This is a genomic window from Bradyrhizobium sp. 1200_D9_N1_1, assembly GCF_052075915.1.
GTDB classification, from domain to species: Bacteria; Pseudomonadota; Alphaproteobacteria; order Rhizobiales; family Xanthobacteraceae; genus Bradyrhizobium; species Bradyrhizobium diazoefficiens.
This window is the reverse complement of the sequence record NZ_CP197226.1, coordinates 7,866,359-7,924,029: the sequence shown is the minus strand read 5'-3', so window position 1 is coordinate 7,924,029 and position 57,671 is coordinate 7,866,359. Positions and strand designations below refer to the sequence as shown.

Genomic DNA, 57,671 nt, shown 5'->3' with positions numbered 1-57,671 from the left:
AACGGACAGCGCCTGGCAGCAGTCTTCCTGCGGCAGCCGCAACAGGCGGCCGTCGCGCGTCCAGATGCGATCGAACCGCTCAACTGCGAGCACGCGGCGCCCGGCGAAATCGATGATGCTTGATTTGGCGACAGGCAAGCCGAGTGCCGCAACCAGCTCAAGGCACAGATGCTCGTTTTCAACGCTGCCGGTCAGGTCGATTCCGTTCGGCAACTTCCCGATCTGCGGCTTGATAATGTGCGTAGTTGCGGTCGTGCCATGAGGCACGTGCCACTTGTCTTTCCAGTAAAGCAGCGCTGTCTTTTCCTGCGCGCCCGCGAGAGAAATGCGGAAGTCCTGGTCGGGGCCGATGCCGAGCGGATTGCTGGCAAGGTTGCCGAGAATGGCGGCGATCTCCTGATCGCTAGCGGCGCGGCCATCAATGGCGCCGGCGCCCCCGGGTGCGGCACTGTCGGGAAGGAATTGCAGCGCCCCGATGCAATCGCGGCCGATGGCGGAGAGCAGGCTGTAAGCATCGGCGCCATCAGCATGCGCGCGTTCGGCGACGCGTCGGCGGATGTCGTCATTATCGGGCAGAAGATTGTCAAAAACAGCGACGACGGGATCGCCGATATAACGATCCTCCCGCAATGGCAGCGACACGGAAACGGGGATGGCATTTTCCCACGCGAGCCACTGCTTGTCATACTGGAAATCGATTGCGCCACTGCTCTCGCGCCGCAGCCGCCCGACCAGCCGTGCGTTGAGGTAGACGTTGAGCGGCGCGCGGGCAGGGCGACGCGCCATCAGAACAGATCCTCAATCGCTTCAGCCGTCAATTTGGTGCGCGGCCGGATGACCAGCTCGAGGTCGAGCGCGGCCAGCGCATCCATCAAGATGCGCAGCTGCGTTGCAGGTTCACCGGCCTCCAGCTTCGAGACCGTCGCTTGACGCGCATGCATCTTCTCACCGAGGTCCCCCTGGGTGAGCTTCTTCTGCCGCCGGTAGCGCCTGATCCCGGCGCCGATTTGCTGGGGGGTGCGGGCAATCGTATCCATAAAGGCATGATACGCAAACGCGTATAATTTGTCAATATACGCGACCGCGAATATCTACAGATCATACGCTTTCGCGTATACTAGGCATATTGAAATTACTAAAAAGCTAAAGCTGATGATCGATGTAGAGCTGGGCTCGAATCTGCCGGTGGGCGAGAGAGCCTCCTCGACATGTCGAACGTTCGTATCACTATCGTGCCAAGCAACTCCTTGTATCCATTTTGCCGCAATAGTAACAACAACAAATTCAATGACTTGAGGCCGGATTGTTCCCGATCTGAGACCGGACACTAGCTCCGATCGGACCTTTGGAGTCTCGACAGCGATTGAGCTGGAAAGCTATATTAGAACATACTAAGAACTGATCTTCCGGTTGTGTTTTCAAGACCCACTCTCACTAACATTTTGCCCGGCAGGCCGTGCATTTAGTGCCGCCAACTCAGGATGAGGTCGGGCCCAGGAGCCGCGTCATTGACCTTGTTCCGCCATTTGCATGACGACGCCTTTTTAGCTTTTTCGCGCGATCACAAGCACCTGTACGCAGCGTGTCTGCTGGATCTGCACGAACGCTTCTTTTCAGGCGCGCCGTCGTTCCCGACGCCGCAGCAGGTGGTCCACGCCATCTACGACGTCATGCGCGCCAACCCCGTCCTCTGGAACGAGGGCGATGATTTCGGCAGCCTGCCGGAAATGATCTCCGCGAGACGCCGCCGGATCCGGAAGGCCGACGTCGCGCTCGCTTCCGAGAAGGGCGACAAGGCGCTCGGTCTTGCCCGACAACTATACGCCCGGCTGCTCGTCTGGGGATGGCTTGAAGAGGAGGAATACGGGCTTCGCGTCACTGTGGACATGGCTATGGGACCGCTGCTCGTGCTGCAACGGCTCGCGAGCCTCAACAAGGATCTCTCGCAGCGATTCGGCGGCTTGATCGTGCAAATCCGCCTCAACCTGGAGGCCGTCGAAAAACTGAGGCCTGAGATCACCGACCGCAAGCAGCGCGAAGCCGCGCTCGCCGTCCGCGAGGCGCGCAATCAGGCCGACCAGTTCACTAAGAGTCTGCGGGCCATTCTGGCCGACCTGAAGCGCGTCCGACGGACCGTCATGGAGTCGAAAACAGTCGCTACCCGGCTCGAAGCCTTTTTCGAGGAGTTCATCGAACAGCTCCTGCTGAAGGATTTCGAGTCCATCCTCACCGTCAACCATCCATACCGCTTCCGCGACGCCATCGTCGATCTCGCGCGGAGGATCTCCTACAGCCCGGAAACCATGCAGGTCCTCGCCGAGGAGTACATAGCTTCCAGCATGGCAGCCGACATCGAGGACGGTCGAATGGCCGCGGCCGACGACCTGCTGGCTATCGAAAGCATCTTCGATCAGATCGGGGAGATGTTCGACAGGATCGAGGCCTTCCGCAGGCAGCTCGAAGCCCGGGTCCGCAACACCATTAAGTACGCCGAGCGGGGCGGGCAGGGACTCGTCGGCCGGGCCGGCGGCCTGGTGCGGCGCCTGGATGCCTTACTGCGCGACGGCAGGCACCACAAGGCGACAATCGAATGGAGCATCGAGCCGCTGCGGTCGCCCTGGTCGGAGCACCATCAGGCGCCGGCCAGGCAGCCGCGCCGTCCCGTCGAAGCAAGGGAGCTCGCCGAGCCGCCGTCGGATCCGTTGTATGAACTGCGCAAGAAGCTCCGCCTCGAGTACATCGCTCGCATCGCGCCCCGCCCCGAGGATGTCAGACGATTCCTCGAGGGCCAGGTGCCGCCATTCGCGACCAGGGAAGCCCGCTTCATGGAAATCGATACCGTGGACGACTTTCTCGCCTTCGATTGCGCCCGCCGATATGCGCTGACAGGCGAGGTTCCGGCGCAGGTCGCGGCCGGGTTCGAACTCGAACCGTGCCCCGACACGCCCCCACACGACAGCGAATGGCTCCGTTGCGCCAACTTCCTGGTCAAGCGATCGGGCGCACTCCGGAAGGCGAGGGCGGCTCATGCTCAGTGAGTTCGAAAACGTCGAGCGCTCCTTCGGCGCGGAAAAGGCAGCCGACCTCCGCAAAGCGCAGCACTTCCTGCTACGGCGGCAGTTCGTGTTCGCGGGAGACCCCCGGACCGGGACAGTCTACAACACGATCATGGACGGCCGCTTCCGCGACGTGGTCGACGGCTTCTTCGATAGTTGCGGATACCGCGTCCACCGCGATCCGGAGGCGCAGTGGGCCGGCATCGTCGCCATGGACGAGGACGTGCCGCTGCCCCGGATGAAGCTCGACGAAACCATCGTCATGCTGGTGCTGGCGGCATACTGGCAGCAGGAGGTGAACGTCGGAGCAGTCGAGGACCGGGCCGTCGTAGTGGCCACTTTGAACGACCTGTTCGATCGCTACCGCGAGATGGCGCAACACGGCGGCGGTGGCGCGATCTCGGCCGCCCGGTTCCGGGACATCCTGCGCGAGGTCGCCCAACGCAGTTTGGTCGAGATCGGTGATTTTGACGACGAGCAGCAGGACTGCGAGATCAGGATCCGTCCGATGATTAAGCTGATCAGTGGCGGCGATGCCCTCCAACGGCTCGAGCGCTACGTCCGTAGCGAGGAGGCGCGGTTTCCGCAGCCCGCAGGAGACGAGGCATGATGGAGCTACGCCACCTGACGATGGTGAACTGGCACCTATTCGACGTCGCCGACATCGACGTGAGGGGACACGTCGGGGTCCTGGGCGAGAACCGGTCCGGCAAATCCACAATCCTCGACATGGCACAGGTCGTTCTCACCGGCGGGAGCCGGCGGTTCTTGCGCCTGAACGCGGTCGCCGGCGATAGCGGAAAATCGCGCAGCGGCTCGAAGCGCAGCGTCGTCGATTACTGCCTTGGGACGCTCGGCGAAGATCAGCGCCGGCGCGACGAGGCGCGCACCTACATCGCGCTCGGTTTCGAAGACACGGAAGGCGCCCGGTCACCGGTCACGATCGGCATGGCGCTCGAGGCGCGCAAGTCCGACAGCAGGGAGACCGTGCTGGCACTCTTCGTAGCCGTCGGGACCGTTCTGAGCTCCAAGGACTTCATCGAGCAGCGAGGAAAGTCGCAATTCCCGGCGCAGTGGGAGGACGTGCGCGCCCGGATCGTCGCAGCGGTCGGCGAAGGCAACTTCGTCAATCATCGCGACCGGGCGAGCGACTATGTCCGCGAGTACATGCGCCATCTTCTGCCGCATTCGTCCTTTGGCGAACAGAACGCCAGCGCCCTGCAGAAATCAATCGTCAACGCGATGACGCTCGATCACAACCAGACGGCGACGCAGTTCGTGCGGAACTACATCCTCGAGGACAGTCCGATCGGCATCAAGGAGCTGCGCGAGTCGATCCAGACATACCGCAACATCAGCGAGACCATCCGGAAAATGCGCCTCAGGCTCGAAGCCCTAAGGGCGCTTCGGGGCGTCCTCGCCGCGCTTGAAGAGGCGCTCGAGACCAAGTTCAGGGAGGAATGGGTCGCAAAACGCGCGACTTGGCTCGCGGCGCGCGCGACAAACCTGGACTTCAAGACCAAGCGGCGTACCGAGATGGCGCGCCGGGACGCCGCAGCAAAAGAACTCGAATTCATCGACGACGACGTCAAGGCCATCGATAAGGAGATCGAACGCCTCACGGCCGCGATCGCCGAGCACGATGCCAAGACCGGCAGAAAGTCCCTGCAGCAGACCGCCGATGTGGCCGGGCAGGCGGCGCACCGCGCCTCGGCGGACTTCAAGGCTCGCATGGAGAACATCCGTCGCCTGGAGCCGCTACGCGCGATGTGCGCGGACGGTTTCGAGGACTTCGTTCCTGCGCTTGAGCGTCTTCTGACCGCCACCGCCGGGGCCGACATCGGGGGCGTCTCCGACGAGGTCACCGCGGCCGAGAAGTCCTTCGCGGCAAGCGGCGCCAAATGGCTGCCGAAGATCGACGAAGCGCGTCAAAGGATCATCGCGGAGCTTTCCGGCCTCCGCGGCAGGCGCGACGAGGTGCTCGAACGGATCCGACAGCACGCCGCCGGAGGGGCGCGCGCCTATCTCGGCGACGACACTGAACTCCTCTGCCGCAGGCTGCGGCAGGGTGGAATGGTCCCGCGCGTACTCTGCGACATCATCGAAGTCGCCGAACCCGAGTGGGTAGGAGCCGCCGAGGCGCTCCTCGGTCGCGACCGGGAAGCCGTGTTCGTGGACAGAGCGGATATCAGCGCCGCCACGTCAATCTTCAAGGAAGGTCGCCGCGAGTTTCGCCATGCATCGCTCGTGAGCCTAAACAAGCTCGAGCAGTTCAGGGCCAAGCCGGAGCGCGGCACTTTCCCCTCGATCTTCCGGAGCCAGGATCCGGACGCGATGGCCTTCATCATGCGCCGCTACGGCAACGTCCGTCTCGCCGACACGCTCGACCAGTTCAACAGGCCCGGCCGGGCGATAATGAAGGACGGCCTCTACGACGACGGACTCGTCCGGAGCCATCGCTGGATCGAATCCTCGCAGTATAAGATCGGAAAGGCAGCCCAGGCGAACGCCCTGCGATCCCTGCAGGATCAGGCCGAGGAGCTGGGTCGGATCCTGATCGACAAGGGGAAGGAGGCCCATGCCGCGGAGCAGGCTTTTGCCGCTCTGAAGAACATCTGCGAGGGACGTAATGATCTGGGGGCTTGCGCGGCCGCCTTCGCGGCCGCGCAGACTGAGGTCGCTGAAGCTCAGGCCAGGCTCGATGCCCTCGACGGCGCGGGGGACGGCGGGCTTCGCGACAAAAAGAGGGCGCAGCAAAAGCTGAAGGAGAAGAGGCTGGAGGAGAGAAAGACACAGCAGAAGGCGTTCGGCGAGCATGACGGCGAGGTCAGGTCGGCGGAGAGGAGGCTCGGAGAGGGCGAGAACGTGCCCGGCTCCGAACTCAACCTCAGGGTCGCCCGGTCGATATACCGCAAGTTCTTCCCACTCTACTCCACCGCGAAAGGCAGGGCCGTCTACCGCGACCGCCTCGATGCCGCAGCCCAAAAGGGCTTCGCTGAGAAACACCGGGCCATCGCCGAGAAGGCCTTGAAGGATGCGAATGTGTCCGACAACGAGCGCGCCCGGATCGAGCGACGGGTCCGCGAGCTTCTTTACGATTACTTCGACCAGTTCGGGATGAGTTCGCAGGTCGGTGCGGAAAGCGAGCCGCTGCGGGAGGTGAAGCCATGGATGGAGCAGCTGATCTCGGATATCGAATCCAATGAGCTGCGCCAGTACGAAAGGCAGGCGCGGGATGCGGCGGAAAAGGCCTCTACCCTGCTGCGCGGCGAGTTCATCAACGCGCTCACGGCCCGGATCGGAAAGATGGAGCGGGAGCTGCAATCGTTGAACCGTAGCCTCTACGCACATCCGTTCCATAACGAGCGATATTCATTCCATCGCACCCAGATGGTGGAATTCCAGCCCATCCTGAAGATCATCGAGATCGCCAAAACCTCTCCGGAGGCGCTCGATATGCTGTTCCGGGGCGACGTGCCCGATGACTTCCCGCACAAGGATACGATCGTCGCACTCGAGGCGCTGCTCGAGGACCCCGACAAGGATTTCACCCAGTTCGAGGACTACCGCAACTTCTACACCTTCGAGATCCACATGGAGGATGTTGCCACCGGCCGCTCGACCCGCTGGGAGCAGCGGCGCGGCACCGGGTCTGGCGCCGAACAACAGGTGCCTATCTACGTTGCCATCGGCGCTTCGCTGGCCGCCGTCTACGGCAGCGCGGAGCGTCGTGCCGGCAAGCCCGCCGGTTTCGCGCTCGCCATGTTCGATGAGGCCTTCTCCAAGATGGACGGCAAGAACCAGCGGCAGATGATGAGCTTTTACAAAAACCTCGGCCTGCAGTTCGTGATCGCGGCGCCGTTCGAGAAGCGCGTCGCCGTGCTCGAGCACATGGACACCATCGTGGAGGTGGACCGCATCGGCGAGCAGTCCAGGGCCACTGTGGTGGAACTGAAAGAGAAGGCCAAGCGCGAGCTGATGGCCATCGATCCGGACCTGATGTCCGAAGATGAGCTCGCCACCCGTCTGGCCGCCGAGTAGCCATGGCTCGGCGTTTCACGGATGCGATCGGCCTGCTGAACGACCTGCTCAACCGCTTCGAGGCGGGGGCCGCAAGCCCGATCGCCCACCCGGACTACCCCGCTTTCCCATCAGTAGTCGCGGCGGACGCCTTCCTGAAACAGATCAGGGAAGCCGAAAGCGCCGGCGCGGTCTCCCTTGGTTGGGGGCGGGGCCCCATGCGCGACCAAGTGGCACATGTGCGGCTGGCCTCGGCGGAGATCCTATACCGATATCTCCGCCGTACCCCCGCGTCGCGCATCGCGGAGGATGCCGCTGTGCGGCTTGTCGCCGGGGCGGCGATGCACGACTCTCTGAAGAACAGCGCTTCCCAAGTCGCCGAGGTATGGGGGCGGGGGAAAACGTGGCACGGGGTTGCTTCGTCCGATGTCGAGACACTGCGCGACGCGTTCGTTCTCGCCCAGGCCATCCTGGCTAACAAACGTCTTGGCGTCGACTACAAGACCTTCTCGAGACGAACGGTGGGGCACAGCAAAACGCTCGAACGGATCGAAGGCGCGGTCGTGCGGCTCCTGAGCGGCATCCTGGAGTTTCCCCCCGGCGCGCGGCCACGCGAGGCGCTCCGGGCAATCGGCCTTGAGCGCTTCGCGCCACCGCTGCTGATCGCGGGCAAGATCGACCTCGATGGAGCCGACCTCTCCGGAATCTCTCCGCTGTATCTCGGAATCACTCCCAAGGAAGCAGATCGCGTCCGCTTCCGGGAGCCGCCGGCCTACGTGCTAACGATCGAAAATTTCGCAAGCTTCAACCGGCACATCGCCGAGGCGGACCCCGGCCGATTAGGAACGACCATGTATGTCGGAGGGTACCCCTCGCTTGCCACCCAGCAGGCGCTGCGGACGATCGCAGGATTGGTATCCGAACAGACGCCGATCTTTCATTGGTCGGACATCGATCCGGACGGCACCTGGATCTTCCACACCATCGAGCGCGCCGTCGACCGGCCGATCCGTGCCCACCTCATGAGTGTCGAAGTTGCCGAGCGTTTGGGACAAGTGCCGTTCAAAAAATCCGCACCCGCTCGATGTCCACCGGACTCCGGTATCGCAGCTCTGGCAGCGTACCTGGCGAAAGATGGAGCCAAGACGCTCGAGCAGGAAGAACTCGATCCAGTCCTGCCAGAGTTTCATTAGAAAATGCGCGCGGACGCTCGTGGTTGCTGCTTTGGCTGTCTCGCTCAGGACGTCATTTGTTTCAAGCGCGACAACAGCACCGCCCGCAACTACGTGCTGCGGGCAAACCGACATCGTTTCTTCATAAAAACGCTCAACCAGCATTGGCATGCCAGTTGCTTGAAGATGGGACGAAACCACCTGTGACTATGATGCTCGTTCAGCATCCGGTTGAAGTATTGAGATGAAATATGCCCGCTTGATCGATGGCAGAGGTCCCCCGATGCGCTTTCCAAACCGGGCGCCTGCCTCGCGAACTCTGCCATCTTGGGATCGCGCTCCGGTTTGCCGGGCAGAAGCCGATTGTCTTGGGGGCTCGCAACGAATGGTGGTTCTCAGCAAGAACGCCAGCGTAAAGGCGTCCTCAGGACGATCGTTTGGCATCGGATTAGCCCATGGTTCGGGGTGGGGCATCTGCGACATGCAGAGCCTGCGCTCTTGAAGCTAGGTGTCGGCCTTGCATCGGGGCTTGCAGATGGTCAATGAGCTAATGCAGAACGATTGGGATCTTGAGAACATACTCAGGCAACAGGACGAGCTCAAGGTCAAGCTGCTTCGCGCCCAATCGGTTGTCGCCGAATGTAAGGCAGGATTGGCGGATCTGGAGCGGAGGCTTGAGTGTCGAGCGGTCTCGATCGATGAACGCCAGCGCAACTCTGCGGCAAACAATTCAATACGCAACGCACGGCCGCCTAAATCGCGAAGCCTCGATAATCCTGTTAACCCGGATGCTGCCGTGGCGTTTTCGCCTCGATGGGACCGCTGAAAGCTGCCGCCGCGCACGTTAACGGCGACAGGTTTTGGGACGGACCTGGCGAAGATCTCGAGACGCATGGTGTTGCGAACCCGGCGGGCGAACTGGACAATTAGGTGCGGCCTTGCCGATAGGCTCGGCTTTTTGGCTGATCGCGGTGCGTCCGCCAGGGATGCGCGCAGAGCAGCACCAGATAGGGGACGTATCGCCGCGTCTTTGGCTAGAGCCTCCTGTTTCGGGGCTGCTCACGTAGATGTCCTGAATCGAGTGTCAAGAGCTCTCCACTTCCAGCCAGTTCGGTCGTCTTGTCCGTCTTTAAGTCGTTGAAATTTCCGATTAGGCGTCCATGGAGGGGGCGCGAGCGGGCGCGTTCAATGACCACGATGGTCCGCTATGGCCGTTGGGCAGGCGACGTGCCGAGCGGTGCTGACCGCGGAAGCCGACCATGCCTCCGGCATCGCATGGATGATGACGGAACTCACTGACTATGTCCCGCAAGCGATCACTCCGGAACAGGGCGGGTAACGGCAGTCATCTAAAAATTCGTGAGACACCAGGAAGAGGGGATCCGGTGCGAATGCGATCCGGTGCCGGCCGTAGCCTCGTCAGCTTCTCGAAAGCTTTCCCGAATACTCACTGCCCACCGATCCTGGACGAGAGGCTGCGTGGACTCACGCGCAATTGGAGTTGCACAAATGAAATCGGGGACCGGTTGGGAGCTCAATCAGTGTGAGCAGGCTGACGTTACGAAGTTGTTGGATTTTCGTACTATCGCAAAACGCTTCATCTTTTTCGCGCATAGGCAAGGTGCTGCTGCGCGATCTCAAGTCCAGGCGTCTACTGCGTCGGATAAATGTCATCTTGTGCGCGCCAGTGACGCACGCGGCGACTCGATCAAGCCAGCGCTCAATACCAGAAAAGGCACGCGACAATGATGCGCGTGACAAAAGCACGAGCAGGTCAATGACAAAGCGTTTTCGCAACTGGGCCCTATTGTCCATACTCGCCTCCATGGTTGTCGGCCCCGCCGCAAAAGCGCAAGACCGCCGGACTATCGCCGAACCTGTTGCACCTGATACGGTCTGTGATCGCCCTGTGCCTTCCGGCAAGAACGATACAGTTAGCCTACAGGAGGCCATTGAACATTGCCCCGATGGCGCTGCAGTTTATCTCGGGCGCGGCGAGTTTCACTCAGGTCCACTCGAGATGAAATCGGGCGTGACCTTATGGGTCGGACGCGGTGCGACACTGATCGCCATCCCCGAACCTGCCGCTTACGACAAGGGCCTCGGACAATGTGGTCGCATTGCGGAAAAGGGCGACGGTTGCCGGCCATTCATCAGCTTTTCTAAAACGCGCGGCGGCGGTATCTACGGAGAGGGCATCATCGATGGTCAGGGCGGCGCGCTGATCGGCGGCGGCGCGGAAACCTGGTGGCAGCTAGCCCGCCGCGCCCAAGCCCAGGGCGGCAATCAGAACGCCCCACGCTTGATCCAGGTCGATCATGCGCAGGATATCACGTTCTCTGGTGTCACCTTGCGCAACGCTGCCAATTTTCATGTCGCGATGAACCGGGTTGAAGGTGCCACGTTTTGGGCCCTCACGATCGATTCGCCGGCGGATGCCCGCAATACCGATGGCATCGATCTTGGCGCCAGTCAGGATGTGACCATCACCCACAGCTGGATCCGTACGGGTGACGACAACGTCGCAATCAAGGCCGGCGACAATGGTTCAAGCAGCCATATCTCGATCATTGATAATTATTTCGGCTGGGGGCATGGCATGTCGATCGGCAGCGAGGTGAATTCCGGGGCCAGAGACATATTGGTGCGTAATCTGACACTGGATGGTACGACGTCGGGCCTGCGCATCAAGAGCGATGTTGGTCGAGGCGGTCTGGTCGAGAACGTGACTTATGAGTACGTGTGCCTGAGGGGCAACCGGTGGCCGCTGGCTTTCGATGCAAAATATGATCCGCGCGCTCAAGGCACGAGGATTCCGGTCTATCGGCAAATCGTTCTCCGTCATGTGCATGGCGACACTGGTGTGCTGCTGATGCGCGGCATAGACGAGCGGCATGCCCTGGACGTGACACTCGAAGATGTTCGATTTGCCAATTCCGCGACTTGGCAACTTGAACATGCGAACGTCAGCGCAAATCACTCTGACGTATGGCCCCCGCTGCCCGGACGAGCTACACAACCGCCGCTGCGCGGATCGGAGGTATGTTCCAAGGCATTCCGCGACGGCAATCGGTAAGCACTACACGCGGCGCCGAACTCAGGTGGTGAGTTCCGCATCTGGGGCCAAGATTACTGGTGTGACGAAGGTCGGGCTCATGTCCCGAGTTGGTTGCTATTGGCCGACAGTTTTGCAGGGCCGGAAATGTCAAGGTGACGCAGGTTCTGATTTGGCGATGAAAATCTTGTGTCGATGCGCGACGGCTATCCCGCTGAGAAACGAAGTGTAAGATCACATGCGAATTTTCGTTTCCTCCGCTGCACTTCTGGCGGGATGTTTCTGCATCGCCGCGGCGTACGCTCATCCACTGTTGGTGTCGCATGCCGGAAATGCAGACTATCACTCCGTGCAGCAAGCCATCGACGCATTGCCGGCGGAAGGCGGAAACGTCCGGATCGCGCCAGGCATCTATCGCGAGAAGGTTAAAATCACGAAATCCGGTGTTCATCTCGCAGGGACTGGCAACAAGCCGGAGGATACGGTCATTGTGTATGGCGACGGCGCGGTCAATGTAGGAGGAACGGCCCGTTCGGCGACGCTGGATGCCCCTAGCGATGACTTCCGGCTCGAGAATCTGACCATTCAGAACGACTATGCCCTCAATCCGGCCAATCCACCTTCGCAGGCGGTAGCGCTGTCCGTTACCGGAGATAGGGACGTCATTACGCGCGTCCGCCTGCTCGGCGCCCAGGACACGCTGTTTGCCGGCAAGGGACCAAACGGTAGAATGTCACGACAATACTTCTCGAACTGCTACATCGAAGGGCATGTCGATTTCATATTTGGCAACGCCAAGGTCTGGTTCCGGCAATGTGAATTGCACGGCATCGCCAATCAAGCGGTCATCTATACCGCTCAGAGCAAGGCAACGCCGGATGAGGACAGTGGCTATGTTTTTGATCATTGCAGGCTAAGTGCCGACCCTGCTGCGCGCTATATCGCGCTTGGCCGCCCCTGGCGCTCCTACGCCACAGTGGTCTTCCTGTCGACAAAGATAGATGCACGAGTGATTGCGGAAGGCTGGCGCGAATGGGCTCCCGGCGAGACCAACAAGTTGAGCACGAGCTATTATGCCGAATATAGATCCTTCGGCATCGGTGCTAACCCATCAGGCCGCGAGCCTCATTCCCATCAACTGAAAGATGGCGAAGCTGCGAGATGGTCGCTGAGAGTGTTCTTCGCGGGTGTCACAGATTGGCTGCCCACGAACCATCAGGTTCGAACAAAGAGCAATGTTCACGGTGAAGGGGTTCCACGGCGATCCTCGGATGAATGAGGGGAGCGAGCCTGATTGTGATGGAGAGTCTTGTACAGCAACCCAACCGCCGCCGGAGCCAAACCGACGGAAAGGGGGGCCGGCGCGACGATCTCATCTGTTCGCCGTCCACCCACATGCGCCCGCTTCAGCTCGCAGATCATCTTGTCCGTTTTGGCGGATCAGTGTCGGCAAGCTCTACGGACCGTCACGTCAGCACGTCGTCATCGCTCGGGAACGGCTGATTTGCCTGTTCAGCGCCTTGCGCAGATCTCCGGAGAGCGAAGTGGGCTGATGCTTCGCGGCTATATTCGTTCGGTCGGTGAGCGACGAAAATTCCCGTGCGCGAGGCGAGGGCGCCTATCTGCGCCCCGTCGAAAGTTGCTTCGGAACGAGAGCTCAGTCGGTCGAAAAGTTGTTGAGGAGACCAAGGCGCGCCGCGGCGAAATCATCGGTTACGGAGGCGCTGCCTCAGCCAACCAACTCGGTTGACGAGGCCGCAGACTGTTCGGCAGGTTTATTTGACTTCGGGGGCGTTCCGCGAGCTCCATCTTGGCAAGCAAGTTGTGGAGTTCAAGCATGCACCGCGTTGGCAGCTTACGATGGCCAAGCCGTCGTGCAGGTGAGGTCGTGCGCGCTCGAGCGGGGCGGTCCCGAGACTGCAAGAGAAGCCTTGCGGTCCCTCAGTCAAAGACTGAGCCCGATTGAAGTGAGCGAATCGAAGTCTGCCGGATCTTCATTGCCAACTTGGCTTGCCAGGCACCGTTACTGCTGCGAACTCAGGACGCCCTGCACATCTTCTCGAAAAAGAATGTTTGGGGTCGTTTTGATGCCTGAACGCGCTCGTCGCCACTGGGCGAGAATCTCGTCTCCGAGCGGAACGTCCCTTTCGAAGGCTTACGGCGCAATTCGCCGTTTCTCGTACGACGTGGATCTCACATACGGCATTCGAGCAACAGCTCCGGACCCGGTGGACAATTTGGTCCCTCAGAACCGCAGTCAAAGCAAAAGTGCTAACGCGCGAGAACGCCTCCGGTCTGCGTCAAGGAAAAGACGTTGTGCGTCATCAATGAACGCCTGCAATAGGACAAGCTCAAGGACGACAAGATGCACGTCACGTATGATCCATTGGAGACGGTAGCGGCTATGTAAGTCCCGCCGTGATGCTTGAATTCGGCGCACGATCGACCGGCGATCCATTGTTAGATCGGTCGACCAATTTCGTCAGCTCGAACACGAAACCGGCGAAGAGGTGCGATAAAATTGGAGCAACTCCGTCCGTCGTCAGGCGGGTGCCGATGCGACGCCGGTCTCGCGCGCAGCAATATCCTGATCTCGTCAGCTTCTTGAAAGGTTGCGGCTACAACAATCGAGAATCTGAAGAGCTGCAATCTCGCCGTAATCCAGGCCGTACGGATTGCTGCAGGGTCTCTACAAACATGAGGAGAGCAGGATGGATCCGGTTGACCCATTCTTCGATTCAGGAGCCTGGATGCGGGAGTACGCCGCGCTGCCGGGGCGGGCGGGTCAGCGACGGGGCGACTCAAGCGAGCAAGGCGACTTTGAGAAGCGTATGGAGGATTTGCATCTCGATCCGTCTGATCAAAGCAAGTCAACTTCACCTGATCGGCCTCCCGCAGGAGGTGGTCGAGCAGTCCGGCGGGACGATTTCGGCGGTTCGATGCGGGCGCCGCCGCACTCCACTTTTAGGGAGAGTGCGCTAGGCGACACGCGCCGGAGCGTAGACATTCCCAGCTTTCAGCTTACCGCTGCGACGCAAGTGCCGCAGTCTAGTTTGCGAGATGATCTGTTCAGCAGCGCGCGCTAAAGCTTTCCGGACGCAGAGTCTGCCGCGTCGGCCAAAAGCGGAAAAAGCCGCAGATTATGGTCACGCTTCAAGTCGGGAATCGGCAAGGCGCTTGGCCGGAGCAGCAGTGAAAATTCGTCGCGCGACGCTGGGCAATCTGACGTCTTTTCGACGAATTTACGAATTGATTATGCGAGGCAGCCGGGCCGTATAGCGCGACGATCTGGGTCGGAAGAGCGCGGCGATCAGGATGGCGAGTCAGTGTCGCGGCGCGATGATGATCGCCGCGATGATTGTCGCGCGCAAGAGTTTTGTTTGCTTTGATTGTCGCGGAGCGTCAATCAAGCGAGCGTTTTTTGTGTCGCGTGCTCCGGTGGCCGCCCTGGACCACGCTTTCGCTCGAGGGCAGTCCGCCTGCGATAGCTCTCGACGTTCATCTCGACGATGGTGGCGTGGTGAACAAGGCGATCGATCGCCGCGAGGGTCATAGCTGGGTCCGGAAAGACCTTGTTCCATTCTCCAAAGGGCTGATTGGCGGTGATCAGCAAAGAGCGTCGCTCGTAGCGTGCGCTGATGAGCTCGAACAGCACACTGGTCTCGGCCTGGTCCTTGGTGACATAGGCAAGATCGTCCAAGATGACGAGATCGAAGCGATCGAGGCGGTTGATGGCGCCCTCGAGGTTGAGCTCGCGGCGAGCCACCTGGAGCTTCTGCACGAGATCGGTGGTGCGGGTGAACAGGACGCGCCATCCGTTCTCGATGAGGGCCAAGCCGATTGCTGCCGCCAAGTGGCTCTTGCCTCCACCGGGCGGACCAAACAGCAGCAGATTGGCGCCCTTGCCGAGCCAGCCGTCGCCGGCGGCGAGTGCGGTCATTTGCGCCTTGGAGATCATCGGCACGGCCTCGAAGTCGAAGCTGTCAAAGGTCTTTCCGGTAGGCAGCCGCGCCTCGACGAGATGGCGCTCGATGCGGCGGCGGCCGCGCTCAGCGATCTCGTGCTCGGCAATGGTGGCGAGGAAGCGCGCCGCCGGCCAGCCTTCTTTATCGGATTGCTCGGCAAATTGCGGCCACAGCGCCTTGATGGCGGGCAGCCGCAGCTCGTTGAGCAACAGATTGAGGCGCGCGGTGTCGACTACGTTGGTTGTGCTCATGCGGCGCCTCCGATCTCGGCGGTACCGATGAGGCATTCATAGGTGGCGAGCGGTGCGAGGCGTACCACGACGTTCGGCACCTGGGCGGGATCCGGGGCGAAGTGAGTACGTAGCCGGTTGAGGTCGGGCAGCCGGCCGTCGTTCAGGTCAGCCGTGAGCTGATTGGCGAGTTCGGCCTCGCAACCGCGCTCATGGGCGAGTGCGAGGAGATCGACCATGATCCGGCAGGCCTTCTTGTCCGGTAAGCGTTTGCGCAAGACGTCGAAGGCTCGGCGGTAAGCTTCCCGGGGGAACAGCTGGTCGCGGTAGACCAGGTTGAGGAGCGCCATCGGCTTGCGCCGCAAGGAATGGATCACGTGCCGATAATCGACGACCTGATCGTGCTTGCCATTGGGATGCGGCCGCCCGCGCGGCAAGGTGAGGAGATGCGTGCCGCCGACAAACACGTCGAGGTGATCGTCATACAGGCGCACCCGCAGCCGATGGCCGATCAAGCGCGACGGCACCGTGTAGAACACCTTGCGCAAGGTGAAGCCGCCGGACGACGTCACGTGGACGATCACCTCTTCATAGTCCGACGTGCGGCGGTCCGGCAGATCCTGAAGTGCGCTACGTTCACTGTCGATCCGCTTGGCGTTGCGGGCATTGCGGCGGCTGGCGATCTCATCGATGAAGCCACGATAGGCAGCTAGATCGTCGAAGTCGGCGGTGCCACGCAGCAACAGCGCGTCGCCGATCGCTCGCTTGAGATGACCATGCGAACTCTCGATCGCCCCGTTCTCGTGGGCGATGCCACGATTGTTGCGGGAAGGCCGCATGCCGTAATGGGCACAGAGGTCTTCGTATCGCCGCGTCAGATCGTCTTTGGCGTCGCGGTCGAGATTGCAAAAGGCGGCCGACAGGCTGTCGGTGCGATGCTCCCGTGGCGCCCCACCGAGTGACCACAAGGCATTCTGCAGGCCTTCGGCCAGAGCGACGAAGCTCTCACCGCCGAGCACGACATGGGCGTGCTCAAACCCGGAATAGGCCAGCCGGAAGTGATAGAGACGATGGTCGAGCGGTACGCCCGCGATCGTGACACCCAATTCGCCCATGTCGGTGAAGTCGGACAGGCCGCGCTGACCGGGTTCGTGGGTCTGGCGGAAGATGACCTCCTGCTCCTCGCCGTGGATCGCCCGCCAGGCCCGGATCCGGCGCTCCAGCGTGCGACGGATGCCGGCGCCGAGCTCGGGATGGCGTCGGAGCAACTCCTCGAAGATCGTGACCGGCCGCACACCGGGGGCGGCCTTCAGCATCGGCGCGATCTCTGTCTCAAATACGCGGGCCAAGGGATCTGGCCGGCGACGGCCGCGGGGAGCCTTCTTCTGCGACGGAAGGCGTCGATCCTTCTCGATCCGGTAAGCGGTCGAGGTGCTGAACGAAGCCTTGGCGGCGGCCACGGGTGGGCTATCGGTCTGACGGTACTTCATGTAGAGCCTCATTTGGTGATCGGTAATGTGTCGGCCTGGCACGCGAGTGATTCCTCTTGGCGGAAGAACCACTTGCATAACCAGCCGGCCGCGATCACCAGTCGGCGCGGTCCGCTGTGGATCGCGCCGACGCCGGGCTCGTAACTCCGGTCGGGCTACGCCCTCCCTGCGTCACGAGCCCGGCGTAGCCCTCTCATCATGGTCGACGCTCCACTTCCATCCTGTTCGCCGCGCGGCAGGGCCGGACGCGCGGGGTCCCTGCGGCCGATGAGGAGCTCATTAAAGATTTCCGAAACAAGGCGGCGGGTAACCTCACCGACGGCACGATCAAGAATGCGGCAACCGATTTGCGCCATTTGAGCGTGCTCCTGAGCGAGCACGGCAGGCCCTCAATTGCGGATCGAATAGCCGGGAATTGGAAAACGCGCAGCAGGACAATCCGGAGGTGGAAAACCACCAGCTGGAAGCTGAGCTCGATGAGGAGGTCGACAGGTACGCAGGCCGCCGCGGCACGCGCATCAAGGCGGCCTTGAAGAAGCTCCGTGAGGTCGGTGCCGGAAACGCCCTGGCGCCTGATCTCCGCCGACTGGCTCCTCACGGCGCGGACGCAACCCTCATCCACATGTGGGCGGCGGCGGAAAAGGCAACACACAGGATCGAGCCGAAGACGATCGACAGGCAAGCTCGCCGCATGTCTAAGCTGAGTGAGTGGCTGCGGACCCATGATAGGCCACCGATGGCCGGCCGACTTTCCACCCCCGCGTTTGTCCGGGATCTCGAGGAGTACAGGCGCGAAACCAACGACAAGAAGATCAATGCTGATCTGGTCAAACTTGGCGGATACGAGCAAATCCTGGAGGCGAACAGGGCGCTTGGATTGAGGCCTCCTGAGGATCCGGGCCAGCCTTCTTGGGAAGCTGCTCGACAGCCGCATGCACTGCAGGGTCCTCCCGCAACGCCAGCTAGCCCGAGCGCGGGCGCCTGGGATTGGCTTGGCGAGCAGATCCACGGGCCCAACATATCGATGCCAGCGCCGCCCAGCCATTGGCAGGCCGGTTCGTCGCAGCAGCTTCCCGCAACCCCGGCGACGCCGAGCGCCGGAGCCTGGAACTGGCTTGGCGAGCAGATCCAAGGACCCGCCTCACCAGAGCCAGCGCCGCACTGGGGCGCGCAAGCTCATCCGCCGCTCGAGCTTCCTGCTACACCGGCCACCCCCAGCCAGGGAGCCTGGGCCTGGCTCGGGCAACAGATGCAAGACTCCGCATCGCCGTCGTGCGTGAGGCCTCGATCGTCAAACATCTACGGCGGTCTCGACTCCTTCGTTGATCTGGATCCACCCCACACCCCACGACTTGCGTGACGATGCGCGCTCTGCGCCAGCATCTGAATTTGCAGCCGCCTCGTCGTTCGCAGGACCGCCGGGGGCGGCTCCGGAGCTGCGGGATATAGGAGCGATCGTTGGCGCCGGCTGGCGCCACGGCTCCCAGGCGGCTTCAGTCGTGTTGATCGATGTATTGGGAAATATGCATCTGCTGCCAAACCAGTTCGGGCCAAGTCAGTTTGTGATCAATGGGGAGCGCTATTTTCGGCTACGGTGGACCAGGAGGCCGCAGGGATGTTCGCCTGATCCATCATCCCCGCGTGAGCCAGCCGGATGAACCAGGCCCGTCTCAGTCGCTCTATCGTCCCCGGCCGATCGTGCCAGCCGTGCAATCCGGTGAGGGGCCCGTTGATCTTGGGTATCTGATCCGCGGGGATGGGAGCACCGAGATCGATTCCTTCCGCCCTACCTCGTCCGCGCCCTGGAAGGCCAAGGCATCTTGCCGCGGGCGGGCCAACCAACCTATTTCGAGATCCGCGGAGTGCCTTACAGGGGTGAATTGGTGGAGAGCGAAGGCCGCCAGCGCGTACGCATTTATCCTGAACGTGGCTGAAGAGGCAGCAGGGCCTGCAATCGAGCTTTCGGCGGGGCAGCTCGCGTAAGGCGTTCTATAGCGAGGCTGTTGGCAGGCGATGGATCCGTTGCAGGGGCACGGCCCGAACCGTCCAGCCTCCTCTTTGTAGAATCTGCCAAGCGATTCTACCAATTTGGTGCGTGCCCGGACATGCTTTCTGCATCCCTGATCCTTTCACATAGTCCGCCAATTCTTGTCTTGAAAACCGCAGCTACCACAGATCGAACGCATTCCTGATCGAGGGAGCACCGGCGCCGAGCGCAGGCGATGGCCAAGCGCCAAGAACTTGGCCACCAAACGAAAGTTTGCTGACAAAGGCTTTTCCTGATGGCCGCCCAAATTCCTCGGCGGGCGCGGTATTTCGCAACCTGCATAGCTTAAGGCCTCATGCCCAGTTCAGTTATTGCGCTATGCAAAGGCCCCTCGCGCTGCGTTGCAAACACCTGGTCCGCTCGGGAGCAGAGTGCAAGTGCCCACTGGACCTGGGAAGCCGATGAAAGCGAGCTTGGTGCGATAAAAATCGCTAAGGTCAGCTTCCTCCCAGCGCTTTTCCCAAATAATCTCGAAAAGGATCAATGAGGACAGAGTGTGCGGGCGGCCGCCGGCGCTCAGGCTCACCGCCCGCAGCAAGCCAGCGTTCGATAGTCCTCACGCTCATGGCGATCTGCGGCGCGATCCCGCGCGGCGACAGACCGGTGGCGCGCAAGTCGAGGATTTCGGCATGAAGTTGCGCGACGATTGAGAGCCGCGGGCGACGGCTCGTCAGATTCTCGAAAGTTTGTTCATAGTAGGACTAGCTCAATTGATTTCATGACGAGAGGCTAATGTGGAACCGCACAATTTTGACGTAACTGCCGGGCCGCGGTACAGGTCTCGCAAGAGCATCAACCCGACCGATCCGGGCAAGACGACTTTGAGCAGCAATTAAACGAGGTGCGCGAAGCCGATAACGCGATCCCTGACGGTGGGCCACGCGGTAGGCCCTCTACCAATGTGTCTAGCTACACCAGCAGTCCCCGGCCGAGCCGATGAGTGCACTTGCCAGGAGCAACCTCTTGCCAAGCGAGGTCCTCATCAACGATGAGCGTAACACAGCTGAGTTGAGAGCAGCGAAGAGGCCAAGGGCCCTAAAAAGTCCGCAAGGCGTTGCCATTGAGCAGCAGCTGAGCGAGTTCGCCAATTCAGGCGGTGGTGGAGCAATGTCAGCAGCCTCCGCGATGCAGCCGGCTCAATCAACTGGGATTGTGGTACGGGGGCATCAGTTGGACAAGCGGCCTGTTTATCCGAGGATGCTCCCGAAATCTTGAGGCTTGAGGAGGCTCTCATCAAAGGCGGGATGGTCGCCGGTGGGGCGAAGCAACATGCAGGCGCTCTTCTTAGTCGTCCGTTAAGAAGCCGGATTGATCGAGGCTGGCCGGGCGAGCGTGCGCCATAGCTGGGCCAGGAACAGGCACAAGAGATATCTCAGCCAGGCGAGGATGCGGCGGAAGTTGTGTCCGACGGCTGAGAGGACGACGTTGGCGGCATCGCCGGCGCGGCCTTTGAGGTAGCAGCGCCCGAGGTGGCCTTCCGCCTTCAGGTGTCCGATGATGGGCTCGATGGCGGAGCGGCGGCGCAGCTCGCGCTTGATGACACCGAAAACGCCGCGCTTCTGGCCGGAGATGAAGACGCGACGGGGATTTTGTGCGTCGTGGCCGCGGTATCCCTTGTCGACATAGGCCCGCTCGATCGGACAGCCGGTGAGTGTCTCGGTGCGGTCAATGACGTCCCGCAAGGTGTGACCGTCGTAGGGGTTGTCGGGCAGTGCGCTGGCGTGCAGCACGAACAGGCCACCGGGAGCCCGGCGGTTGTTGGTGACGATGGAGGCCTTCACGCCGAACTCGTAAGGCGCGCTGGCCTTGCCCTTGCCGATGCACTCCACTTCCGGGGCATGGAAGGAATAGAGCTTCCAGCCGCGCTGGCGCTGCTGCTGCGAGCGGATCTGCGTGGCCCGGCCGAGCGGGAGGGCGAACGCCTGCTCCAGTGCTGGCTGGCCTTCGATCTTGCGGCGGATGTCGCGGATGATCCGGCCCAGCCGGCTACGCAGGATACGCAACTGCCGCTGATGCCGCCTGAACTGTTTGGCATGGGCGTAGCGGCCGGCCATCATCGCGGCGGCCTTGGCGATGCGAGCATAGGATTGCCGCAGCCTGACGCCGTGCCTGATCGCCAGGCGGTTGAGCCCCTTGATGGCCGCATGCAGCAGCTTGGCATCGGTCGGAAAGGTGATGGCCTTCGGCTGCACCGTGGTGTCGACCGTAACCCGCTTGAGGTCCTGGCTGCGTAATGCACCGGCCTCGTGCGCTACCCGCAAGCTCTCGGCCAGCAGCAACTCCAGCTTGTCGCCAAGCCGCTTGCGCCAATGGCTCAGGTCCGAGCGCTCGTGCGGGAACGTGTGCTGAAAGAACTCTTCCCCGGTGAAGAACTGGAAGTATGGGTCATGGACCCAGCGCTCGCACACCTCCTCATCGGACAGCCCGTAAATGTGCTTGAGCAACAGCAGACCGATCATGAAGCGCGTCTCGATCCCGGGCCTGCCGTTCTCGCTGTAGAGCGGCGCGATCTCGCCGTCGATCCAGTCCCAATCGACCTTGCCGGCGAGCAGAACCAGCTCGTGCTTCATATTGATGATCTGGTCGAGCCGAGCCCGGAACAGATCGTTCGATCCCGTCGTCTTGTGCTTCTTCGGCCGCATCGTTCCCTCCGATGCAGACAAGGAATCATGCTTCCCGCTTCGAGGGAATCCACGAAAACCAAATCGCAAGGTTCTGACGCCCAAAGCATCAAAACCTTGCAATCTGGAAATGCCCCTTAGCCCAAATCGAGATTCCCGATCAGTGGCTTAGTCCTTCTTCACGGACGACTTCTTAGCTTTAGCCGTTGGCTCTTCGCAAAACGCAGACCGAGCATTGTTGCTCGGCAGGACAATAAGTCGCTGAGCAATGGCGGTGACGTATACGAGTTCGTCGGAAAGGGAAATCCCAAAATCCTCCTTGTAGCATTAGACCATCTCCGCACCTTTCGGTCGACGGGCGAAGTCATCGTACGCCAACGGAGCGGTCGCGCCCGCCCCCCGAACGTGGCCCCCATCCATCCCGAAAGCGCGGCACTGATGGAACCGACGCTCATCGGCGACGCCGCTGCACAGCACAGGGCCTCGTACGAAGCTAGCAGTCGGCGAGAGGAGCTTCGGGACGGGCAGGAGGATCAACCCGCCCCGTCGGCTTTCGTCCAAGGGCACGTCGCGATCAATCCCGAGCAGCTTCATCAGTGGGAGCTTTTGCAAGTGCTGGATCATCTTGATCATCAACCCATTCCGTCACCAGCCTCCGTCCCTTCGGACAAGCTTCAGCGACTGGAAAAGGACTTACAGGGCGAGTTGCACCGACACCCTGCCGCGTCGTTCTCCGCCGATCCAGAAGAGTTTAGTTTCGATCTAAAGCAATTCTCTCCAGGGGAGCTTCGGCGATTGCTTGATAATCAATCCATGCCGTCCCCCGTCTCCGTCCCCTCAGAGGAGCTTCAGCGACTAGAAAAGGACTTGCAGGATGACTTGCGCCAACACCCTGCCCCGTCGTTCTCCGCCGGTCCAGAAGGGCTTAGTTTCGATCTAGAGCAATTCTCTCCAGGGGAGCTTTGGCGATTGCTCGATGATCAATCCATACCGTCGCCAGTATCCGTCGATCCAGATGACTCGGCTCTAAATTTAGGGCAGTCTGATCTTCCCCGAAAGAGTGGAGGGGTTTAAGCGGCTTTTAGCTCCATCTCGATCGGGCGATATATCGATTGCGGAATGGAGCCGGGTTCGGCTCGTAGAAGCCCTCGATGAAAGCAAAGATAATGCGCTGGGCGTCGGCGCGGTTATGGTTGCGATGACGAACCAGTGTATGGAGGAAGCTCTCCATCGGGGCATTGTCGTAGCAAACGGCCTCGCGGCTCATCAACGCGGTGATGCCGGCGCCCGCGAGACCGCCTCGTCTCATGCAATTGGGTTCTTTGGTGAAGGTTGCGGAATTCACGGGCGCGAATAAGGTCATAAGATCAGAATCGCAATCGATGCCCGCGATTCGCCCTTGCTCCATGCCTTCCGCTCGCTGGTTTCCCCCGAGCTTACGATCGTCCAGGTCCTTCCCCATGCCGATAAAGTGGTGCTCGTTGCTCGGTCGAAGGTCGCGCTCTCGTTTCTGTCACGCTTAGCCGACTTGCCGTGGTAGGGTTCGGTCCCATGCGTCACGATAACGTCGGAGCAGAACGGCGCTTGCGATGATCAGAAGAATATCAACGTAGATATCAACAGATTGAGCGCGTGTTCCGTTTGGGGCGTGTGTGTGATGATTGTCGGGTAATGAATGTATGACAGTCCGACGCTTGCATATATCCCCGGAGCGAGATGCGCGATGTATGTTCCCGTGACTGCTGTGCTATCGCGGTGCGCAAGCTGGCCTTTTGCCAGAGCAGCATCCACTGCAAGCTTACTCCAGGCCGTGTTGGTCGCCACGAGAGCAATCAGATCACTGGGCCGGCTATCAAAAGGTCCCTTTGCATAAAGACGAAGCTCGTAATACCGGCTGATCCTGTTGCGCTCAGGTGGAGCTCCCATGACGGAGAAGCCGCCGTAGATGCCGCGAGACGGCGACCCAAGGGCGTCACTCTGCCAGAGCTGCCTGTCCGCAGCGATGTAGTGAAAATTATTTCCGCTCTCCCTTTGTTGCTTGGGATCCGCCAAATTCGTGTAGCGGCTCCTGTTCAAACCAACGCCCGCCCGCAGCCACGTGTCGGGTACGCCGGGAGCAGCCTTGCTCTTGTAGCCGGCTTCTTCGACAAGAAGGATGCCTGCATTGGCCGTGCTCCATTTCAAGCCGGTGGGATTCTCGGTTATATGGGCATAGGCACCATCTGGACTGATTGAGCGCTGGACGGAGACCTTGTTGTACAAGCGAGCGTCAAAATTGTACTTCAAGTTGGCCGCTGGCGTGGGCGCGGCATTGGTGCTCATCCCAGCCTGGAACAAGGCAGACATGTTCGATCCTGTGATTCCTCCGAACAATGTGCCGGTGAATTCATTCTGGTTTCTGAGGTAGCCAAGTTTGAGTTCTAGTGTCCTGTTGAAGAAAGTCTGGTAGTAGGCGAGCGTATTGAGTCCCACCCGATCTGGCCCTGGGCGATCCCACGTCCAGTATTGCTGCTCGGCCCCTACGACAATCTGTCCGTCGGCAATGCCAAACCGGCTCAGATCGTAGGTGACGATCATGAAGTTCGCCGACGCGAAAGTCGGATTCTGGCCCATATAGAGCTGGTTTGCGATAGTGCTTCTGGCTGCATGCGGTAGCTGGTTGCTTGCAAAGGAGTTATGTGTCCACCCGATATAGCCGATGCCGACGTCCGCCAGCGCAGATCTAACGCCCCCCTTGTCCTGATCAATCGTATCTGCAGGACCAGGGATGGGGAACCACAACCCTTTTTCACGCAGATTGTCGTACCTTTGGAAGGGATCGATCGTTTTTTGCGGTCTCGTCTGAGCAGCCCTGTCCGCATTGCCGCGCTTCTCCAAAGGCACTCCGGGACCTGCTGCTCGCGCCGGGGCAGGAGGGCGGATTGCCTGACAGATCAGGTCGATCGGGAGCTTTGCGGCCCGGTCGGAAGTCTTTCCTCTTTTGCTGGCCTGATCCACAGGGTGGTTACTAGGATCAAGTCCGCTCGCGGTTTGTGCCAGTACGGGATTGCCGACCAGACAAGCCGCTAGCGAAAGTGCGATAGCAAGCCCAGATTGCTTGCCCCTTGGTCTTAAATTGAAAGAAAGTGCTGCCGTAGCCGAGTATGTCCGGGGCGAGGTCGTCGCAAGAAGGCAATCACGCATGGCGTAGTTCGGGTCCATGTCTGCCGGCCATGAATATGCGGCCTGATTGGCCCGAAGTGAGCTCGCGGCGGCGTGTGGCACGCGCCTGCTTCCACATCGTCATTGCAAGCGCAGCCAAGCAATCCAGACCCCCCCGCAGTGGCAGTCTGGATCGCTTCGTCGCCAGCGCTCCTCGCAATGACGAGCAAGCGGCATCGCGGCTGTCGTTTCGCGTCCGTGGGGGAGGGGGACGAGCCAGAACTCGATCTATCCGAACAGAGCCACTCAGGCTTCCTGAACCTCTCAGCTCGCGGCGCGAGGATGATCTGGTCCGAAACTTTGGTTGTGCGTGACGCCGGTGCGCCCAGAGCCAGCGGAGAGCGCTGGCTCGGCAAATGCTCACGAGCGCGCGGAGCGTTCTGTCCTGGCCGCCAAAGCGTTGCGAATGTCCACCTTGCTCACTGTGCGTCAGGCGAGTCTGGCGGTGGTGCGCATCTGCATCGAAGGCGGCTTTCTGGACCAAACGGCAGCCACCCGAAAGCAAGGCTAGCCGTGCAAGAGGCTTGGCTTCACGAAGCGTTTCATTGGTATCGTTGTCACCGAAACACGAGACGATCGGCGGGCTTGAAGGCCGAAGAGCTTTTGGATTTGCGCGCGCGGCAACCACACCACAACATCCAACGTGATAGCCCAGGGGACCGGAGGAATCAGCCATCGAGCAGCTTTGGCGGATATCGGCGAGCAGTTGCTTTCTGCCGTCGGCGCGGCAAAACCTGTCTTGCATCCAAAACCTTGATGTGCGCGGCGTTCGTTGGTTACGCTTGCCACGTGCCCGTCATCTCGAACAACCTGCCGGAACTGGTAGTTGATCAGGTGCAATGTTTGCCGGTCCAATCGCGCCATTGCGGCTCGGCCGATCAGCCGTGGCGCTTACGTGGCGCGTCCCAGACGAGGTTGCTGGTCTGGGCAATGCGTGAGGCGGGGCTCCATCGAACACTTGCAGGAATCAGTGGACGGTTTGCATTCGTGCCGGGGCACGGTAAAAAATCTGCAAGGTTCTTCTGAATGATGAGAGAATGCTGCGCCATCGCCGACTACGACGAGAACCATTGCTCGCTGGTGGCGCTATCATTGAGAACGCGCGCAAATTGTCGCGTTGCTCAAGAAGGAGCGTTTCATAGGAGTAGGCGCAGCCGATCGGGAAGCTCACCAAGATTGATTATTGTCGACGCTGGCAGCTCCTGGAACGCGGGAGCATCGCGAGCTATCGCGTCGACAAAATAAGCCTGCTGGAACGAGATCTTGAGCGAGGGACAATGGACTTGATTGATCAAGCGGCCGCTTCAGACTTGCGGCCGCTCTTGCACGGGCCGTCAAGACGGATTCTCCCGGTTTTGGTGCTCCCGCTTATCCTCGTCGGCTCGTGTGCTGCTAGCGCCTGGCTTTGGGCTAACCTTGAAGAGCCTGTCGAGACGCCGGAAAGCAGCGAAGTCGCTTCAACGATGAGCCTGCCACCGGAGGACAGGGCATCCTTGTCCGAGATAAAGTGGGCACAGCAGAAAAATGGTGATGAGATCGCAGAACTCAACCGCCGGATCGATGCCCAGCGGGATGTCCTCAAAGGGGTCCTGGATCAGATCACCATACTGACTTCGCGGATCGATGCGCTGCAGAGTTCAACACCTGTCCCTTCTGCTGCTTCCGAGCCTCCTTTGTCGCCAGCCCGGGCTGTTTCGAGCGCCGCCAGGAAACGCTTCGGGCGGTCCAAACCACAGGGACCTGTTTCCGTCGGAGGCGCGCCAGTGATCGCCGGACCGAAGACAGCCGAGCCTTGAGTCTGGGACGCTGCAGGCGTCGTCGAGTGTCCAACTGTGCTCGAGGAGGTGGACCGTAGCTTCGCAAAGCTGCCTCCAGCCGTAAATTTCCCGAAGCTGGTGCGGGCGCCGGCGTCTCCAGCGGCACGTCGCTGAGGCCGTCACCATCATCAAGAGCAGTCAAGGGGAGGTGGGGCAGAGCCCTTTCGGCATGATCGAGCCGTGGCCCTGAACGGCGGAATCCGCTGCGCTTCTCCTTCAAATCAGCTTCCCTTTAGTCAGCCCTCCCGGTTTGAGGCCATATCTGAAAGATCGTTGTCATGACACCGCCGCTGCATCCTCGAAATCTGGCCTGTCTGCCGGAGGTGCCTCTTCAGATCATTCCGTCGCGAAGAGCTTAAATGTTTGAGATCTGCTCACATGCGCGGCTTAGTTAATAGGGATACGGTCGAGATAGGTGTCGAATGCGGCAGCAACAGCACGAACGAGAAACCGGTGTTCCTGCTTGACCCGAATGAATCCCTCTTCAATGTCCACTATCCCGTCTTCGGCGAGCATTCCCAGCCGGTCGGCCGAATTGAGAAGAGGAATTGGATCAAATCCGTGAGCAGCACAGATCGCTGGTACGTCGGCCTGCAAATCGCACATCAGACGCTCGATAATTGCGGCGCGGAGGCGATCTTCGGGGGAGAGGCAGTAGCCTTTTGAGGTTGCCGGACGACCAGCCTGAATGTGTTGGTGATAGGAAGCGGTTGCGCTCTCGTTCTGAACGTAACCCTCACGCAGACGGCCGATGGCTGACGGACCTAAGCCGATCACGGTTTTGCAGGTATCAGCCGAATAGCCCAGGGAGTTGCGGCGAAGCTGACCGGCTTTCTGCGCCAGCGCGAGCTCGTCGTTGGGCAGGGCGAAATGGTCGAGCCCGATCTGGCGGTAGCCAGCCGAGACCAGCGTATCTGCGATAGCCGCGGCTTGCTCGGCGCGGGCGAGATTATCCGGCAGCGCCGTCTCATCGATCTGGCGCTGACGTTTCATATAGGAGGGGACGTGAGCATAGCCGAAAACTGCAAGCCGGTCTGGCCGCATGGCCAGAGCCGTCCGTGTAGAGTCCACGCAAGATCGCACCGTCTGATGCGGCAGTCCGAAGAGGAGGTCGAAATTGATGCGGCTTATCCCATGCTGGCGAAGGCTTTCGACGACAGACGCCGTCTGCACCTCGCTCTGGACGCGGTTGACCGACCTCTGAACCACCCCGTCGAAGCTTTGCACGCCGATGCTCGCGCGATTGACGCCGGCCACTTGTAATGTTTCAACCATCTCGGCCGTGAACGCACGTGGGTCGATTTCTATGGCGATGGTAGCTGATTTGCTGAACGCGAAGCAGCGTCGCAGGAGTGCCATCAAGGCGAGAAAATCGGCCGGTGCAATAGTAGTCGGCGTCCCGCCGCCGAAATGCACGTCGCTTACCGGCAGCGCGCGAGGCGCTTGCTCTGCGACCAAACGTATCTCGGCATGCAGCGTCGCCAAGTACTTGCGGATCGGTCGCTCGCTGCGAGTGAGGCTTGTAGGGAAGCCGCAATACCAACAGATAGCACGACAGAACGGAACGTGGATGTATAGCGACACGGGATCGTCGGGCGGCAGCCGCCTCAACCATGTCTCACAAGTCTTGGCACCGACGGTCGCGGAGAAATCCGGCACGGTCGGGTATATGGTGTACCAAGGCAGGCGAGCGTCGCAATACTTGTTCAGGAGAGACGTCTGCAAAGCCTAACTTTCTCATGGTCGAGCGGCATAAAGCTGACCGATGCCCACTGTTATGTCTTTGCGTTATGTCAAACGCGTCTAACGGTTCCTGAGATCTGGCCTGCTCTCGACGTCACGGCCAAACGCAGCGTTGGGGTTCATGCCTGGAAGTGAGCGCCGCTCGTCCGCAATTATTCGGACGTTTATGGTGGCATATGAATTTCTACGAGGACGCTCGAATTAGCGCGGTGTACCGCGACTAGCCGTGCGCAGTATCAATCGCTCATCGGGCAGCGTCGTCTCCGCATTCCCCCTGGCGTGCTGCCTTTTTGCGACGGAAACAGGGATCTTAAAACCTCAGCAGGGCAGCTGAGCTTGTTGCTGGACTTCCGAGGAAAGGCCGACGTGGTTGCTCCGCAATCGACGGATGCCTCCCGTTCAAGGCCGGAGCGTCACGGAGATAAGTGACTTGCTAGAGCAGAGCGCGATGTGCGATGTGCGATTGCAGCACGTGACGCTGCGTGCGATTCAAGTCTTTTGTAGCAGCTCGCGAAAAACTTTTTTGGTTTCCAGCATAAAATCAATGAGCCTCAATTCCGCCACGCTGCTTGTCTCATTGCCGCAAGCATCATCACGGATGTACTGATGATGTTGGGGTGGCCCCGGCGCACTTCACGCCCCCGGCAAAGTGCGTCGGGACGCCTTGGTTCGCCGGCGTCTCGTTCAGATCCAAATACATGTCACTAACTCACAACGAGTTGGACGTCGTGCTGATGGCAAACGCGAGCTCGGAACGATTTGCTGTACTTTCTATTCTGCTTCATCGGTTGAGGCGTTTTGTTTCTGATAACGCCGTTGCAGCTGTTGATCGGCCAGATCGCATATCTATGCAGCGAGTCTTCATTGGCGTCGCATCAATGCGATGGACCTCCAGATTCGGTTCCACATAAGTCGCCTGGTGAGGCGTCGATCATCCCGTCACAAAACATTCCTACGCTGCGAGCTGGAGGCCATGTATGCAGGAGCCGGGGTGTAAGGTTGTGCCTCATGATTACAGAAAATGGGATTCGCATCCTGGCGTTCCAGTCCATTCACACTGGATCGATAAAGTGTCTGTTTCGAAAACCAATCGAGCGTGGACATCATCTTCGTAATATTCTCCATGAGGACGCAGCCCACACGCGCGCGAGAAAGGAGATTGCGCGGCCTTGCAGAAATACTATATTGAGAGTTCATCGCCCTATCGCTCCTAACCAAGTCGAATGCGCACCCTGGCGCGGTCCTCAGGGTAGTGAGAGCTTGCCGGATCGCCATCGATCAGGTGCTCTTCGTCCGGCACGCTTGATTGAAGCGTCGCGCCAGGCCATAGCCGAGATCGGCGTACGCCTCGTTTGCTCGCCCGGCCTGCCCGACGTTGATCCTGCAGGTCGATTGGAAGCGCGAATCGGATGCGATCTAGTACTGACCGTCCGCCTCAGGACGATGCGGAGCGCGCTCGGATCCGCCTCACCCTCGCTCGACCCTACGGCTTTTCGCGATCGTGTTGGCGGCTTTCAGTGTTGGGCAAGGCGCTCGGACCAGGCTTGAGCCGCGGCTCGCAGAAACCTTGTACTTCGATCTGACCGCGCTGGGATCGCCCGCATGAAAGATGCGCGTTTCCACTTTAAGCGCGAACCAATTGAATGCCGGCAACGAGCAGAACGGCCGCCAGTATGAATCTGATGGCTGTCTGGCTCAACCATTTCAGGCCGATTACTGCTCCAGCGACCGCCCCCGCCAGCGTGAAGATAGCGTATAGAGCCAAATCCGGAGAGGGAAATTGCCCGGTGAAAAGAGCTCCGACGAAGCCGACTGTGGAATTGGCCAGGATAAAAGGGGGTGATAGCGCGACGGTCTGCCTCGGTGATGCCCAATTCAGTGCGATGAGCGTCGGGGCGAGGAACACACCGCCGCCCACCCCAGTCAGGCCAGAAACGAGGCCAAGGACCGCGCCAATGCTCACGCTTTCCCGGAGCGGAATTTCGCCGACGCGATCGACAGCTCGTCCCCGCTGCATGATCATCACTGCGCTCGCCAGAAGAAGAACGAGTCCGGTTAGTGTTTTGTACATGTGCTCCTCGAGCACAATCAAGCCACCGGCAAGCGACGCTGGCATTGACGAAAAGAGAAGAGGGCGCAGGATTGTCCAGTCAACGACCTTGTTGCGGTTGAACAGCCAAGTAGAATAAGCCGCGACGACAATGTTGAGACCAAGCGCCGTGGGGCGCGTCTCTGTCGATGACATACCAAAAAAAGCCATTAGCGAGAGGAATGCAGTCCCGCCAGCCTGGCCAACGCTCGCATATAGCAGGGAGATGATCGCGAAGAGCAGGGAAGTCATGCTTCACATATCTTGGCGACGATCTTCGCCCGTTTTATTAGCAAGCCCATCATGATTCGTGCATCTGGTGCGGCCTAATTGTATTTCCGCTCGGGGCGGATCTAAGCGGTTCGCCGGAATCGTGCGGCCGGAGGTGTAGTCAGTTCAAGTTCCTTAGCGAGTGCCATGTGTGGACCCTCCCATCAATTGCCGAGGTTGGTAGTTGACTGGGCCCCAATAGGGGGCGTTTGAGGCCCTGAGAGGACGGCACTCGAGGGGGCGGCCGAGGTGAGCTGCCGAGGTGAGCTGCATTTGTTGCTGTAGCTTACCCCGTGCCGCAGCTCGCAATGGTACTGTCGCCTTCCCTCCCCATGTCATGAATGCTTCGAGGCACCTACCTCGCAACCAACCGTCCGCATTCGAAGTCCTTTTGCGACGATTGATTTTGGCGAAATCAACAGTTGGTATGGCACTTGCTAGTCCGATCCGGGGGCCTCTCCTTCTGGAATGCGCATGCAAAGTGTCTTCCGCATCAAACAGGTTTCGCGACTGCGCCTATCGCTTGTTGCGTTTTTGACGTGGCCCATTTCTGTCCGTTCGGTTCGTTTGTACCGGGCCTGCCGGACGGGCCCGATGAAATGCCGGACAACGATGCGGGGAGTATGGCGTCTGCATCGGATCTTCCGTTCAGCTCATCGATCGCGTCACCGACGCTGTCACACGCCGAGAATCAGCGACAGGTTAGCGATGGATGATTCGCAAGATTGGGAAAAAAGATGACACTTCTGTTGTCTTCATCTCAAAGCAGGGAATTGGTACTGACAAGACGCAGATCGAGTCTCGCACTGAAAGGTGCGTGCTCTACCTTACGTGTAGTTCAGAGCCCAAGATCTCCTCGTGCTCGCCCGAGAGACAAAGCGAAGCACCGTTCGGACGCGACTGCGTTTTCTCGCCATGCAAGCTAAACCGACCCAAGCATCTAGCCGTGCGTGCGCTCGGTTCTTGTCGCCAGCACAGTCCCGGGGCCCTCGGCCCTTCTATCACTGCCGGCATGAGTAAGATGGAGCATCCTTGTGTTCGCATGGAGTCGATCCGCACGGACGACAGGCGATGATCTCCGAGTTCGCCAGCTCGCCATCAGCGAGCACTTTGTCGATCGCCTCGGAGCAAGGATGATGACGCTATTCGGTTGTTTGACGATGCGATCATCCTGGCGCAGTCGCCGGCAGAGCAACGAATGCGGCCAATGGCGTCAGAGAAGGAAAATCGTTATGGGAAATTGGGATGATCCTGGAAATCAGCGAGAATGCAGTCAATTTTCATGTCAAGAATACGATGGGAAAGCTGGGTGCGACCAGCCGGATTCAAGCAGTCGCGATAGCTATTCGCCTCGATGTTCTTTGAATTCAATTGAGGAACGACCGCCAACTGTCACATCTTTGGCTTCCAGCTTCTGGCAAGTTGAGCACGGTGCTTTCGGTGAACTCGCAGATATAACCCTCCTTTGGGCAAGTCTGCATCTCGCGCTGGGTGAGGTTCTGGGGCTTCGTAAGGTCGGTAAGATGTGGAATCGGCCGATCTAATGCTCACTGGTCGGAGCATGGCTCTCTCCACCAGCGGGTGATTCTTTGCTCAGATGAGCCCGCACCGCTTGCTCGGGACGTCGGACAGGGGTCTAGGGAGAGGAACAGCTGAGGAAAGAACCCCGACCGCGGGCCGGGGTCCCGATTCATCCAAACGCGTGGAGATCTTTATCTGGCGAACGGCCAGCCAAACTTGTAGTTGAGCCGTGCCGTGATGAGATCGACGTCCTGGTGCGCGCGATCCGCGCCAAGGGCCGCTGGGAAGCTTATGTTGCTGCGCTGCATGAACAAGTGGTTATACTCGACGCCCGCTGACCAGTTCGGCGTGAGGCTGACTTCGGCACCGGCGCCCAGCACGCCACCCCAACGCACATCATTGTTTTTGCCAAGCTCGGTGCCGGTTGCCACCGAGTTGACGTAATAGGTGTTGCTGGTCACCGCAGCACCGCCCTTGCCATAAAGGAGCACAGCATTGAACGCGTATCCGATATGGCCCGTGAGTAGGCCGAATGCATCTGTCGTGGTGCCAACGGTGTCTGTCGGGAAGGCGGTGCTGACATTGGAGCCGCGGAAGTCGGCCCAGTTGCCCTGGCCTTCGAGGCCGTACACCATGTTGAAGATTTGCCAACGATAGCCGATCTGGCCGCCAACGGTACCGCCAGTCGAATTATGGCAGCCCTCGGAAGTGATGCCATTGAAATCCCAGCAATTGTGGCTCGTTCCCCAGCCACCGTTTGCGCCCATATAGTAGCCGGACCAATCGATAATCGGGGCCGCGACCGGCAGCGGTGCCGCCTTGACCTTGACGGGCTGCCCGGCCAGATCCGTGCCGAATGAGGGGGCGGCCGCACAGAGTGCGCCGATGCATGCAGTCAGAATAAGAATCTTTTTCATTCGCGTGTTGTTTCCTTTAGGTGCCCCAGGCACCGTGCCGTTTAACAACATGAACGCGAATTGCTGTAACTGGCGCACAACATGTCTTGGAAAGAAACGTGCCCAATCGCCCGCGGCGTCAGATTGCGGAGCTCGCGGTTTCCGCTGCTTTGCTTCTACCGAGACGCTGTGGCTCGGCAGTGGTCGCCTCGCGCGGATCATCCTCTTTGAAAATGATCGTTCATGATCACCTGCGACGCGGAGCAAAGCCAAAAGGTGTTCGGCTCCTTCCGTCGCTAAGCTGCGGCAACGCCCAGCCGCACTTACAGTACTGGATCGATGGCACGCCTCAGGCGCTTAAGGTCATTCTTCCGGCAACACGGACGTGCTATCGCTTGCAATCGCGAGCAACGCGATGCCGATCGATTGCAGGCTCGATCGCTTTGGCTCTGGAACGACCACAAGTCTAGCTCGATGGTCCGTCAACTTCGACCTTGATTGATGGGTCGGGAAGCCCACTGCGTGCTAGACAGTGCTCTTGCTTGAAGTTGCGCAAGATCGTGCCGAGCTCAAGGTCACCGTGGTCGGTTTCCTGGCGCGAGCGAATACCAGCGCGGCCGCCCCGTCTCGCCGCCGTCTGGGCCTGGTGTTCAGCTTCCTGGTCTCGGCCGCCAGAGGAGCTGTAGAGGCAACAGCTTTCTCGAGCGCTCTCGTTTCAGCGGGGCCGCACATGATTAGAGAAAAGTCTGCTCGACCACGCACTGGCCCGAATTTTCCACCGTATGAGGCGCCCTAAATGCCTTAACGGCGCCGGATGCTCTCGCCGCAATAGGCACAAGCGAGTCATTGCCCGGTCGACGGTGCCAGTTCAGCCCGCAAGTTGCGTATCGCCTCGTTGGCCAGATTCAAAGCATTCCGTTCGCCGTTTCTTATCGAGCACTCGAGGTAAGTGCGCAATCGGCTATGAAGGACGGCCTTCAGATTATGTGCCAGCAGCGGATCCTTCTCGACAAAGCTCCAAGCCTTGTCAAATGCGACGCTCACAACGGCATCTGGCACCTGCACCTGCTCGGAAAAGATCTGATCCATCTCTAACGCTCCTCGACATCCTGATACAAGGAAGTACCTTCTCAAAAGCAACCGGATTGTGTTGCGTGTCTCAGCACGAAAGACATCTGCTCTTCAACCTCTTCCACGCTACTCCCGGGACTTCAGGAGAGGATATAGATGCTTGTTGAAGTTGCGATGACCGAACGCCGTAATGCCCGCGCAATTCGAAGAAATTCTGAAAAGAGTGAAGCGAGTACGAGTTGTCGTGCCCTTCATTGCCGTCGTGGGCCTCTTGGTCGGTCACCAAATTGTGGCTTTTCCTTCATTCGGAAGATCGGCCCCCACGGGTTGCGGTTAAAGCCCAGCATGATGAAAAAGGCCGCCTACTCTTTTCCCACTCTCAAGAAGCGTTCAAACCGCAATGGCGCTTGTGACGTCGGATTTGGGGTGATGTAGCCTGTTCCGGATGAGACTTGTCTGCTTTGCGACAAGTCTCGACGCCTATTGCCGTGTGATATTCACCTGCGCGTGGCGTTCTGCTCCGGCCGTGGTGTTTGTTACCGGTCAGGCGCCTAAGAGAGGGAACGAGATGCAAGGGCAATTGCACTTTCCCCACGGCGGATTCTTAGTCGTTTGGCAAAGAAGGGCCGGGCGCCGTCGGTGTGGGTTCAATACGGAGTTGCGTAGGAAAGCCGGCGCAGCGTGGGATCGGCGGCGCGCTTCCGAGCTTTGGATACTTGCAGCTCGTGAAAGGCGTCGAGGGACAGCAAGGCCCAGCTAGATCGAATGCGTCGCCGGCGGCGTGAGATAGAGCAAGCCTGATTTCGAAAGTGGTGGCGAACTGTTGCCATATGAAAGGCCAGCGGAAGCGGCGCGCTTACGGACGGTGAGCCCATAAACAGCAAATGTCGATCCCTGGTGTGTGCGGCCTAAGTGTAACTGTCAGCCCAGCCATAAACGTCCGCTCAACGCCATCAATCTCCAAAAAGCGCAAATGAAATCTCAGTCCGCTGCCGCACGTGAAAGAATGAGCTTGGCGATCGTCAATCGATTGGCGGAAGTCCGCAGCGCGGCCGGTAATGCCGCCACAGTCTGATCAAAAAGGCGTCCCAGAATCTGAAGGTCCTCGGGGTGGTAAACGCCACGGTCTTGCGACAATCGCATTCGTCCGTGGCCGGTTCTTGTATCGCCAAGCTGGCCGAGCTCCAGTTCCGCGGTGATCATTTGGCCTATGAGGGCATTAAGTAATCGGATCGCTTCCAGCTCGTTGCCTTCTTCGCGCATGAGCCCAGCCACGATGTCGAGTTGCAGGTCGACGCGATCCTCGAGGTTTTGTATGCGTGAATTGGAAGGGTCAAGTTCCACGGTATTTCTCCAAAGTGGTGAAATGCAAGACAGGCGGAGTAGAGGTATCGTTTCCCGTTCGCCAAACGGCGGACGCTTCGCTGGACAAATGACTGCTGCAAGGATTGCAAAAGTGCAATGAGCGTCTAGGGAAAAACGAAAAGCGTTGCCGATGGCGCGGGATTTGAATGGATTCTCGAGCCGCCCAGTGCGTTCGGCAACAGCGGTGACTCTGTTCGGGGCCACACAGCTGATTGTACTGCTCTGCTTGGAGCCGCGGCAACAGCGCCGGACTGTTGAGGCGACCCGCCTGGTCAGAGCGAAAGGTCCAGCCCGCACCCCTGCGAAGGCCAACTCACCTGCCCGAGTTCTACGCTGCGGAGGCATTTACCATCGCCGAGTGTGCGTGATAGCTGTCTTCTTAGAGCAATCAAGTATCATGCCCAAAGGGGCAGGCAACGTCGTGTAGATTGCGCGCCAACTGCGACTGGTCACCGCACTGCATTCGTGCCCCCACGTGTCTTGCCGTCAAACATTGCTCGAAGCAGCCAAGAAGCACGTGATTTGCTCTGCGACCAAGTGATCCATTATCACGCGACATTCGTGAACACTGCCTTCCGTAAGCCGGCGATCGACTTATGCGGTGTTTGGCTTCAATTAGTAAAATAGAAAGTGTTGATGGGATGCATCCAGTTCGTTGATAGCGCAGGCGAGCAATCTCACCGCCTTCATCGGAGCCGGTTGATTGGTTCTCCTGCTATCCGGGCTAGGAAGCATAGGGAATGCCCGGGCAGGCGGCTGAGCCGCTGATGACCCGCCATGCTTGAGAGCGCACGAAGTAGCGGAACGAGTAGCGTTGACTTGGACGCCAAAACCTTGGTGCCCCCGCGGCCAAGAGAGACATGCATCCCGGCGCCGGCTATCCACCAGCTCTCGCTACCCGTATACTCGGCTATAGTCTAGGTAGTGGGCCTGATTGCTTCGTGCCGTCCCGCTGTCTCTTCCATTCGTGGATCTGAGATTGCGCGATATAATCCAGGCTAGAGAATGCGTAGATGCTGGTCGGGCACGAATCTGACAGAAGGCGAACGCCTCCAACAAAATCCGTGCTTGTCCATAAAGAATCGTTAGCTTCGCTTTCCTAGTCCTCAACCTTCGATCACTGGCTGCATAAGGGGCATGCCTTCAAACCTAGCAGAACGGTAAATGGCCGCCTCCGAGGCCAGTGCTGCAGACGGGATCAGACAAGGGGGCTGCTATTTGTCTATCATCGGGCGTAGCACCTTCGGCAGGGCGGCGCTCGGTAGCTCTGCGAGCGCCGCAGCGAGCGCGAAAAACGCTGCAAAAGCAGCGAATATAAAAGCGCTAGCGAGCATTGCTGCGACAACGTTCTGAGGGCGTCTCATCATTCGAGATACTTCGCGTGGGGAATGCTGCGTTGCATGAAAATCAGTACTTCTTGACACGCTCGACATGACCGTCGCGCCAGCGATAAACCAAAAATCCAGAAGCCGAGTTGTCCCTCCTTTTGTCGAACCGGTCGATCGGTCGGGAACGAAGCGCGCTGGCGACCCGGTCAGCATTGAAGGAGCCGCTCCGGTTCACCGCCTCTGCCCAGGCTTGCACAGCGGCACAAGCGTATAGTGTGTAGCCTTCACCGGGCAGCCCGGAAGCTTTGAGTCCGGCGACCGCACTGGCAGCATTGGCGTTCCCAGCGGGGTTGGGCATGAAGGTAAACAATGTGCCATTCCCAGCGCTGCCGGTAATGGCCCAGAATTCGGAGGTCATCAGCGGATCGTTCGCCATGACCGTGAGGTCTGCTTTTGCTTCTGCTGCCTGGCGTACCAACAATCCGACTTCGGTGTGGTAGCCGCCGATATAGGCGACGCGCAGCCGGTCCTTCTCCATTCTTGAGAGCAAGGCTCTGAAGCCCCTTTCACCGGCAACATAGCTTTGCCGGCTCACCTGCCGTCCCAATCGATGAAGCCGGGCTTCAACCACGTCGACAATCCCCCTGCCAGCAGTCCTCTTGTCGTCCAGCACCGCGATTTTCTCGAGGCGATAATTCGTGTGAATGTACTCGGCGGCAACGGCTCCCTGTTGGTCGTCGGGCCGCAGATCCGAAAGACAGTCCCAAGGCCGTGCTCTGTTAGTTGAGGAGTTGACGAGCCTGGTAACACCTGGACGATGCCAGCTTCGCGTAGATGTCGGAGGCCGGGATCGACGAAGAGGAACAAAAATGGCCAACCACCAACAGGATCCGCTCTGTCGTGAGCTTATTCGCGACTGCGACAGCTTGCCTAGGGTCGCAGGCGTCGTCAGCGACGCTCAATATAGTTTTGGCATTATCGGGAAGCTGGCCTGAGGCGTTCAGGACCTCGACCGCCGCAGCCGCACCATCGCGCATTTGCGCGCCGAATGCAGCGCTGCTTCCGGTCATTGGGCCAGCCACGGCGATCTTTATTTCAGAGCCGCGCGCAGACGGAGCGACGAGAGCGCAGAAGAGAAGCGCCGCAGGCGCAAGAGAGGCATGCCGCTTATTTACCATTGTAGAGCTTCCAATGCTCACCTGAAGTGAACCGCAACTGGTTGTAGTCAACCACGCCTGTAGACAGGCGTTGCTTGCTGGGCAAACCTGCGTTGGCCGGGCGAGCCGCCAACTACGGTAAGATCTACAACTTGACGTTACGTGCGGATCAAGCCCTTTTGGGAAGAGCGATGGAGGCGTCAGGGACGCGGATCGCCCGGCGGTGACAATCCTTCCGTTTGATTCCGTAAAACTCCAAGCCGCGTCGGAGAGCGGCCGGTTCACCTAGCGTTTCTTAGCTTGCCCTAACCGGCGTGTGGAACCCGCCATGAATGCGTCAGTAAGGCTGATCCTCCAATCCGCCAAGGGCAAGATCGAGATATTGCATTAGACAGGGATCCCAACCAGCCAGACTGCGGGGCGCGCTTAATCGTGCAAGTACCTTCAGGATCATCGAAACACGTGAATCGTCGCCGGCGATTTCGCTGATCAGCAAGCGTGCTGCAACCGCGACAGCCTTTGCGCGCTCTCCGCAAGGGTGCTCGCCCCCATCCATGCAGTCGCGAAGATCATCACGGATTCGCCGCCAGCGGTCCTCTCGCTCCGCAGCTAAATTGCAGGTGCACCGGGACGTCTGACTCCGCGTCTCGGCGCGCGACATGGCGTTCAGGGTGGCAGGCAGCTCATCCACACTTACCTGCGCCTCGCTGTCGATGGTCATGTTGCGCAAACGGTCGCGCAACAGAGTTGTGCGCGCGACTTGGACTTCTATGCGCTCTAGATGTTTGCGCAGCAAGTCCGTGAGTGAGGTCGTCCCCTCCATAGCTTTACGGATCTCCACGAGCGAGAAGCCAAGCTCACGCAGCGCGCGAATCTGATGAACCCGTTGCCCGCTTTCGCGGTCATACATCCGGTGACCGCCCTCAGTGCGCTCTGTCGCTGCTAGCAGTCCAGTGTGCTCATAATGGTGCAGCGTGCGCACCGTTACTCCGGTCGCCTCTGCAAGTTCGCCAATGCGCCATCGACGCCGTCTTGGTGTAGCTCTGTTCATGTTGTTCAATTTCAAAGCCTACAACCTGACGTCACGTATGATTCAAGCGGATTTCTAAGCTCCAGTTGAATCGCCTTTAATTCATGCGCGCGAGTGGTGACTATCCTTAGAATGGCGGCTGATCAACCCTCAGGAGAAAGGGTGATCAACAAGTTCGCCAGGCGTGCCAGTTCAGCCTCGCCAGCCGCCGTACGCTCCAGGATAAGTTTGGCGATTGCTGCGCAGTTTTCTGGACTCCGCATCGACGGAGGTAGCGCGTCGACGGCGCCGTCATAAAGCCGTCCGAGGGCAGATAGCTCTTCTGGATCGAACACCCCGCTGCAAAGCTTCAACGTTCAGCTCCTTGTTTGAAATTGAGTCAAGCGCAGCGCACGTCGTCAAGACGTTTGGCTGCGGTAGGGCCAAAAGAAGTCATACCTGCGGCGCAAAGCGATGAGGATGTGATGTGCTGCTGTGTGATGCGTTCAGGCCACACGCGTTCGCGATGCTAGCTTCGACGGCACGGCAAGTCCGACGATCTCTATGCTCACAATGAACGGTGGTAGGAATCCGAATAAGCTGATCATCTCCGTTCATCGGGAGCAACTACCGACCCAGGGAGTTGACGGCAAGAGCTCCGTGCCTGGCCTACCTTCTTGAGAGAGCTGCGCCCTGCCGCGGCCGTTGCAACGTAAACGCCTAGCTTCAGTGCGAAGGCATTGCTCCGTCGCTCGCCGGCCCCGTTCCGTTCCCGTCCCTAAAAGCATCAAGTCGGCAGTCTGCCGTTTCTCGCCCCCGAGGCGGAGGTGCGAAGAGCGAAAGCGCCTCTTGCCTGCCGCAAGGATCCTTTCCCCCGGCAATAAGAGCAAGCCAGGCGAGCAGGAATTGTGTGTTGAGACAAGTGTTGGAATGTGAGGTTCGTAGACTTCGCGAATGTGCTTACGGCAACGGTGAGACGGATCGCACGAAATGTCCCGGGGGCTCCGCGTCTTCCGGGCTGCTGGTCACACGGAGCTCTTGTGTAGTTGCCATGCGGGTGGCCTCCTGAAACAAAATGTCCCTCATCCACAGACTTCCCGGGTCGCTGTTGTGAAGTGAGGGCCATTGGACCGCCTCGGTGAAGGCGGGGAATGGATGCGGAAGCTCAACGATCCGAAGGGGCATCGTTCTTTGGAAATGCCTCACGAGCCCTAATGGCATCGTGCCTATGCGGTTCGTCCCAACTATGAGAGGCGGGATCATGCTGAAGCTCTGCACGAGGATGTCGATGCGCCGCGTGGGTCCGAGATCAGTCAAAAAGGAATGCTCAACTGGCGTCCGGGGCGCACCTCCGTGCTTAACTGCAACGTGACCCATCGACATATATCGATCGAATGTAAGCCGGGGTTGTAATTCCCTATTGGTGCAGCAGCCTACGCAGACGAGTCGCTCCTCGAATAGGGCCGCTCTGGGGTGCGTGCTGGACATGAAAAAATCTGGCCGGATAACAAAATCGACTTCACCGCGGCGGAGGAGCAGCTCGTGTTCATCGGTCGGCGCAGCCAATTCGAAGCTGACGGCGGGGGCTTCTCGCGTGACGCGTGCTACGACATTTCGGAAGAGCACAACTGTTACGAAGTCAGAAAGGACGATCCTGAATCGGCGGTTCAATCGAGCTGGGTCGAACGGATGTCGGGCCATAATCGAGAGTTCAATGTGCATCAGAGCCTCGCGCACAGGAGCCGCGAGCCCTTCCGCGCGTGAGCTCAAGACAAGTTCGCGCCCCCTCATTCCAAACAGTTCATCACGGAAATGCTTGCGCAGCCGGGCAACGGCTGCGCTCATTGCCGGCTGACTAAGATTGATCTTGCGTGCGGCTGACGAGAGGTTGCGCTCAGTTATTAGAGCATCCAGCGCGACCAGAAGATTTAGATCCAGACCTTTGAAACGCATCTCTTCCTATCCGGCACAAACGTCGTTGCTGCGCAATAGCGTGCGGTGGCGCCAGCGCCTGGAGCAATCGTCTTGGCCCGCCCCAATGGACATCGGCTCATTCCTGCGCCCGGGAAAGGAAGCTTGCGAGATGACCGCAACAATGGAGAGCAGGCGGAAAGCCGATCGGCAGCGGCGGGAAAGCGTCGGGAGCTCCAAGCTAATTGGTCTTGCCGGTTCCGGCCGGCCACGCAGCAGGGTCGTTCAGTCCGCTGATGGCAGATCAGCCCAGTGTTCGTCAGCGTGCCAAAGCGCGGTGTCGACAGCTGGGTCGTGCAGCGCTTGTCACGAGAGCAACCTACAACCTGACGCAATGTGCGGTTCAAGACATTTTAGTGATAGAGCCAAACATTTGCACGGCAGGCATATTCTTCTGCGATGGTTGCCGGACGTAGCCTGAATGCGTCGTGAGCGCATCAAACCGCACCTTCGAGGTCACCACGCGCACAACTGGAAAAGGCTTCGCGACCGATCGTCGCATTGCGCGTCTGTGGCTCCTTCTCACCTCCATACCCTGGAAAGACGAAAGAAAACGGGGCACGTCGAAGGTTCTACAGTGTGCCGGGGATGTTCAGAGCGCAGCTTAAGGTAAGCCTAACAGCGCCTGCGAGTTGGAGGCTCCTGGTCCCCAGATGCCATGTTGGATGCTTCCTCGAGCAATATCCGACGCATCCAGATGCTCGCGGGGTCGGTATTGTGGAATGAGGGCCACTGCAGGGCCTCTGTGAATGTGGGCAGGGGGAGGGGCGGTTGGATGATCCGCAACGGCATCCGCTTTTCGAAGTGCCTGGCCAGTCGTAAGGGCATCGTGCCGATACGGCTCGTGTCTAGCAACAGGGGCGGAATCAGGCTAAAGCCCTGCACGACGACCTCAATTCGTCTCCTCAGGCCGTTCTCAAGCAAAAACCATTCTTCGAGGTTCGGTCTCAGTGCGCGTCCGAACTTGGCAGTAACGTGCCCCATCGAGATGTATTGTTCGAACGTAAGCTGCCGGGATAGCTGCTTGTTCGCGCGGCATCCGACGCATACGAGGCTCTCGTCGAACAGCGTCGCCTTAGGGTGCGCGCTCGACATGAAAAGTTCCGGCAGAATGAGAAAGTCGACCTCGCCCCGCCGCAGCAGGTCATCCGGTTCATCAGAAAATGGCAGCAGTTCGAAGCGCACCGCGGGGGCTTCTTGCGCCATGCGGTCCACAATTCTGCGGAAAAAAACGATCGTCATGAAATCTGAGAGAATGACCCTGAAGCGTCGGCTCGATTGAGCAGGGTCGAGCGCGTCCCGCGATATGATTGAGAGTTGGATGTGCAGCAGGGCCTCGCGAACCGGACCTGCAAGCGCTTCCGCGCCAGGTGTCGGGACGAGTTCGCGACCTCTCATAGTAAAGAGTTCATCGCGGAAATAGGTGCGCAGCCGTGCGATCGCAGCGCTCATAGCAGGCTGGCTCAGATTGATTTTGCGAGCCGCCGCTGTGAGGTTGCGCGCCGTCATCACGGCGTCGAGCGCAACGAGAAGATTTAGATCAAGTCCCTTGAACCGCATGTGATGAGTCTATCCATCGTGTGGATGTGTTCTATCGAAACAATCGATTTTACCAAACTGGGGGAGGTTGGATAGCAAACTGAAGTTTGGAAAAAGCAATTAGACGCGCCACGATGGTTTCCGGTCGTTCACGTGAGCTAAGAGAAGAGCTCCCAGACGTGGGAGCGCACCATGGGCGCGCGTTGTTGTTTCTCCTTAAGCGTGGCCGTTCGAACGCCAAGCGCGTCCCGATAAACGTTGGTATGCGGATATCATCCGTTTCCATATTTCAGGTTTACCCGCGTACAATTGAGGGCGCGTTCAGCCTCATTCTAGTGTCGAAGAATAGAGGCAGACGCAGGTTGCGGATGCCAAGAATTCCAGGCGCCGTTCCAAATGGCTCGCCTGTCCAGTGCATGTGGGGCGTGTCGAAGATGTATAAAAGCCAGTGTGATCTGATGCCGCTCCGATGCGCCATCGATGAGGCTTGCGCGCCGATGGCCGGCCCTCAGACGTCAAAGCGCCGGAGGGCGATGCGACTGCAGGCACAAAAGCTCGCTGGTGCAGACAGGTTCTGGCTAGCCCAACCGCCTCGTCGGCAGCTTCCGAGTTATCGTGAGCGCGGCATCAACCGCACGAGGGTGCAATCAAGCGATCGCTCCGTCGCGCAAAGGCCAGCGGCGCGGAGTAGGCGAGCAGTGCCGAGCTCCGACAGAGCATGGCGGCGCATCTCAGCATTCATCGGCGGTTCGGCGAATAGCGAATTGACGTGACCATCCCCGCTCTTCATTCCACCGGCGCAAGGAAGCTCGCCATGAACATTGCCGTCTCCCCGACTGCGGAAGGATCTTCTGGGCGCGCTCAAGTGCAGTGGAGCCTTCGTTGGGAAAGTGAACTGCAGCTCGCCGATCATGCCGAGCTCGCGGAGTTCTTCCGCAAGAGTTACGGACCGACGGGTGCGTTCAATGCGCAGCCGTTTGAGCGGAGCCGAAGTTGGGCTGGAGCAAGACCCGAGCTCCGCGTAATTGGTTACGACGCGCGCGGGGTAGCGGCTCACATCGGGCTACTGCGCCGCTTCATCAAAGTTGGTGAAGTCGATCTCCCTGTGGCCGAACTGGGGTTGTATGCGGTGCGCCCCGATCTCGAGGGGCACGGGATAGGCCACGCAATGCGCGTGATGTATCCCGCACTCCAGGAGCTCGGCGTTCCATTCGGATTTGGCGCGGTTCGCTCGGCCCTCGAAAAACATTTGACCCGACTGGTCGAAAGGCAGGGGCTCGCCACCCTGATGCGTGGCATTCGCGTCCGCTCCACCTTGCCGGATGTCTATCCAAATTTATCGCCGACGCGCATCGAAGACGTGATCGTCGTGGTGTTTCCGGTCGGACGCTCGATAAGCGAATGGCCGGCCGGGACTGTCATCGATCGTAACGGGCCTGAGTTGTGACAGAGCGTTCCACCCTATCTACTGTCCGCTGCGACTACGCTGACGCGGGCGGAAGTCGAGCTGTCCATTTGACCTTTGACGATGGGCCAAATCCATTTTGTACGCCAGAGGTGCTCGATGTCCTGGCGCAACATCGGGTCCCCGCGACATTCTTCGTCATCGGGACGTACGCGACGGAGCATCCTGAACTCATCCGACGAATGATTGCGGAAGGGCATGAGGTTGCGAACCATACGATGACCCATCCTGATCTATCCAGATGCGGACCTACGGAGCTACACGACGAGGTGCTGACGGCGAGCGAAGCCATCCGTCTGGCGTGCCCGCTGGCCTCGCCCAGGCATATGCGAGCGCCTTACGGCATATGGACGCGAGATGTGCTCGCAGTGGCGGCGAGCGCTGGTCTCACGGCTCTGCACTGGTCGGTCGACCCTAGAGATTGGTCCCGCCCCGGGGTTGATGCAATTGTGAATTCCGTACTGGCGAACGTACGCCCGGGTGCAATTGTGCTCCTGCACGACGGATATCCTCCCGATGAGGAGGGATTGCCCAGTGGCTCTACGCTGCGCGATCAGACCAGGACGGCGCTGGCATATCTCATTCCAGCACTACAACGGCGCGGGTTTGTAATCCGTCCACTCCCTCAACTCCACTGAAAAAACGACACCCCATGGACCTGCTCGCGACGACCAGTGCTGCCGCCGTTTCATCTTATGCGCTCCTATCGACGATCTATAAGAGCGTGCAAGCGCTTTATGCTCAGCCGGCGATCAACTCATCGCTGGACAACCTTGGACAAGCCGAGGTGGTCGTTCCTGCTGTGGACGTGATCGTGCCGTGCTTCAACGAGAATCCGAACACACTCGCCGAATGTCTGGAGTCGATTGCCAGTCAAGACTACGCCGGAAAGATGCAGGTATATGTGGTCGATGACGGATCGGCAAACCGCGACGTTGTCGCGCCTGTACACCGGATATATGCGAGCGATCCGAGATTCAGTTTTATCTTGTTGGCGAACAATGTGGGAAAGCGCAAGGCGCAGATCGCAGCGATACGCAGCTCATCCGGTGATCTGGTTCTCAACGTCGATTCCGATACGATACTTGCTGCCGACGTCGTCACGAAGCTTGTATTGAAGATGCATGACCCGGGAATCGGTGCGGCCATGGGTCAGCTGATCGCGAGCAATCGCAACCAGACCTGGCTGACCAGGCTGATCGACATGGAATATTGGCTCGCGTGCAACGAAGAGCGCGCGGCACAGGCGCGCTTCGGTGCCGTCATGTGTTGCTGCGGCCCATGTGCCATGTATCGGCGTTCCGCGCTCGCCTTGCTTCTTGATCAATATGAAGCCCAATTCTTTCGTGGGAAGCCGAGCGATTTCGGCGAGGACCGCCACCTAACGATACTCATGCTCAAGGCGGGGTTTCGAACCGAATACGTTCCGGACGCCATAGCAGCCACAGTCGTCCCGCACAGTCTTCGGCCATATCTACGACAGCAACTCCGCTGGGCGCGAAGTACCTTTCGAGATACGTTTCTTGCTTGGCGCCTGCTGCCAGAGCTCGATGGTTATTTGACGCTAGACGTTATCGGGCAAAATCTCGGCCCATTGCTCCTCGCCATTTCATCACTTGCTGCGCTCGCACAGCTCCTGATCGATGGCTCTATACCCTGGTGGACGGGATTGACGATTGCTGCAATGACTACGGTCCGGTGCTGTGTGGCAGCGCTTCGTGCCCGCGAGCTGCGGTTTATCGGCTTCTCGCTCCACACGCCGATCAATATCTGTCTCTTACTGCCTTTGAAGGCCTATGCGCTTTGTACATTGAGCAATAGCGATTGGCTATCTCGGAAAGTCACCGATATGCCGACGGAAGAGGGGAAACAGCCTGTCATCCTGCACCCGAATGCCGGACGAAGTCCTGCTGGTGTAGGGGGGCGCCTGCTCCTATTCGTAAGGCGGCGTTATCGCAGCCTCCATCGAGCCTGGCGGCGACGGAGAGTGTTTCCGGTCGCGATCGTTCGACTGTCTACAAATAAGTGGTCGGCTGATGACTCAGGACGAAAACCATCAGTTATTAGAGCGAGAGTTGGCTGTCGACGACCCGTGGCGCCTCGACACTAGTGCGTTCGAGCAGCAGCGATACGCGCAAATGCTCCGGATGTCGCGCCGCGACGGAGATGCGGCGTCTGCGCTCGAAGTAGGATGTGCAGCCGGTGCATTCACGGAGATGCTGGCGCCGCTATGCGAGCGACTTACGGTCGTGGATGTCATGCCGCAGGCAATCGAGCGAACGCGACTGCGGACCGGGAAATGGTCACATATTAGTTGGGTGACCTGCGACATTCAGCGGTTCTCGACCACTGAGCAATTCGATTTGATTGTCGTGGCTGAGGTTCTTTACTACCTCAGGGACGTCGTCGAGATGCATGCGGCTATCCGCAACCTGGTGAGTATGCTTGCGCCAGATGAGACTCTCATTTTCGGGTCTGCGCGTGATGAAATATGTCAACGCTGGGGGCATGCTGCCGGTGCTGAGACGGTGATCGCTCTCTTCAATGAGAGCCTATCAGAGATCGAGCGCCGGCACTGCTGCACCGGGTCGGCGAGCGAAGACTGCTTGATCGTCCGGTTTCTGAAGCCGGGCGGCGCGTCGGCACAATCAAACGCCGGTCATTAGGCCAGGAGGACGTATGCGCATCTGCGGAATAAAGTTGACACATGACGGAGCAATTGCTGTCGTCGAGGACGGTCGGCGTCTTTTTTGCGTCGAGCAAGAGAAGCGCGGCAATGGTCCTCGCTATCAGTCCGTCGACAATCTCGATGCAGTCGTCTTCGCCTTGGCGGAGCATGGCCTGAATCCGCGCGACATCGATCAGTTCGTGATTGATGGCTGGGACGGGGAGAATGAATCGCAGTTCCAGCTCCTAAGCGGAGCGGTGCCGGTCGCGCTAAAAGGCGCGCCATATGTCGAGCGTCATGCTGAGGGCCTCCTTGATTCCGTCGACGGCTATGGCCTCCTCCTCGGAGGCGAGGAGTTTCCATATAAGAGCTACCCGCATGTCACGGGCCATGTCGCCTCAGCATATAGCACCAGTCCTTTCGCCAGCGCGGGGAAACCCGCGTTGTGTCTGGTATGGGACGGCTGTATCTTTCCACGCCTTTACTATGTCGAGCCCCAGGGCGCGCGGCTCATCGGATCGCTGTTTCCGATGATTGGCCATGCCTATGCCGCCGCGGGCCTTCACTTCGGCCCATACCGGCAGCCGAACCGCTCCAGTTGGGATTTGGGCATTGCTGGCAAGCTGATGGCCTACATCGAGCTTGGTTCCGTGGACGAAAGCATCGTGGAAGTGTTCCAGGAGCTTTATGAAACGCGCTCAGCGGCTGACACGGAGCAGGCTCGTCGCTACCGCGAAAACATCAACAATGCGGAAGCGTCTCTCGCAGTTATTCACGACTTCTTCGAGTCAAGCGCATTGCGCCTGAAGGCCAAGCGCGCGGAGGACGTCCTCGCGTCGTTTCATGTGTTTCTGGAACGTCTTCTCGTTAAGGAGATCGCGATGGTTCTGCTACGGCACTCGTCGCTTCCGGGAGCGCGAAATCTATGCATCGCCGGAGGTTGCGGTCTCAACATCAAATGGAACAGCGCGCTTCGCGCGACCGGATTATTCGATGATGTCTGGGTGCCGCCGTTTCCAAATGACAGTGGCTCGGCAATCGGCGCGGCGTGCGGCGCTATGGCAGCGCAAGATGGCTTCGAGCCGTTGGAATGGTCAGTTTACAGTGGCCCCGCCCTGCAGGAGAGCGAGGTTCCGCCGGACTGGGAGGCGGCGCCGTGCAGTCTGCCTGAACTTGCCTCGATTCTTGCTGACAACAAGCCCGTCATCTTTCTTTCCGGGTGTGCCGGGCTCGGGCCGCGGGCGTTGGGCGGTAGAAGCATTCTTGCGGCCCCAACGTCCCCGGAGATGAAGGATCATCTCAACGACATCAAACGGCGCGAACACTTCCGGCCGGTGGTGCCGATCTGTCTGGAAGATCGTGCGCCGGAGATCTTCAGCCCGGGTACGCCAGATCCTTACATGCTATTCGATCACCAAACCCGGGCGAATTGGCGCGACAAGATCCCGGCAGTGGTACATCTCGACGGCTCGGCGCGGCTGCAGACAATTTCCCGCAACTCTCCTCACAAAATTGCTGCGCTTCTCATCGAATTTGAGCAACTCACCGGCATTCCGCTGCTCTGCACCACGAGCGCCAACCTCCATGGACGGGGATTCTTTCCCGATGCTGCGGCGGCATGCCAATGGGGGCGCGTCGAGCATGTGTGGTGCGAGGGCATGCTCTGGAGCAAAACGGTCATCAAGAAGTCATCGCCTACGGAACGACTTCTGTCAGCCTAAGATGAACATGTCCAATATGGCGATCGACCTTGTCGGCGTGAGAAAGTCATTCGGGGACAAGGTTATCGTCAATGACCTGTCGTTCTCGGTTGCGCGCGGAGAGTGCTTCGGGCTGCTTGGGCCAAATGGAGCTGGCAAAAGTACGATTGCACGCATGCTCCTCGGCATGATTTCCCCCGATCGAGGCAAGATTACGGTCCTCGATGAGCCTGTGCCTTCCCGCGCTCGTGCGGCGCGCGTGCGCGTAGGCGTGGTGCCGCAGTTCGATAACCTTGAGCCCGAGTTCACCGTGCGGGAGAACCTGCTTGTGTTTGGCCGCTATTTCGGCATGAGCGCTCGCACGATCGAAGCGGTTGTGCCCTCGTTGCTTGAGTTTGCGCGGCTTGAAAGCAAGGCGGACGTGCGCGTCTCCCTTTTGTCCGGTGGTATGAAGCGGCGGCTGACGCTGGCGCGCGCTCTGATCAATGATCCACATCTACTCGTGATGGACGAGCCGACGACGGGGCTCGATCCGCATGCTCGCCACCTGATCTGGGAACGCCTGCGGGCTCTTCTTGCGCGCGGCAAGACGATCCTCTTGACCACTCACTTCATGGAAGAGGCCGAACGCCTTTGCGATCGGCTATGCGTGCTTGAGAGTGGATGCAAAATCGCCGAAGGCAAGCCAGACGCCTTGATCGACGAGCATATCGGCTGCAACGTGATCGAGATCTATGGCGGTGATCTAGATCAACTCCGGGAGCTGATCAGGCCGTATGCGCGGCATATCGAAGTGAGTGGAGAGACGCTTTTTTGTTACGCGCGATGTCCGGACGAAATCAGCGTGCACCTGCGCGGGCGAACGGACCTTCGCGTTCTGCAGCGCCCCCCGAATCTCGAAGACGTGTTTTTGCGGTTGACCGGGCGCGAGATGGAGAAATGAGCGATGGATGATGGTTATGCGTCGGTCATGCCGGCTAATGCGTACAATTGGACCGCGGTATGGCGTCGAAATTACTTGGCATGGAGGAAAGTCGCGCTTGCATCGCTTCTCGGCAACCTCGCAGATCCCATAACCAATCTGTTTGGCCTTGGCTTTGGGCTCGGACTCATTGTGGGACGGGTTGAGGGGACTTCGTACATTGCGTTTTTGGCGGCGGGTATGGTCGCGATTAGCGCTATGACATCCGCGACCTTTGAAACTCTGTACGCAGCCTTTGCTCGGATGGATGTCAAGCGCACCTGGGAGGGAATTTTGTTCACACAGCTCACGCTTGGCGATATCGTTCTAGGTGAGTTGGTGTGGGCGGCCAGTAAGTCCGTTCTAGCCGGGACAGCAATCGGGATTGTCGCTGCCACCCTGGGTTATGCATCCTGGACGTCGGTTCTTTGTGCGATACCGACAATCGCCCTTACGGGCCTTGTCTTCGCCAGCCTGGCAATGGTCGTCATATCTCTTGCGCCAACTTACGATTACTTCGTGTTTTACCAGTCGCTCGTCCTTACGCCCATGGTGTTCTTGTGTGGCGCGGTCTTTCCGACGAGCCAAATGCCCGACTCATTTCAGCACTTTGCCGGCTTGTTGCCGCTGGCACATTCGGTCGACCTTATTCGCCCAGTGATGCTTGAGCGCGGCGCCGACAATGCCGCCCTACACGTAGGCGCGCTCTGCGTTTACGCGGTCTTGCCCTTTTTCGCGTCGATCGCGTTATTTCGGCGCCGCCTGCTGCGTTGACGTGAGTTCAGCGAAACGGAGAAGTCAAAGCGATGCAGTGTCATGATGCGTTCCGCGGTAGCTCGCGAGTGACCTGGTCTGTCAGAGCAGCTTGTGAAACGGCCTTGAGAAGCCGCGATCGAGCCAGCTCTACGGCCGCCTGTTCGGCCGATCGGACCTTGCAAAGTCGTGTTGTGCTGCCTGGCACGCGCACCGGCTGCGCGTGACTGTACAGATTAGATCGGTGGGACGGCATGGCCTTCCATGGAGAACGGGATGTTGAGCATAGGACTGAGTGGCGGCCTTGACAGAATCTATGAAAGCTCTCCGGAGCTGCCGAATACATTTCTTCACGATGGCGCTGCGGTACTTGTGCAGGACGGCCGCGTAATTGCTGCTGTCGAAGAGGAGCGCCTCAACCGCGTCAAGCACTCCAACAAGTTCCCCAGCAATTCGATCCGATACTGCCTTTCTACCGCAGGAGTCGAGCTCGGCGACATCGACCGTATCGCGTTCTACGCGACTGAAGCTTACTGCAAAGCCATGCTCGAGCGCCTTTCTGTTTCTCAGCCCGTTCCGTTGGACCCCAAACTGTTGCTGCGGCAGCTGTTGGCACGGGAATTAGGGGCCGAGATCGATCCGTCCGGGTTTCCTTCGTGAATCACCACGAAGTACATGCCGTGAGCGCGTTTGCCATGTCCGGGTTCGAGCAAAGTCTGGTGTTTGCGATCGACGGCGGGGGCGATTTTCTCTCAGGCTTAATGGCGGTAGGGTCCGGGACCGTAATTGCGCAGCTTGTAAGTTTCCCGGAACACAACTCTCTTGGGCTGTTCTATCTCGAGACGATCCGATATCTCGGCTGCGGGATGTTCGACGAATACAAAGTGATGGGGCTTGCACCGTATGGTGATCCCGATCGCTATCGCGAGCTCTTCGCGCAGTTCTACGAGTTGTTGGACAGCGGTGGCTATCGCGTTCACCTGGATCGAATCGGACCAGCCCTTTTGCGCAACATCCAGGTTCGGCGAAAGGGAATGCCATTCACCCAACAGCATCGAGATGTCAGCGCGTCGCTGCAGGAAGCGCTGGAGCGGATCGTGTTTCACACCCTGCGGCACCATCGTAAAGCGACGGGCATGACACGCCTGTGCCTAGCTGGCGGGGTGGCCCATAATTGCACGCTGAACGGTAAGCTGCTTTATTCCGGGCTATTTGACGACATCTTTGTTCAACCCGCGGCGCACGACGCCGGTTGCGCACTCGGCGCTGCATTAATGGTATCAAGCGAGCTAGGCAGGCCAGCGCCGCGCGAGCGACTGCCGGACGTTTATTGGGGGCCCGATCTTGGGAACGAGCAAGCCACAGAGCTTGAGCTCAACGCATGGTCAGGCCACCTCGACATTCAACGAAGTGATGACATAGCATCCAGTGCGGCGGACTGGATGGCAAATGGCGCTGTAATCGGCTGGGTTCAGGGGCGCTCTGAGTTCGGCCCACGTGCGCTTGGTAACCGCAGCATTCTAGCGGACCCGCGGCCTGCGGAAAACAAGGATCGCATCAACGCGGTGGTCAAGAAGCGCGAGAGCTATCGCCCCTTTGCGCCATCTGCATTAGAGGAGGATGCGAGCGAGTTCTTTGAGCTCCCCGACGGCACGCGGCAGCTCCCCTTCATGAACTTCGTAGTTCGCGTGCGTGAAGCCAAGGGTAACGTGCTCGGTGCGATCACGCACGTTGATGGGACGGCTCGGCTGCAGACCGTATCGCGCAAGACAAACCCCGCCTACTGGGACGTCATTAATGCGTTCAAGAAGCGAACGAGCCTTCCGATTCTTCTAAATACCTCATTTAACAACAATGCCGAGCCGATCGTGCAGTCCGTGTCAGATGCGATCACCACGTTTTTGACGACTGATCTGGACGGACTTGTTGTTGGGCCGTTCCTCGTCAGGAAGCGGCCAGCATCACTGCAGGATTGGAGTGCGCTGGCTGCGTCATTGCCGCCGTACGCATCCCTTCATCGTGTTCGCTCCCACATAGCGCCAGATCGGCAGGAAACGGTCTGCGAGATCCGCATGGGACATTCCGCCCACTCTAGTATGCGTATCTCACCTGAGCTTTTCGAGATCTTGATGCGAATCGAGGGCGAGGCGTCGCTCGGGTCGCTTTTCGACACAGCCCTGCTGGACCAGGCCAAGCGTGAAGATCTTGTGAAGGAATTGCGGCTCGTATGGGAGCTTCGGGGCGTTCGCCTGCATCCGCTGCACGCGGCTTGCCGTCACGATAATGTACAAAGCGGAACATAGCCATGACTCATGCGCATGGCCACGCCCATGCGTGCATGTGAGGGGACCAGGCCATCCGATGCAGAGCGGGGCATCGGGCATCGGGCTTCGGGCAGGTCGATGCAACACCGTTGAAGAAAGGACGATCGTATTGAGAGAACGCGGCCCGTCACGGATAGCCCTGCTATGAAGTTCTACCGATGCAGCTCGCCGGCACCGCGATTTCAGGCCGTGACGCCGGGCGAGAAGATACGCGAGACGTCTGTACTGACGTCTCTTGTCCAACCAGGAGCGCGCGAAAAGGCAAGGCAGATGGTTAGCGGTTCGAGCAATGATCGGTTCGTAGTGTCCCGGCGACGTACGGGGTTTGGCGACTGTCTGTGGTCACTCGCGGCAGCCTGGCGATTTGCAAAGCAGACAGGACGGACGCTAGCCATTGATTGGCGGGGATCTTGTTATCTTGATGAACCATTCACCAATGCCTTTCCAGTCTTCTTCGAACCGGTTGAAGACATTGGCGGAGTGCGAGTAATTTGCGATGACGACATCAATACGCGTTCGTTTCCAGGACCATTCTTTCCAACATGGTGGAACAAGCCATCTTTCGATTGCATCTATCGACCGGACGAGCAGATTTTCAGGGAACGCGATCAACTCGATCAACTGTTCCAAAGTCAGAGAGATAGTGACGCTAACACGGTTGTGTGTGATGCCTGCCTGATGTGGCGCTGCGATCAGGAAGCGGAACGCGAAATCTTCCGGAGTATTAAGCCGCGGCCTGAAATTCAGGCCCGGATTGATGCTATCTACCGCGAGCACTTTGAGCCGTACAGCGTAATCGGCATTCATGTCCGGCATGGCAATGGCGAAGATATTATGGGGCATGCCCCTTACTGGGCGGACACGGAGCGCGCCTTGCGGCAGATCTACAATGCCATTGATGAGGCCAGGAGTTTATCCCACGCAAAACCTGTGAGGGCGTTCCTGTGCACGGACAGTGCGCTCGTCCTCGAGCAGGTTTCGGTTAAATTTCCCGATGTCTTCGCGATTCCAAAGCAGTTCCAGGCGCCTCAAGCGGGCCCATTGCACCATCCCGCCCTCGGAGCTGAAGGCGGCTTTTCTGCCCTCACCGAGATGTATCTCCTTGCCCGCTGCGACACGGTGATCCGTTTTCCGCCAACGAGCGCTTTTACGCGCTATGCGCGTCTTTTCGCCCCACGCGTTATAGAATTCGATTTGAACGATCCGGGCCGGTTGATCCTGATTGAAGACAACTCGCAAGCGCTTATGGCTTCGTGAAAGTCGCAAACCCGCGTGATCGATCTCACCGCCGCTCTTTACGTCCGATAGCCGTGGAAGTTCTTCTCCGGGCGACGATTTTCTGGCCCGCGGGCTGTCATTGCCGCAACGTTCCAGGGGCGAAGAGAACGAAGCCGCGGCCGAATGCGTTCGGCTAAGGCGCGGCTTCGACAACAACGGCCCTAAAGTGCCGCTGCGTTTTACAGAAGGAGCACGCCTTCGTCTTCGCTTCGGGCGGGCCGCAGACGGAAGCTAAACAACGCTCAATCACGGATGAACATTTCAGCTCGCCAGCTCATGCTTGGAACTAGCGCCGCGAAATCCAGTGCCGCTCAGAGCATGGCGCGATAGATCAAAAGTGGCCGCCGACGAATCTAACGTGCAAGCTTGGTACATCAGTTTTATGTTGGGGCGGCTAATGGCCGTGGCCGTTATCCCCGGGCATTTTTCGACTTCGACGAGAGGCGCCGGCCAGCCGCAGGCTCGTACGGTTGTGCGATCGTGAAAGCGAACGCGGGCTGGGTAGCCCTTTCATGAAGCGGGCGAGTGCTCGCGAACTTACGTAGCAGAGTCACCATCGCTGTCAGAAAGCTCACCTCCGCTGTCTTGAATGCGCCAAACATTCCGCGTGCGCGACATTAGGACGCAAAACGGAAGCGCATTTACGTACATCGCAGTGGCGCAAATCCTGCTACGCGTGCGCGGGCGCAAAAGTAGAGGAGGCGGCCGTGGGTCTCGATCTGCCAAATGACAATCTGATCCGAGGTCCGCTGCCCGAAGCACATTTGGATCGCCTCGTTGACGCTGTTAATGCGCGCGTTGATCGTGGAGAACCGAAGGTGATGTTACTCACCGGCGCATCGCGCGGAATTGGCCATGCCACTGCCAAGCTATTCTCGGAGGCAGGCTGGCGCATCATTTCTTGCGCACGCCAACCGTTCGACGGCGAGCGATGCCCCTGGGAGGCTGGGAATGACGATCATTTCCAGGTCGACCTCGGCGATCATCGAATGCTGCCGCGCGCAATCACCGAGGTTAAGAAACGCTTGGCCGGTGCGCCCTTGCACGCGCTGGTGAATAATGCGGGTGTGTCGCCGAAAACGCCCACAGGCGATCGGATGACATCGTTGACCACCTCAACCGATACCTGGATGAGGGTCTTTCATCTTAATCTGGTGGCTCCGATCCTGCTGGCGCAGGGTTTGTTTGATGAGCTAAGAGCCGCGTCAGGATCGATCGTGAATGTGACTTCAATCGCGGGCTCGCGGGTGCACCCATTCGCCGGTAGCGCCTATGCGACCTCGAAAGCTGCGCTTGCGAGCCTCACACGCGAATTGGCCCACGACTATGCGCCGCATGGCATTCGCGTCAATGCGATCGCGCCCGGCGAAATCAGGACCGACATGCTGTCGCCCGACGCGGAAGCGCGCGTCGTGGCAAGTATCCCGCTGCGCAGAGTGGGTACTCCGGACGAAGTGGCCAAGGTCATCTTCTTCCTATGCTCGGATGCGGCGAGCTATGTTACGGGTGCCGAGGTGCCGATCAACGGTGGCCAGCATCTGTGAAGCGGCCGGCCCGGCGGCGAAGCTGACTTGAGCTTCCCAACGGACTCACGTTCTCCGCTGACCACGCGCATACAATCAACAGAAAATGAATCGAAGGCACACGGCAAGTTTACTGTCGTGCCATGAAAAAGTGTCACGGTTCGATGTCATCTCGTCAACACTTGGCGCTAGATCGAGAGTGACATGCAAAACGAACCTCGCCAATCCGGACATGGGTCCAGGGAGGATGATCAAGGAAACGGAGACAGGCTTATGCTGCATATCCCCTCCTCGAGCGAAAGACCTGCCTCGCAGCCGGAACCGGAGCGTGCCCCCCCGGGGGAGCCGTCGCATGAGAGCGCGCTGGCCGGCATCTACGAAATATCGAAAATACTAAATGCTCCCGGCCGGCTCGAAGTCACCTTGGCCAACGTTCTCGGTCTTCTGCAATCGTTTGTGCAGATGCGACACGGCCTCGTCTCGCTGTTCAACGATGACGGCGTTCCAGAACTTACAGTTGGCGCCGGCTGGAGCGAAGGCACTGACGAACGTTACCGGACGTGCGTGCCGCAGAAAGCAATCCACGAGATCGTAGCGACAGGCAGGTCTCTTATGGTCGAGAATGTAGCCGCCGAGACGGCCTTCAGCGCTGCCGACCGGGAGGTTCTCGGCGCCTCTGATAGTATACCGGTAGCGTTCATCGGGGTCCCGATTCGCGTTGATTCGACGGTCGTTGGTACGCTGACGATCGACCGTATCCCGGAAGGCAGTTCAAGTCTTCTCGAGTACGATGCGCGGCTGCTCGCCATGGTCGCGAACGTGATAGGACAAACGATCAAGTTACATCGCTTGTTCGCCGGCGATCGCGAACAATCGTTGGTGGACAAGGACCGGCTAGAGAAACAGACAGTTGATCGTGGGCCGCCCGCTCGCGAGCGCAAGCAGCTTCAGGCACACGGGATCATTGGCGACAGCCCGGCGCTGAGCGCACTGCTTGAGAAGATTGTCGTTGTAGCCAGATCAAACAGCACGGTTCTGCTGCGTGGCGAATCCGGTACCGGGAAGGAGCTGGTAGCCAAGGCCATTCACGAGTCGTCCGTTCGTGCTAAGCGGCCGTTCGTTAAGCTGAATTGCGCGGCGCTCCCCGAGACGGTCCTGGAATCGGAATTGTTTGGCCATGAGAAAGGTGCCTTTACCGGTGCTGTCAGCGCCCGCAAGGGGCGCTTCGAGCTTGCTGACAAAGGGACGCTATTTCTTGACGAGATCGGAGAGATCTCACCTCCGTTCCAGGCGAAGTTGCTGCGAGTTCTGCAAGAGCAGGAGTTCGAGCGCGTCGGCAGCAATCACACGATTAAAGTCGATGTTCGGGTGATAGCTGCGACCAACAGGAACCTTGAAGAGGCTGTGGCAAGGAGCGAATTCCGCGCGGACCTCTACTATCGTATTAGCGTAGTTCCCTTGTTGTTGCCGCCGCTTCGCGAAAGACGCAGTGATATTCCGCTGCTCGCAAGAGAGTTCCTCAGAAAGTTTAACAGCGAGAACGGCCGCTCTCTTACTCTGGAGGCGAGTGCGATCGATGTACTGATGAGCTGTAAATTTCCGGGAAATGTCCGCGAACTCGAGAACTGCATCGAGCGGACCGCGACACTCAGTGCCGGAACATCGATTGTAAGAAGTGACTTTGCATGCAGCCAAGGCCAATGCCTTTCCACGACGCTTTGGAAAAGCACATCGTATGGCAAGACAGACCCGGCGGCACCGATGCAACCGGTGCCTGCAAAGTCCATCATCCCGCTGGCTGAAACGGCCCCTCCGCCGCAGGCTGTCTGCGAACCGGGCTCATTGGCACCTTCCGGCACAGTTCTCGTTAGTGGTGCGAGAATGGCTGATCGCGAGCGGGTCGTTGCGGCTATGGAAAAGTCTGGCTGGGTGCAGGCCAAGGCAGCGCGCCTACTCGGGCTAACCCCGCGCCAAGTCGGCTACGCGCTGAGGAAATACGGAATCGAGATAAAGCGGTTCTGAGCGCCCCGCATCGGCCTGGACTGATTCCGCCAAATCGATAAGTGAAGACGGTCCGCGTAGTTAATCTAGCAATCTGAGGGGAATGGACCGCCGGGGGCGTCGGCTTGCCACGACCCCGAGAAGGGCTCAACTATTCAGCGACAGATGGGGCGGAGAGCCTCACTTGCGAGTCGCACAATCGCGAACCGCCGGTTGCTCGAAATGCAAAGAGCTATCATCCTTATCTCAATCAAGCCGGATTGGCGAACGCAATGCTTAATGACCCTCGACCGGTCCGGGCCTGCAGGGGATTAGCGGCAGTCAATCCGCAAGCAGTCCCGCCGCCACTTGCCAGCGTGGTGCTG

39 protein-coding genes and 2 pseudogenes (1 of these 41 cut by a window edge) are annotated in these 57,671 nt (G+C 59.3%); 22 read left to right on the top strand and 19 right to left on the bottom strand.

The window, feature by feature from the left end:
• Together AB5K84_RS37500 and AB5K84_RS37495 are read right to left on the bottom strand one after the other, a co-directional pair.
• Positions 1-786, bottom strand: partial view of a type II toxin-antitoxin system HipA family toxin gene (locus tag AB5K84_RS37500; RefSeq protein WP_011084785.1) — the 5' portion only. Its footprint begins 534 nt before the window's first position; the window shows 786 of its 1,320 coding nt (coding positions 1-786); the start codon lies at positions 784-786; the stop codon falls past the left edge of the window.
• Complete coding sequence (locus tag AB5K84_RS37495; RefSeq protein ID WP_011084786.1) at positions 786-1,037, bottom strand: helix-turn-helix domain-containing protein; 252 nt, start codon at positions 1,035-1,037, stop codon at positions 786-788. The genes AB5K84_RS37500 and AB5K84_RS37495 overlap by 1 nt, the downstream gene beginning before the upstream one ends.
• 471 nt (positions 1,038-1,508) lie before the next feature.
• Here AB5K84_RS37495 and AB5K84_RS37490 point away from each other — a divergent pair, with 471 nt between their 5' ends.
• The 7 genes from AB5K84_RS37490 to AB5K84_RS37460 all read left to right on the top strand — a co-directional run bounded on the left by AB5K84_RS37490 (position 1,509) and on the right by AB5K84_RS37460 (position 12,582).
• Entirely contained in the window at positions 1,509-3,038 is a 1,530-nt protein-coding gene (locus AB5K84_RS37490; protein ID WP_231166582.1) for a Wadjet anti-phage system protein JetA family protein, read from the top strand.
• On the top strand, positions 3,028-3,666 hold the full coding sequence (locus tag AB5K84_RS37485) for a DUF4194 domain-containing protein (protein WP_011084789.1): 639 nt from the start codon (positions 3,028-3,030) through the stop codon (positions 3,664-3,666). The genes AB5K84_RS37490 and AB5K84_RS37485 overlap by 11 nt, the downstream gene beginning before the upstream one ends.
• Entirely contained in the window at positions 3,663-7,097 is a 3,435-nt protein-coding gene (locus AB5K84_RS37480) for an SbcC/MukB-like Walker B domain-containing protein (protein ID WP_018647407.1), read from the top strand. Before AB5K84_RS37485 ends, AB5K84_RS37480 begins: the two co-directional genes overlap by 4 nt.
• Before the next feature lie 2 nt (positions 7,098-7,099).
• Positions 7,100-8,269, top strand: coding sequence for a Wadjet anti-phage system protein JetD domain-containing protein (locus tag AB5K84_RS37475; protein WP_441232733.1), 1,170 nt, complete (start codon positions 7,100-7,102; stop codon positions 8,267-8,269).
• Between the two features lie 514 nt (positions 8,270-8,783).
• Positions 8,784-9,074 carry a hypothetical protein gene (locus tag AB5K84_RS37470; protein ID WP_014497834.1) on the top strand — a complete coding sequence of 97 codons (291 nt, stop codon included), beginning with the start codon at positions 8,784-8,786 and terminating at the stop codon, positions 9,072-9,074.
• Between the two features lie 951 nt (positions 9,075-10,025).
• Entirely contained in the window at positions 10,026-11,324 is a 1,299-nt protein-coding gene (locus AB5K84_RS37465) for a glycoside hydrolase family 28 protein (protein ID WP_014497833.1), read from the top strand.
• A 217-nt stretch (positions 11,325-11,541) separates the two neighbouring features.
• Positions 11,542-12,582: a pectinesterase family protein gene (locus AB5K84_RS37460; protein ID WP_011084794.1), complete on the top strand. Its 1,041-nt coding sequence runs from the start codon at positions 11,542-11,544 to the stop codon at positions 12,580-12,582.
• A 2,127-nt stretch (positions 12,583-14,709) separates the two neighbouring features.
• On the opposite strand, the gene istB is transcribed toward AB5K84_RS37460, so the two are convergent.
• Positions 14,710-15,519 carry an IS21-like element ISBj11 family helper ATPase IstB gene (istB, locus tag AB5K84_RS37455; RefSeq protein ID WP_018270204.1) on the bottom strand — a complete coding sequence of 270 codons (810 nt, stop codon included), beginning with the start codon at positions 15,517-15,519 and terminating at the stop codon, positions 14,710-14,712.
• Positions 15,516-17,030, bottom strand: coding sequence for an IS21-like element ISBj11 family transposase (gene istA / locus AB5K84_RS37450; RefSeq protein WP_038973741.1), 1,515 nt, complete (start codon positions 17,028-17,030; stop codon positions 15,516-15,518). The genes istB and istA overlap by 4 nt, the downstream gene beginning before the upstream one ends.
• A 373-nt stretch (positions 17,031-17,403) precedes the next feature.
• On the opposite strand from istA, the gene AB5K84_RS37445 reads away from it, so the two are divergent.
• Complete coding sequence (locus AB5K84_RS37445) at positions 17,404-18,348, top strand: hypothetical protein (protein WP_018647405.1); 945 nt, start codon at positions 17,404-17,406, stop codon at positions 18,346-18,348.
• A gap of 1,982 nt (positions 18,349-20,330) precedes the next feature.
• Here the strand turns inward: AB5K84_RS37445 and AB5K84_RS37440 are convergent.
• A complete protein-coding gene (locus tag AB5K84_RS37440) occupies positions 20,331-21,677 on the bottom strand; it encodes an IS5-like element ISBj5_B family transposase (RefSeq protein WP_011084757.1) in 1,347 nt (448 codons plus the stop codon).
• 417 nt (positions 21,678-22,094) lie between these two features.
• On the opposite strand from AB5K84_RS37440, the gene AB5K84_RS37435 reads away from it, so the two are divergent.
• On the top strand, positions 22,095-22,730 hold the full coding sequence (locus AB5K84_RS37435; RefSeq protein WP_014497829.1) for a hypothetical protein: 636 nt from the start codon (positions 22,095-22,097) through the stop codon (positions 22,728-22,730).
• Between the two features lie 7 nt (positions 22,731-22,737).
• On the opposite strand, the gene AB5K84_RS37430 is transcribed toward AB5K84_RS37435, so the two are convergent.
• From AB5K84_RS37430 to AB5K84_RS37420, 3 genes are all read right to left on the bottom strand, one after another.
• The gene (locus AB5K84_RS37430) at positions 22,738-23,118 is read right to left on the bottom strand and encodes a transposase (RefSeq protein ID WP_011084799.1); all 381 of its coding nucleotides are present in this window, start codon (positions 23,116-23,118) and stop codon (positions 22,738-22,740) included.
• A 131-nt stretch (positions 23,119-23,249) separates the two neighbouring features.
• Positions 23,250-24,857 carry a carbohydrate porin gene (locus AB5K84_RS37425; protein WP_223153702.1) on the bottom strand — a complete coding sequence of 536 codons (1,608 nt, stop codon included), beginning with the start codon at positions 24,855-24,857 and terminating at the stop codon, positions 23,250-23,252.
• Between the two features lie 507 nt (positions 24,858-25,364).
• Positions 25,365-25,721 carry a hypothetical protein gene (locus AB5K84_RS37420; protein ID WP_161966254.1) on the bottom strand — a complete coding sequence of 119 codons (357 nt, stop codon included), beginning with the start codon at positions 25,719-25,721 and terminating at the stop codon, positions 25,365-25,367.
• A 413-nt stretch (positions 25,722-26,134) separates the two neighbouring features.
• Between AB5K84_RS37420 and AB5K84_RS37415 the strand changes: the two genes are divergently transcribed.
• Complete coding sequence (locus AB5K84_RS37415; RefSeq protein WP_011084803.1) at positions 26,135-26,653, top strand: hypothetical protein; 519 nt, start codon at positions 26,135-26,137, stop codon at positions 26,651-26,653.
• Between the two features lie 408 nt (positions 26,654-27,061).
• Here the strand turns inward: AB5K84_RS37415 and hemN are convergent, their stop codons facing one another.
• Both hemN and AB5K84_RS37405 read right to left on the bottom strand, forming a co-directional pair.
• Positions 27,062-28,399 carry an oxygen-independent coproporphyrinogen III oxidase gene (hemN, locus tag AB5K84_RS37410; protein ID WP_011084804.1) on the bottom strand — a complete coding sequence of 446 codons (1,338 nt, stop codon included), beginning with the start codon at positions 28,397-28,399 and terminating at the stop codon, positions 27,062-27,064.
• A 1,642-nt stretch (positions 28,400-30,041) separates the two neighbouring features.
• Complete coding sequence (locus tag AB5K84_RS37405) at positions 30,042-30,758, bottom strand: sulfite exporter TauE/SafE family protein (RefSeq protein ID WP_011084806.1); 717 nt, start codon at positions 30,756-30,758, stop codon at positions 30,042-30,044.
• A gap of 1,245 nt (positions 30,759-32,003) precedes the next feature.
• Between AB5K84_RS37405 and AB5K84_RS37400 the strand changes: the two are divergent.
• Positions 32,004-32,141, top strand: a pseudogene (locus AB5K84_RS37400) (LuxR C-terminal-related transcriptional regulator); the annotation flags it as partial.
• 347 nt (positions 32,142-32,488) lie between these two features.
• On the opposite strand, the gene AB5K84_RS37395 reads toward AB5K84_RS37400, so the two are convergent.
• The 9 genes from AB5K84_RS37395 to nodD1 all read right to left on the bottom strand — a co-directional run bounded on the left by AB5K84_RS37395 (position 32,489) and on the right by nodD1 (position 42,654).
• Positions 32,489-33,214 (bottom strand): outer membrane protein, encoded by a 726-nt coding sequence (locus AB5K84_RS37395; protein WP_014497822.1) that lies wholly within the window; start codon positions 33,212-33,214, stop codon positions 32,489-32,491.
• Between the two features lie 822 nt (positions 33,215-34,036).
• Positions 34,037-34,282, bottom strand: a complete 246-nt coding sequence (locus tag AB5K84_RS37390; RefSeq protein WP_011084811.1) for a hypothetical protein — start codon at positions 34,280-34,282, stop codon at positions 34,037-34,039.
• Positions 34,283-35,245: 963 nt separating this feature from the next.
• Positions 35,246-35,608 (bottom strand): hypothetical protein, encoded by a 363-nt coding sequence (locus AB5K84_RS37385; RefSeq protein WP_014497821.1) that lies wholly within the window; start codon positions 35,606-35,608, stop codon positions 35,246-35,248.
• A gap of 1,428 nt (positions 35,609-37,036) precedes the next feature.
• Positions 37,037-37,834 carry a branched-chain amino acid ABC transporter substrate-binding protein gene (locus AB5K84_RS37380; RefSeq protein ID WP_250647510.1) on the bottom strand — a complete coding sequence of 266 codons (798 nt, stop codon included), beginning with the start codon at positions 37,832-37,834 and terminating at the stop codon, positions 37,037-37,039.
• Complete coding sequence (locus AB5K84_RS37375; RefSeq protein ID WP_014497820.1) at positions 37,737-38,135, bottom strand: ABC transporter substrate-binding protein; 399 nt, start codon at positions 38,133-38,135, stop codon at positions 37,737-37,739. The genes AB5K84_RS37380 and AB5K84_RS37375 overlap by 98 nt, the downstream gene beginning before the upstream one ends.
• 316 nt (positions 38,136-38,451) lie before the next feature.
• Positions 38,452-39,165, bottom strand: a complete 714-nt coding sequence (locus AB5K84_RS37370; RefSeq protein ID WP_026312621.1) for a MerR family transcriptional regulator — start codon at positions 39,163-39,165, stop codon at positions 38,452-38,454.
• 122 nt (positions 39,166-39,287) lie between these two features.
• Positions 39,288-39,497: a hypothetical protein gene (locus tag AB5K84_RS37365; protein WP_014497819.1), complete on the bottom strand. Its 210-nt coding sequence runs from the start codon at positions 39,495-39,497 to the stop codon at positions 39,288-39,290.
• Positions 39,498-40,083: 586 nt separating this feature from the next.
• Positions 40,084-41,076 (bottom strand): transcriptional regulator NodD2, encoded by a 993-nt coding sequence (nodD2, locus tag AB5K84_RS37360; RefSeq protein ID WP_011084818.1) that lies wholly within the window; start codon positions 41,074-41,076, stop codon positions 40,084-40,086.
• A gap of 633 nt (positions 41,077-41,709) precedes the next feature.
• The gene (nodD1, locus tag AB5K84_RS37355; protein WP_441232732.1) at positions 41,710-42,654 is read right to left on the bottom strand and encodes a transcriptional regulator NodD1; all 945 of its coding nucleotides are present in this window, start codon (positions 42,652-42,654) and stop codon (positions 41,710-41,712) included.
• A gap of 793 nt (positions 42,655-43,447) precedes the next feature.
• Between nodD1 and AB5K84_RS37350 the strand changes: the two genes are divergently transcribed.
• The 11 genes and pseudogenes from AB5K84_RS37350 to nifA all read left to right on the top strand — a co-directional run bounded on the left by AB5K84_RS37350 (position 43,448) and on the right by nifA (position 57,327).
• Positions 43,448-44,080, top strand: a complete 633-nt coding sequence (locus tag AB5K84_RS37350; protein WP_011084822.1) for a NodA family N-acyltransferase — start codon at positions 43,448-43,450, stop codon at positions 44,078-44,080.
• On the top strand, positions 44,077-44,736 hold the full coding sequence (gene nodB / locus AB5K84_RS37345; RefSeq protein ID WP_011084823.1) for a chitooligosaccharide deacetylase NodB: 660 nt from the start codon (positions 44,077-44,079) through the stop codon (positions 44,734-44,736). Before AB5K84_RS37350 ends, nodB begins: the two co-directional genes overlap by 4 nt.
• A gap of 14 nt (positions 44,737-44,750) precedes the next feature.
• A complete protein-coding gene (gene nodC / locus AB5K84_RS37340) occupies positions 44,751-46,208 on the top strand; it encodes a chitooligosaccharide synthase NodC (protein WP_011084824.1) in 1,458 nt (485 codons plus the stop codon).
• Positions 46,135-46,764, top strand: a complete 630-nt coding sequence (gene nodS, locus AB5K84_RS37335) for a nodulation methyltransferase NodS (protein ID WP_014497813.1) — start codon at positions 46,135-46,137, stop codon at positions 46,762-46,764. Before nodC ends, nodS begins: the two co-directional genes overlap by 74 nt.
• 13 nt (positions 46,765-46,777) lie before the next feature.
• Positions 46,778-48,487: a nodulation protein NodU gene (gene nodU / locus AB5K84_RS37330; protein ID WP_014497812.1), complete on the top strand. Its 1,710-nt coding sequence runs from the start codon at positions 46,778-46,780 to the stop codon at positions 48,485-48,487.
• Position 48,488: 1 nt separating this feature from the next.
• A complete protein-coding gene (gene nodI / locus AB5K84_RS37325) occupies positions 48,489-49,409 on the top strand; it encodes a nodulation factor ABC transporter ATP-binding protein NodI (RefSeq protein ID WP_011084827.1) in 921 nt (306 codons plus the stop codon).
• 3 nt (positions 49,410-49,412) lie between these two features.
• Positions 49,413-50,201, top strand: coding sequence for an ABC transporter permease (locus tag AB5K84_RS37320; protein ID WP_011084828.1), 789 nt, complete (start codon positions 49,413-49,415; stop codon positions 50,199-50,201).
• Between the two features lie 255 nt (positions 50,202-50,456).
• A pseudogene (locus AB5K84_RS37315) lies at positions 50,457-52,483 on the top strand (carbamoyltransferase family protein).
• A gap of 165 nt (positions 52,484-52,648) precedes the next feature.
• Entirely contained in the window at positions 52,649-53,761 is a 1,113-nt protein-coding gene (locus tag AB5K84_RS37310) for a nodulation protein NodZ (RefSeq protein ID WP_011084832.1), read from the top strand.
• 728 nt (positions 53,762-54,489) lie between these two features.
• The gene (locus tag AB5K84_RS37305) at positions 54,490-55,326 is read left to right on the top strand and encodes an SDR family NAD(P)-dependent oxidoreductase (RefSeq protein ID WP_011084833.1); all 837 of its coding nucleotides are present in this window, start codon (positions 54,490-54,492) and stop codon (positions 55,324-55,326) included.
• 252 nt (positions 55,327-55,578) lie between these two features.
• Positions 55,579-57,327, top strand: a complete 1,749-nt coding sequence (nifA, locus tag AB5K84_RS37300) for a nif-specific transcriptional activator NifA (RefSeq protein WP_014497807.1) — start codon at positions 55,579-55,581, stop codon at positions 57,325-57,327.
• The last annotated feature ends 344 nt before the right edge of the window (positions 57,328-57,671 follow it).

Bases quoted from the DNA above. Each gene is read 5' to 3' on its own strand.
- AB5K84_RS37395 (WP_014497822.1), bottom strand. From the start codon at position 33,214: ATGAAAAAGATTCTTATTCTGACTGCATGCATCGGCGCACTCTGTGCG.
- nodI (WP_011084827.1), top strand. From the start codon at position 48,489: ATGAACATGTCCAATATGGCGATCGACCTTGTCGGCGTGAGAAAGTCA.
- AB5K84_RS37435 (WP_014497829.1), top strand. From the start codon at position 22,095: ATGGAACCGACGCTCATCGGCGACGCCGCTGCACAGCACAGGGCCTCG.
- nodD1 (WP_441232732.1), bottom strand. From the start codon at position 42,654: ATGCGGTTCAAGGGACTTGATCTAAATCTTCTCGTTGCGCTCGACGCC.
- AB5K84_RS37475 (WP_441232733.1), top strand. From the start codon at position 7,100: ATGGCTCGGCGTTTCACGGATGCGATCGGCCTGCTGAACGACCTGCTC.
- AB5K84_RS37405 (WP_011084806.1), bottom strand. From the start codon at position 30,758: ATGACTTCCCTGCTCTTCGCGATCATCTCCCTGCTATATGCGAGCGTT.
- AB5K84_RS37310 (WP_011084832.1), top strand. From the start codon at position 52,649: ATGAAGTTCTACCGATGCAGCTCGCCGGCACCGCGATTTCAGGCCGTG.
- nifA (WP_014497807.1), top strand. From the start codon at position 55,579: ATGCTGCATATCCCCTCCTCGAGCGAAAGACCTGCCTCGCAGCCGGAA.
- istB (WP_018270204.1), bottom strand. From the start codon at position 15,519: ATGAGCACAACCAACGTAGTCGACACCGCGCGCCTCAATCTGTTGCTC.
- AB5K84_RS37390 (WP_011084811.1), bottom strand. From the start codon at position 34,282: ATGGATCAGATCTTTTCCGAGCAGGTGCAGGTGCCAGATGCCGTTGTG.
- AB5K84_RS37495 (WP_011084786.1), bottom strand. From the start codon at position 1,037: ATGGATACGATTGCCCGCACCCCCCAGCAAATCGGCGCCGGGATCAGG.
- nodC (WP_011084824.1), top strand. From the start codon at position 44,751: ATGGACCTGCTCGCGACGACCAGTGCTGCCGCCGTTTCATCTTATGCG.
- AB5K84_RS37430 (WP_011084799.1), bottom strand. From the start codon at position 23,118: ATGGGGAAGGACCTGGACGATCGTAAGCTCGGGGGAAACCAGCGAGCG.
- AB5K84_RS37320 (WP_011084828.1), top strand. From the start codon at position 49,413: ATGGATGATGGTTATGCGTCGGTCATGCCGGCTAATGCGTACAATTGG.
- AB5K84_RS37370 (WP_026312621.1), bottom strand. From the start codon at position 39,165: ATGAACAGAGCTACACCAAGACGGCGTCGATGGCGCATTGGCGAACTT.
- AB5K84_RS37350 (WP_011084822.1), top strand. From the start codon at position 43,448: ATGAACATTGCCGTCTCCCCGACTGCGGAAGGATCTTCTGGGCGCGCT.
- AB5K84_RS37465 (WP_014497833.1), top strand. From the start codon at position 10,026: ATGACAAAGCGTTTTCGCAACTGGGCCCTATTGTCCATACTCGCCTCC.
- nodU (WP_014497812.1), top strand. From the start codon at position 46,778: ATGCGCATCTGCGGAATAAAGTTGACACATGACGGAGCAATTGCTGTC.
- AB5K84_RS37375 (WP_014497820.1), bottom strand. From the start codon at position 38,135: ATGGTAAATAAGCGGCATGCCTCTCTTGCGCCTGCGGCGCTTCTCTTC.
- nodD2 (WP_011084818.1), bottom strand. From the start codon at position 41,076: ATGCGTTTCAAAGGTCTGGATCTAAATCTTCTGGTCGCGCTGGATGCT.
- AB5K84_RS37470 (WP_014497834.1), top strand. From the start codon at position 8,784: ATGGTCAATGAGCTAATGCAGAACGATTGGGATCTTGAGAACATACTC.
- nodS (WP_014497813.1), top strand. From the start codon at position 46,135: ATGACTCAGGACGAAAACCATCAGTTATTAGAGCGAGAGTTGGCTGTC.
- AB5K84_RS37415 (WP_011084803.1), top strand. From the start codon at position 26,135: ATGGACTTGATTGATCAAGCGGCCGCTTCAGACTTGCGGCCGCTCTTG.
- AB5K84_RS37485 (WP_011084789.1), top strand. From the start codon at position 3,028: ATGCTCAGTGAGTTCGAAAACGTCGAGCGCTCCTTCGGCGCGGAAAAG.
- AB5K84_RS37440 (WP_011084757.1), bottom strand. From the start codon at position 21,677: ATGCGGCCGAAGAAGCACAAGACGACGGGATCGAACGATCTGTTCCGG.
- AB5K84_RS37425 (WP_223153702.1), bottom strand. From the start codon at position 24,857: ATGGACCCGAACTACGCCATGCGTGATTGCCTTCTTGCGACGACCTCG.
- AB5K84_RS37480 (WP_018647407.1), top strand. From the start codon at position 3,663: ATGATGGAGCTACGCCACCTGACGATGGTGAACTGGCACCTATTCGAC.
- AB5K84_RS37460 (WP_011084794.1), top strand. From the start codon at position 11,542: ATGCGAATTTTCGTTTCCTCCGCTGCACTTCTGGCGGGATGTTTCTGC.
- AB5K84_RS37420 (WP_161966254.1), bottom strand. From the start codon at position 25,721: ATGGCGCGATTGGACCGGCAAACATTGCACCTGATCAACTACCAGTTC.